This is a genomic window from Bradyrhizobium sp. McL0615, assembly GCF_049993905.1.
Lineage (GTDB): Bacteria > Pseudomonadota > Alphaproteobacteria > Rhizobiales > Xanthobacteraceae > Bradyrhizobium.
Window position 1 is genome coordinate 230,687 of the sequence record NZ_CP188254.1, and the last position, 55,701, is coordinate 286,387.

At 60.8% G+C, this 55,701-nt stretch carries 54 protein-coding genes and 1 pseudogene (2 of these 55 only partly in view); 27 read left to right on the forward strand and 28 right to left on the reverse strand.

The genetic code is table 11. The features are described 5' to 3' along the window. The 4 genes in view from ACPPVP_RS01040 to ACPPVP_RS01055 are tightly spaced (each overlapping or abutting the next) and all read right to left on the reverse strand, a layout consistent with a single transcriptional unit that may run on beyond the window. A protein-coding gene (locus tag ACPPVP_RS01040; RefSeq protein WP_426530460.1) for an AIPR family protein crosses the window boundary here: on the reverse strand, positions 1-445 show its 5' end (the start). Its footprint begins 1,397 nt before the window's first position; 445 of the gene's 1,842 nt are visible here — the first part of the coding sequence; it begins with the start codon at positions 443-445; the stop codon falls past the left edge of the window. Further along, positions 442-1,455 carry a PD-(D/E)XK motif protein gene (locus tag ACPPVP_RS01045; RefSeq protein WP_426530462.1) on the reverse strand — a complete coding sequence of 338 codons (1,014 nt, stop codon included), beginning with the start codon at positions 1,453-1,455 and terminating at the stop codon, positions 442-444. The genes ACPPVP_RS01040 and ACPPVP_RS01045 overlap by 4 nt, the downstream gene beginning before the upstream one ends. Next, positions 1,452-4,214 carry a Z1 domain-containing protein gene (locus ACPPVP_RS01050; RefSeq protein ID WP_426530464.1) on the reverse strand — a complete coding sequence of 921 codons (2,763 nt, stop codon included), beginning with the start codon at positions 4,212-4,214 and terminating at the stop codon, positions 1,452-1,454. Before ACPPVP_RS01050 ends, ACPPVP_RS01045 begins: the two co-directional genes overlap by 4 nt. Next, positions 4,211-5,701, reverse strand: coding sequence for an ATP-binding protein (locus tag ACPPVP_RS01055; protein WP_426530466.1), 1,491 nt, complete (start codon positions 5,699-5,701; stop codon positions 4,211-4,213). The genes ACPPVP_RS01050 and ACPPVP_RS01055 overlap by 4 nt, the downstream gene beginning before the upstream one ends. A 118-nt stretch (positions 5,702-5,819) precedes the next feature. On the opposite strand from ACPPVP_RS01055, the gene ACPPVP_RS01060 reads away from it, so the two are divergent. Further along, complete coding sequence (locus ACPPVP_RS01060; protein WP_426530468.1) at positions 5,820-6,275, forward strand: very short patch repair endonuclease; 456 nt, start codon at positions 5,820-5,822, stop codon at positions 6,273-6,275. Here the strand turns inward: ACPPVP_RS01060 and ACPPVP_RS01065 are convergent. Then, complete coding sequence (locus tag ACPPVP_RS01065) at positions 6,217-7,413, reverse strand: restriction endonuclease (RefSeq protein ID WP_426530470.1); 1,197 nt, start codon at positions 7,411-7,413, stop codon at positions 6,217-6,219. The two genes, ACPPVP_RS01060 and ACPPVP_RS01065, sit on opposite strands and share 59 nt — an antisense overlap. 100 nt (positions 7,414-7,513) lie before the next feature. Between ACPPVP_RS01065 and ACPPVP_RS01070 the strand changes: the two genes are divergently transcribed. Together ACPPVP_RS01070 and ACPPVP_RS01075 are read left to right on the forward strand one after the other, a co-directional pair. After that, positions 7,514-8,986, forward strand: coding sequence for a DNA cytosine methyltransferase (locus tag ACPPVP_RS01070; protein ID WP_426530472.1), 1,473 nt, complete (start codon positions 7,514-7,516; stop codon positions 8,984-8,986). Between the two features lie 153 nt (positions 8,987-9,139). Beyond that, positions 9,140-9,568, forward strand: coding sequence for a DUF6641 family protein (locus ACPPVP_RS01075; RefSeq protein ID WP_426530474.1), 429 nt, complete (start codon positions 9,140-9,142; stop codon positions 9,566-9,568). Positions 9,569-9,651: 83 nt separating this feature from the next. On the opposite strand, the gene ACPPVP_RS01080 is transcribed toward ACPPVP_RS01075, so the two are convergent. From ACPPVP_RS01080 to ACPPVP_RS01090, 3 genes are all read right to left on the reverse strand, one after another. Continuing rightward, positions 9,652-11,289 (reverse strand): amidohydrolase family protein, encoded by a 1,638-nt coding sequence (locus ACPPVP_RS01080; protein ID WP_426530476.1) that lies wholly within the window; start codon positions 11,287-11,289, stop codon positions 9,652-9,654. Between the two features lie 240 nt (positions 11,290-11,529). Beyond that, a complete protein-coding gene (locus ACPPVP_RS01085) occupies positions 11,530-12,285 on the reverse strand; it encodes a hypothetical protein (RefSeq protein ID WP_426530478.1) in 756 nt (251 codons plus the stop codon). A gap of 288 nt (positions 12,286-12,573) precedes the next feature. Continuing rightward, entirely contained in the window at positions 12,574-12,921 is a 348-nt protein-coding gene (locus ACPPVP_RS01090; RefSeq protein ID WP_426530480.1) for a hypothetical protein, read from the reverse strand. 189 nt (positions 12,922-13,110) lie between these two features. Here ACPPVP_RS01090 and ACPPVP_RS01095 point away from each other — a divergent pair, with 189 nt between their 5' ends. Further along, positions 13,111-14,271, forward strand: coding sequence for an IS30 family transposase (locus tag ACPPVP_RS01095; RefSeq protein ID WP_426526839.1), 1,161 nt, complete (start codon positions 13,111-13,113; stop codon positions 14,269-14,271). A gap of 116 nt (positions 14,272-14,387) precedes the next feature. On the opposite strand, the gene ACPPVP_RS01100 is transcribed toward ACPPVP_RS01095, so the two are convergent. From ACPPVP_RS01100 to ACPPVP_RS01115, 4 genes are all read right to left on the reverse strand, one after another. Then, positions 14,388-15,380, reverse strand: a complete 993-nt coding sequence (locus tag ACPPVP_RS01100) for a hypothetical protein (protein WP_426530482.1) — start codon at positions 15,378-15,380, stop codon at positions 14,388-14,390. 453 nt (positions 15,381-15,833) lie between these two features. Continuing rightward, the gene (locus ACPPVP_RS01105) at positions 15,834-17,060 is read right to left on the reverse strand and encodes a hypothetical protein (RefSeq protein WP_426530484.1); all 1,227 of its coding nucleotides are present in this window, start codon (positions 17,058-17,060) and stop codon (positions 15,834-15,836) included. A gap of 9 nt (positions 17,061-17,069) precedes the next feature. Next, complete coding sequence (locus ACPPVP_RS01110; RefSeq protein WP_426530486.1) at positions 17,070-17,396, reverse strand: hypothetical protein; 327 nt, start codon at positions 17,394-17,396, stop codon at positions 17,070-17,072. Between the two features lie 322 nt (positions 17,397-17,718). Beyond that, entirely contained in the window at positions 17,719-19,473 is a 1,755-nt protein-coding gene (locus ACPPVP_RS01115; RefSeq protein WP_426530488.1) for a recombinase family protein, read from the reverse strand. A gap of 77 nt (positions 19,474-19,550) precedes the next feature. Here ACPPVP_RS01115 and ACPPVP_RS01120 point away from each other — a divergent pair. The 9 genes and pseudogenes from ACPPVP_RS01120 to ACPPVP_RS01160 all read left to right on the forward strand — a co-directional run. After that, positions 19,551-20,459, forward strand: a pseudogene (locus ACPPVP_RS01120) (YifB family Mg chelatase-like AAA ATPase); the annotation flags it as partial. A gap of 347 nt (positions 20,460-20,806) precedes the next feature. Beyond that, complete coding sequence (locus tag ACPPVP_RS01125; RefSeq protein ID WP_426530490.1) at positions 20,807-21,010, forward strand: nitrate reductase; 204 nt, start codon at positions 20,807-20,809, stop codon at positions 21,008-21,010. Between the two features lie 5 nt (positions 21,011-21,015). Then, positions 21,016-21,297, forward strand: coding sequence for a 4Fe-4S dicluster domain-containing protein (locus ACPPVP_RS01130; RefSeq protein WP_426530492.1), 282 nt, complete (start codon positions 21,016-21,018; stop codon positions 21,295-21,297). Continuing rightward, positions 21,294-21,557, forward strand: a complete 264-nt coding sequence (locus ACPPVP_RS01135; protein WP_426530494.1) for a chaperone NapD — start codon at positions 21,294-21,296, stop codon at positions 21,555-21,557. The genes ACPPVP_RS01130 and ACPPVP_RS01135 overlap by 4 nt, the downstream gene beginning before the upstream one ends. 3 nt (positions 21,558-21,560) lie before the next feature. Continuing rightward, positions 21,561-24,056 carry a periplasmic nitrate reductase subunit alpha gene (gene napA, locus ACPPVP_RS01140; RefSeq protein ID WP_426530496.1) on the forward strand — a complete coding sequence of 832 codons (2,496 nt, stop codon included), beginning with the start codon at positions 21,561-21,563 and terminating at the stop codon, positions 24,054-24,056. After that, on the forward strand, positions 24,029-24,538 hold the full coding sequence (locus tag ACPPVP_RS01145) for a nitrate reductase cytochrome c-type subunit (RefSeq protein ID WP_426530498.1): 510 nt from the start codon (positions 24,029-24,031) through the stop codon (positions 24,536-24,538). Before napA ends, ACPPVP_RS01145 begins: the two co-directional genes overlap by 28 nt. A gap of 9 nt (positions 24,539-24,547) precedes the next feature. Further along, positions 24,548-25,240, forward strand: coding sequence for a cytochrome c3 family protein (locus ACPPVP_RS01150; RefSeq protein ID WP_426530500.1), 693 nt, complete (start codon positions 24,548-24,550; stop codon positions 25,238-25,240). Between the two features lie 487 nt (positions 25,241-25,727). Continuing rightward, entirely contained in the window at positions 25,728-26,195 is a 468-nt protein-coding gene (locus tag ACPPVP_RS01155; protein ID WP_426530502.1) for a hypothetical protein, read from the forward strand. A gap of 200 nt (positions 26,196-26,395) precedes the next feature. Further along, the gene (locus ACPPVP_RS01160; RefSeq protein ID WP_426530504.1) at positions 26,396-28,630 is read left to right on the forward strand and encodes an ATP-binding protein; all 2,235 of its coding nucleotides are present in this window, start codon (positions 26,396-26,398) and stop codon (positions 28,628-28,630) included. Between the two features lie 154 nt (positions 28,631-28,784). On the opposite strand, the gene coaA is transcribed toward ACPPVP_RS01160, so the two are convergent. From coaA to hisB, 7 genes are all read right to left on the reverse strand, one after another. Further along, positions 28,785-29,741 carry a type I pantothenate kinase gene (coaA, locus tag ACPPVP_RS01165; RefSeq protein WP_426530506.1) on the reverse strand — a complete coding sequence of 319 codons (957 nt, stop codon included), beginning with the start codon at positions 29,739-29,741 and terminating at the stop codon, positions 28,785-28,787. A gap of 15 nt (positions 29,742-29,756) precedes the next feature. Further along, positions 29,757-30,080 (reverse strand): phosphoribosyl-ATP diphosphatase, encoded by a 324-nt coding sequence (locus tag ACPPVP_RS01170; protein WP_214488182.1) that lies wholly within the window; start codon positions 30,078-30,080, stop codon positions 29,757-29,759. An 83-nt stretch (positions 30,081-30,163) separates the two neighbouring features. Further along, positions 30,164-30,940, reverse strand: a complete 777-nt coding sequence (gene hisF / locus ACPPVP_RS01175; protein ID WP_108520051.1) for an imidazole glycerol phosphate synthase subunit HisF — start codon at positions 30,938-30,940, stop codon at positions 30,164-30,166. A gap of 10 nt (positions 30,941-30,950) precedes the next feature. Next, positions 30,951-31,700, reverse strand: coding sequence for a 1-(5-phosphoribosyl)-5-[(5-phosphoribosylamino)methylideneamino]imidazole-4-carboxamide isomerase (hisA, locus tag ACPPVP_RS01180; RefSeq protein WP_426530509.1), 750 nt, complete (start codon positions 31,698-31,700; stop codon positions 30,951-30,953). Next, positions 31,688-32,338: an imidazole glycerol phosphate synthase subunit HisH gene (hisH, locus tag ACPPVP_RS01185; protein ID WP_426530511.1), complete on the reverse strand. Its 651-nt coding sequence runs from the start codon at positions 32,336-32,338 to the stop codon at positions 31,688-31,690. The genes hisA and hisH overlap by 13 nt, the downstream gene beginning before the upstream one ends. Next, positions 32,335-32,868 carry a DUF2628 domain-containing protein gene (locus ACPPVP_RS01190; protein WP_426530513.1) on the reverse strand — a complete coding sequence of 178 codons (534 nt, stop codon included), beginning with the start codon at positions 32,866-32,868 and terminating at the stop codon, positions 32,335-32,337. The genes hisH and ACPPVP_RS01190 overlap by 4 nt, the downstream gene beginning before the upstream one ends. 39 nt (positions 32,869-32,907) lie before the next feature. Beyond that, complete coding sequence (gene hisB, locus ACPPVP_RS01195; RefSeq protein ID WP_426530515.1) at positions 32,908-33,501, reverse strand: imidazoleglycerol-phosphate dehydratase HisB; 594 nt, start codon at positions 33,499-33,501, stop codon at positions 32,908-32,910. A gap of 190 nt (positions 33,502-33,691) precedes the next feature. On the opposite strand from hisB, the gene hslV reads away from it, so the two are divergent. The 6 genes from hslV (at position 33,692) to ACPPVP_RS01225 (ending at position 39,085) form a co-directional block, all read left to right on the forward strand. Further along, complete coding sequence (hslV, locus tag ACPPVP_RS01200; protein WP_426530517.1) at positions 33,692-34,243, forward strand: ATP-dependent protease subunit HslV; 552 nt, start codon at positions 33,692-33,694, stop codon at positions 34,241-34,243. Positions 34,244-34,257: 14 nt separating this feature from the next. Then, positions 34,258-34,746 carry a GNAT family N-acetyltransferase gene (locus tag ACPPVP_RS01205; RefSeq protein WP_426530519.1) on the forward strand — a complete coding sequence of 163 codons (489 nt, stop codon included), beginning with the start codon at positions 34,258-34,260 and terminating at the stop codon, positions 34,744-34,746. Then, complete coding sequence (locus ACPPVP_RS01210; protein ID WP_426530521.1) at positions 34,743-35,354, forward strand: DUF2585 domain-containing protein; 612 nt, start codon at positions 34,743-34,745, stop codon at positions 35,352-35,354. Before ACPPVP_RS01205 ends, ACPPVP_RS01210 begins: the two co-directional genes overlap by 4 nt. Positions 35,355-35,422: 68 nt before the next feature. Beyond that, entirely contained in the window at positions 35,423-36,499 is a 1,077-nt protein-coding gene (locus tag ACPPVP_RS01215; protein ID WP_426538381.1) for a hypothetical protein, read from the forward strand. Between the two features lie 9 nt (positions 36,500-36,508). Then, the gene (hslU, locus tag ACPPVP_RS01220) at positions 36,509-37,810 is read left to right on the forward strand and encodes an ATP-dependent protease ATPase subunit HslU (RefSeq protein WP_426530523.1); all 1,302 of its coding nucleotides are present in this window, start codon (positions 36,509-36,511) and stop codon (positions 37,808-37,810) included. 150 nt (positions 37,811-37,960) lie between these two features. Continuing rightward, positions 37,961-39,085: a hypothetical protein gene (locus ACPPVP_RS01225; RefSeq protein ID WP_426530525.1), complete on the forward strand. Its 1,125-nt coding sequence runs from the start codon at positions 37,961-37,963 to the stop codon at positions 39,083-39,085. Here the strand turns inward: ACPPVP_RS01225 and ACPPVP_RS01230 are convergent. The 3 genes from ACPPVP_RS01230 to ACPPVP_RS01240 are packed head-to-tail and all read right to left on the reverse strand — an operon-like array spanning position 39,082 to position 41,937. Continuing rightward, on the reverse strand, positions 39,082-39,678 hold the full coding sequence (locus tag ACPPVP_RS01230; protein ID WP_426530527.1) for a Smr/MutS family protein: 597 nt from the start codon (positions 39,676-39,678) through the stop codon (positions 39,082-39,084). The genes ACPPVP_RS01225 and ACPPVP_RS01230 overlap by 4 nt on opposite strands. Next, on the reverse strand, positions 39,675-41,255 hold the full coding sequence (mltA, locus tag ACPPVP_RS01235) for a murein transglycosylase A (RefSeq protein WP_426530529.1): 1,581 nt from the start codon (positions 41,253-41,255) through the stop codon (positions 39,675-39,677). Before mltA ends, ACPPVP_RS01230 begins: the two co-directional genes overlap by 4 nt. Next, positions 41,233-41,937 carry a Tim44/TimA family putative adaptor protein gene (locus ACPPVP_RS01240; RefSeq protein WP_426530531.1) on the reverse strand — a complete coding sequence of 235 codons (705 nt, stop codon included), beginning with the start codon at positions 41,935-41,937 and terminating at the stop codon, positions 41,233-41,235. The genes mltA and ACPPVP_RS01240 overlap by 23 nt, the downstream gene beginning before the upstream one ends. Before the next feature lie 439 nt (positions 41,938-42,376). Between ACPPVP_RS01240 and secB the strand changes: the two genes are divergently transcribed. Next, positions 42,377-42,865: a protein-export chaperone SecB gene (gene secB / locus ACPPVP_RS01245; RefSeq protein ID WP_426530533.1), complete on the forward strand. Its 489-nt coding sequence runs from the start codon at positions 42,377-42,379 to the stop codon at positions 42,863-42,865. Positions 42,866-43,002: 137 nt separating this feature from the next. On the opposite strand, the gene dnaQ is transcribed toward secB, so the two are convergent. From dnaQ to ACPPVP_RS01265, 4 genes are read right to left on the reverse strand one after another with little or no spacing between them, the layout of a single operon-like run. Further along, the gene (gene dnaQ / locus ACPPVP_RS01250) at positions 43,003-43,701 is read right to left on the reverse strand and encodes a DNA polymerase III subunit epsilon (RefSeq protein WP_426530535.1); all 699 of its coding nucleotides are present in this window, start codon (positions 43,699-43,701) and stop codon (positions 43,003-43,005) included. A 29-nt stretch (positions 43,702-43,730) separates the two neighbouring features. Continuing rightward, positions 43,731-44,330 carry a dephospho-CoA kinase gene (coaE, locus tag ACPPVP_RS01255; RefSeq protein ID WP_426530537.1) on the reverse strand — a complete coding sequence of 200 codons (600 nt, stop codon included), beginning with the start codon at positions 44,328-44,330 and terminating at the stop codon, positions 43,731-43,733. An 18-nt stretch (positions 44,331-44,348) separates the two neighbouring features. Further along, positions 44,349-44,957 carry a Maf family nucleotide pyrophosphatase gene (locus ACPPVP_RS01260; protein WP_426530539.1) on the reverse strand — a complete coding sequence of 203 codons (609 nt, stop codon included), beginning with the start codon at positions 44,955-44,957 and terminating at the stop codon, positions 44,349-44,351. A 10-nt stretch (positions 44,958-44,967) separates the two neighbouring features. Next, the gene (locus tag ACPPVP_RS01265) at positions 44,968-45,807 is read right to left on the reverse strand and encodes a pyruvate, water dikinase regulatory protein (protein ID WP_426530541.1); all 840 of its coding nucleotides are present in this window, start codon (positions 45,805-45,807) and stop codon (positions 44,968-44,970) included. A 454-nt stretch (positions 45,808-46,261) separates the two neighbouring features. Between ACPPVP_RS01265 and hemJ the strand changes: the two genes are divergently transcribed. From hemJ to ACPPVP_RS01300, 7 genes are all read left to right on the forward strand, one after another. Further along, positions 46,262-46,708 (forward strand): protoporphyrinogen oxidase HemJ, encoded by a 447-nt coding sequence (gene hemJ / locus ACPPVP_RS01270; RefSeq protein WP_426530543.1) that lies wholly within the window; start codon positions 46,262-46,264, stop codon positions 46,706-46,708. A 259-nt stretch (positions 46,709-46,967) separates the two neighbouring features. Continuing rightward, positions 46,968-48,233 (forward strand): transcription termination factor Rho, encoded by a 1,266-nt coding sequence (gene rho, locus ACPPVP_RS01275; protein WP_108520089.1) that lies wholly within the window; start codon positions 46,968-46,970, stop codon positions 48,231-48,233. Positions 48,234-48,530: 297 nt separating this feature from the next. Then, positions 48,531-49,862 carry a tRNA uridine-5-carboxymethylaminomethyl(34) synthesis GTPase MnmE gene (mnmE, locus tag ACPPVP_RS01280; protein WP_426530545.1) on the forward strand — a complete coding sequence of 444 codons (1,332 nt, stop codon included), beginning with the start codon at positions 48,531-48,533 and terminating at the stop codon, positions 49,860-49,862. Between the two features lie 128 nt (positions 49,863-49,990). Then, positions 49,991-51,874, forward strand: a complete 1,884-nt coding sequence (gene mnmG / locus ACPPVP_RS01285; RefSeq protein ID WP_426530547.1) for a tRNA uridine-5-carboxymethylaminomethyl(34) synthesis enzyme MnmG — start codon at positions 49,991-49,993, stop codon at positions 51,872-51,874. 142 nt (positions 51,875-52,016) lie between these two features. After that, positions 52,017-52,715, forward strand: coding sequence for a 16S rRNA (guanine(527)-N(7))-methyltransferase RsmG (rsmG, locus tag ACPPVP_RS01290; RefSeq protein ID WP_426530549.1), 699 nt, complete (start codon positions 52,017-52,019; stop codon positions 52,713-52,715). Further along, the gene (locus ACPPVP_RS01295) at positions 52,712-53,563 is read left to right on the forward strand and encodes a ParA family protein (protein WP_426530551.1); all 852 of its coding nucleotides are present in this window, start codon (positions 52,712-52,714) and stop codon (positions 53,561-53,563) included. The genes rsmG and ACPPVP_RS01295 overlap by 4 nt, the downstream gene beginning before the upstream one ends. 174 nt (positions 53,564-53,737) lie before the next feature. Next, on the forward strand, positions 53,738-54,625 hold the full coding sequence (locus tag ACPPVP_RS01300) for a ParB/RepB/Spo0J family partition protein (RefSeq protein WP_426530553.1): 888 nt from the start codon (positions 53,738-53,740) through the stop codon (positions 54,623-54,625). A 156-nt stretch (positions 54,626-54,781) separates the two neighbouring features. Here ACPPVP_RS01300 and ACPPVP_RS01305 read toward each other — a convergent pair whose 3' ends face one another. Continuing rightward, complete coding sequence (locus ACPPVP_RS01305) at positions 54,782-55,138, reverse strand: ADP-ribosylation/crystallin J1 (RefSeq protein WP_426530555.1); 357 nt, start codon at positions 55,136-55,138, stop codon at positions 54,782-54,784. A 2-nt stretch (positions 55,139-55,140) separates the two neighbouring features. Next, positions 55,141-55,701: the 3' portion of a DNA polymerase III subunit delta gene (holA, locus tag ACPPVP_RS01310; protein ID WP_426530557.1), read on the reverse strand. It continues 468 nt past the right edge of the window; the window shows 561 of its 1,029 coding nt (coding positions 469-1,029); the start codon falls outside the window, past its right edge; the stop codon is at positions 55,141-55,143.

Sequence of the window (55,701 nt, forward strand, 5' to 3'; positions counted from 1 at the left end):
CTACCCGCAGGACACCGATATGCTCGCGGGCTTCGTATATGTGCCGAGCCAGCTCGCTTGCGTCGGTATTCGACGGTTCGATCTTCGTATGAAGTCCCTTGCAGCTGCATTCGTAGAATTTCATCGCCTGCTGAAGGGCGCTCAGGATTTCGTCGCGATCCAAGGCCCGCGGCGGCACCTCTCCCGTGTGAATCGTCGTCACGAGTATGAGACGTTCCTCGTCATCGGGGATGGAGTAGCCGGTGATCTTGTACTTGGCTCGCGCAAAGTTGCCCTCCTGCCACAGGAGTGTAGGGTTCTCGATCGCTCCTTCGTCGCCGAGGCGATCGAGGACAATGCGGGTGAACTCTTCCTCGCTATAGATGCTGCCGTTGCTTGACTGGATCGCTTCGTCGACCTCGCCCGCAAGTTCACGGGCGAAGGCTTCCATAGCTTCATCACTCATGAGGCCCCACCCATCATTCTAAGAGATCGAGTTAGACCATCCGCCCCGATCAGGAAGTCGCCAAGTAGTCTTTCGTCCAGAGAGTACGACGCATCCACAATTTCCTGTGGCACCGAGAGGCCGGTCAAACGCGGAAAGTCCTCCCGCACCTCAAAGCCGTACTTGTCCTGAAGGACGAACGCGAGTCCCGGAGATACCTTCGGTTCACCCTCAAGCAGTCCCGCCCGCAGCAGCCGATCATCGAACGGTCGCCTCGCGCCGGGCGCCGATCGTTCGATGGCCTCGCGAATGTCGCGAACGGCCGCAAGAACGGTACGTCCATCCGACGCTTCCTGGAACCGGAGCCGTGCAATGACAAGAGATGAGAGTCCCCTCCTGTCAAGCTGGTCCAGGCGCGATATGCGCACGAGGTTTCCCCCGCCGGCAACCGCTTTGACTTCGATCCCGATCCCTAATCTGCTGAAATCGTGAATGCCGTCCAGGGGACCGAACCAAGCCTCCACAGCCGCTTCATGGCCGATCTCGCCCGCGAGAAGCTCCAGCACGGTGAGTTCCCCGAGCAGCCCGATCTGTTCCGCTCTTGAGAGGCCTCGCCGGCCGGAGCGCAGGAAGGCCTGCCAAGCCTCCAGCCGCGAAACGCAAATCGTGAGGGCCTGAGCCGGAGTCGCGGCTTGCCGGACGACGTCCACAAGATCGGCTGCAAGCACTTCAAAGACATCGCGCAGCGGCTCGCGCTCAAGCGTGACCGCGACGCGCACGACGCCTTGAGCAGCGTCCCGTCGGTCGCTGAGACTTACGCCCTCCGCGCCTATTCTCAACAGCGTGGTCGGCGCCGCGCTCAGGGGTGCTTCAATGAGGAGCGCAATTCGGCCGTCCGGCTCTCGTATGCCCGCGAGAAAGCGCACTGTTCCAGGTACCGAAAGCGCAACCGCTCTCCATTCGCGATCACTCGGTCTCGCGCGCGCAGCCTCAGCCCATTTCGATACGAGTTCGTCCCGAAGAGCAGTCATACCGGTTCAAGTCGCTGTTCGACGGTATTGAACCGATATCGAATCGATCGGCCGCTCCGGGAGTCGGGGAAGCTCACGACAATCCCAAAGATCGGTACGTCGATGTCGTGCAGCTCCGCCTTCGCGGGCGAGAGCGGATAGAGCAGGAGAAGCGCTCTTTTTGGGTTCTCGCCGCGGACCCTCCGTATTTCAGGCCCATCAGGCGTGGTTGCTTCGTCTTTGCCGGCTGCCGCGCGCTTTCTGTTCGTCGCGGCAAGCGCACGATCAAATTCGGATTGAACAAGGTCGATCGCCTCATCCCGCGGCGAGAGTATCGTTTTCACGACATACCGGCCGGATGCTTCGCCACGTGGCAAGGGATTGCGTTCGATCGTCTTGAAGGTCCATTCATTTATCGTGCGGCGCTCGCCGCTACCGCCGAGAACCGCAATCGTCCAGTCGGTCAACTCCCCGGCACCCAACTGCTCGCGAACATACGCGCTGAGACGGGCGGCATTCACGTCACGCGCCTCGTCCGGAAAAAGCAACGAGCCGAGCAGGGTCGCTACTTCGGCACCGGCTACACCTTTCCACAGGCGGCGTCCCTCAAGCGACTTGAATCCCGTTTGCGTCGCAGGCTCAGAAGGTGGTCCGATCCTATCCAGAAAGTTCGTGATGGTCGCAGCGTTTTGCTGGTTTCTCGATTGATCGTTAAAGAGGACCGTCTGTATCTTTGCTTCACCCTGAAATGAGACCTGAAATTCCCGCGAGTGACGCATCTTGTTTGGGGCGGTCACAAGTAGGATGTCATGGGACTGAATCCGGAGACCATATTGCTCGGGAGTTGCCCCGATCATGGCCATGTGATCGAGGCGCTCCCGCAGCTCTTCTGCCGAGGTTGCCACATGTCGGAACCACAGCTGCAGGTCAGGCGTCATGTACAGCCTACACAGATCGACGTAGCCAGGCCGGTACCCGAACCAACGGCCCATCTGCATAAGACTGTCGTACATTCTTGACGGTCGCAGAAAGTAGCTGGCCGTCAATCCCTCCAGCGTCAGCCCGCGCGATAGCTTGTCGCCGCCGATCGCGATAACGTTTAGGCCTTGCGCGGCATTGCCGTCATAGTCGAGCGCATCACGAATTTCACTGTTGACGACCTGCGGCTTGATTTTGTCGGCGGCGGTGGAAAGTTCGCGCTCGACGGCAGACCAATCGGTTACGGGAAGCGTCGCTCCGATTTCCGTTGCTCTGATCGTCGCCGATGTCGGCACGAAATCCTGCTCCCAGAGTTCGCGCAGTCGATCGAGGATCGAATCCCTCGTCTTCGATCCATACTTGAGCCTTCGTTTGAGATCGGCGACCCATTCGTCGACCTGCCGAAAGACAGCCTGATGCACGTCCTTGTAGCGAGAGACGTGGATCAGCATCGAGTTGTGGACGTTGCGCTGGCCACGCGCGGCGCGGGCCGCGCATGCGAGCACAAAGCTCAGTATGGCATCTTCAAGCGACGGAGGAATGCTGTCCTCTCCCTCGTACCGAGGTGCGAACCCATTTTTGTGGTCGATAGCGATCCACGCCTCTCCGTCCTGATCGACATCTCGCGTGACATCGAGCGGCTCCTGCGCTGTGTCAGCGCCGACGCCGTTGATTCCGAACAGTAGGCCCGGTCCGACGTAGTTTGACGGCGACGGAAGGTTCATGATGAAGCTTCGCGGGAATACATCGTCGCCGTACTCTTCCGTTGCCGCTGCATCGTGAATGAGCACGTTAGCGAACGGGGTCGCGGTGTATGCGACGTATGCAGAGCGAGAGAACGCCGAGAGCAGGCGTCGTATCTGCCCGTTGATGCGCTTCGGCTCATAGTCAGGATCGGGTCCGTCCTCGTCAAATCGCTGCTCGCCCGTGTCGACCGAGGCCTGATCGGCCTCGTCGTCGATGACCAGAAGCGGACGCGCCTCTGTATCACCCCGCGGGGCCAGGACCTCATTGACCCAATTATTCAGATTTTCGAGGATGCGAGCGTTCTTCTTGATGACCAGAAGCACCGGTCTCTGCTGCACGCCGATCCCAAGATTGTCGGCGAATGCGCGATTGAAATCCCCGTTCGCAGCCTGGGTGGTGAGGTGCTCGGCATGAATACTGCGATCGAGCTCACCGACACCGATCCGCGTGAAGCCGGCGCCCCCGCTTGCGGGAGTGGTGTTGTAGCCAAGAAAGTCGCGGTCCATGCGACGCTGCGTCTGTTGTCTGAGCGCGTTGTGCATGCCCGCAAGTATGATTATCAGCTTATACCCGGCATCTGCCGCCTTGCCCGCCAGTCCCGCATAGTTGGCGGTCTTTCCGAACTGGACATGACCGACGACGAGCCCGCGACGATCCCAGGGGCCGTCACGGTTCGGGTCCTCCATTTGCTCCATGATCAGATCGGTGGAAAGGTCGATTGCTTCGATAGCCGCCGGAGGCCAGCCCTGATCCTGCAGCAGGAAGTCGCCGTAGCGCTTGAAGAACCTGCGACCTTCCTTTCGATCCCCGAAATACCAGGGAACATGGCCTCGCTCATCAACGAGTCTTGTCGGCCGACCAACCTTGACGATGAGCCTCGTTTCCAGCTCCTGCACGATCGCCGCGTGCTGCTCAGCCGACATGTCCCGCGCAAGGAGCTGCGCACAATCGCCGATCGCTTTCTCGATTTCCTCTCTTCCGACCGCAGCATCGGAATGACGCTGCCGAAGCATCATGAGGGCCATCGAGCCGATCGCGTCCTGGACTGAACTCATCGCTTCGCCCCCTGCAGCTTCCGTATCAGTTGTTCTTCGATATTATCGACCTTGTCGAACGGGTCCATCGTTGCCAGCCGTGCCGCAGCTTCGTGGGGAGTGAGACCTGCTCGCTCCATCATTCTCGCCATGGAGAGCGCAGTGGTCACGAGCTCCGAGCTGTTCACCTCGTCGTCGGGTACGCCATGCTCGGTTACGTCGAGCCATACGCGATCGACAGGTACGGTTCTCTCGATAAGATCGAGCAGTCCCTCGAATAGCTCGAAACCTGTCTTGTCCATACGCTCCTTGAGCAGTTCGATCAGTTCGTGGTCCCGCCGGACGGTGTATCGACGCTTCGCGCCCTCAGCATTCACCTGCCATATTCGCGATACACTGGTCGCCTTCTGCCGACTGCCGTATTGTCCGCGGTGGACGAAAACCTCCCGCGCCTTGCGACGAACATCTTCGGCTATTCTCTGGAGCGCCTTGCGGATCGCATCCGGCGGACGAGCTATCGCCTTCCGAACGTCGATGCGCCAGTCGTGGTCTGCCGTGTTGGGAATATCGATGCGTATGCGGGCCAACCGGCTCGTTTCGTCGCGGGTCCACGCCCGGCTCCCACCAAGTCCGAGCCAGCCTCCCGCCGAGAGCAGGCGCTTGTGCCGGTAGACGTAGAAGCCCTGCTGGGCCGTCCATCCGTCGGGGCCACCGGCCTTCTCGAATTCGAGCTCGTTGCGGAACCGGTCCCGGTGCGGCAATACGAAGCCGCGCACCCGAACCCTGCCACTAGGTCCTTGAATGTGCTGCTCCGGATTTCGAATGATCGATTCATCGTTCTCCAGGAAGGGATCCCATGCTTTCACCCGACTGCCGTTGAGCGTAATCCTGAGCGCCCGGGCGTCGCCCGCAAGAAAGCGGTGGAACACCATGCCAAGGTGAGCATCGACGCGCTGAAGATCGGCGAGAAACGACTCATAGCTCGGCCGATCGGTGGTTCGCCCGAAGTCGACCTTGCGCCACACTACGAGCGTGCCTGACTTTTTCGACTTCAATTGATCGCGTATTTCATCAGAAAGGCCCGCATCGCCGTCGATCAGATCCCATCCGCCACCCTTCTTGCGAAGCTGGTCAAGGTCCCAGGTGAATGACGCGAGACCCGAGGAGGTTTTTGAGACCACGGCCAGCTGCCGGCACTGCGACAGTGATGCGGTCTTGAGGCCGAGTCCGAACCTGCCGAGGTCCTCAGCCGTCCGCTCGGCTTCCGGCCCGATGCCGCCGAAGCGCATGGCTTCGACCAGGCGACCGGCATCCATGCCGACCCCGTCGTCGAGGATCCATCCGACCGGCTCTCCCTCGTTCCATTCCCATTGAATCTCGATACTCTTGGCGCCGGCCGCTATGCTGTTGTCGAGAATGTCGGCGATTGCTGTCTCAAGCGAATAGCCGACCCCCCGAAGGGAGCCGACTAGGGCGGCGGCAGATGGGGGTACGGCACGCGTCGGCACGGGAATTTCTATGAGAGCCCCACGGGAACAACGAACCGGCAACTTACCAGCGGTTGAGCGCGCTTGCGAGCCGGATGTGCGGTCCGACATCATGAGCCGGGCCAAGCGGAGCGCCCTCATGAGCCGTATCCGAGGCCGGGACACGGGACCGGAAATGACCGTTCGCAGGCTCCTGCACGCGATGGGCTACCGTTTTCGGCTCCATGCCCGGGACCTTCCGGGCAAGCCGGATGTCGTCTTCCGCAGAAGGCACGTCGCTCTCTTTGTCCACGGCTGCTTTTGGCACCGGCACGACTGCGGATTGGCTTATGTCCCCAAGACCCGTGCGGATTTTTGGCAGCGCAAATTCGCGGGTAACGTAGCGCGGGACCAAAGAACGGAACAAGAACTTGAAGTGGCGGGTTGGCGAGTGGTCGCCGTCTGGGAGTGCGAGCTGGGCGACCTTGCGTCCTTGGCTGGGCGCCTCGCGAAAGAACTTGGACCGCCAAGAACTCTCGGTCGGAGCGATAGTCTGGCTAAGGCGCGACGGTGGGCGCGGAAAACTCGCGTTCAAGCCAAGCCCTCACCGCGCTAGCGTCCGCATGTCCGTGCCGCCTCAGGAGGCCGGCAATATCACGCGCCGAGATCACGATGATCGGATGTTGATCCTCCTTGATCTCGCGATACGCCTGTAGATCGACGTAACTCGTGGTGACGAGTATTCCGAACTGCCGGTGGCGCAGCCGCGAGATGAGGCGCGACATCTCCCGCACGCCGACGCTGTTGTCGAGCGCGTAGCACTTTGCTTCTAGCGCGAAGTCAACGAGGATGGATGCGATCCCGTGACCAAGACGCAGCTTGCCGATTGCGTCACGACCGCCATCCCGTGACGGGCGGGTTAGGTCGAGCTCTCCGATGTCAGGCAGCATCAGCCTCGCAAGCGCGGCAGCGCATTTCTCAAAATCGTGTGGACGTTCACCAAAGAATTGGTGGACCTCGCAAATGATGGCAAGGTCTTCTGCGCCAGAGGGGAGTTGCTCGATTTTGGTCCTGTACTCGATCGAGCGGGTGGATTTGAGCGGTTGATACCGGCCCCCCTCCACCCAGTCGGTCCATGCCTGCGGTGCGCGTTGCGTGTGGGGCGTCCCTGCAATTACTTCTTCGATCCAGGAACGTTCAACAACGGGCGCATTCAGGATGGTGAAGCGTGCGCGGTAATTCTGAAAGCGCATGCCGTCCGCAGTCCGCCAGATCGCGACCAGATCCTCCGCGACCTGTTGCTCCGAAGTACCCGGAACCGCGAGCCCGAGGAACATCACGTCCCGCCACTGCCCGGTGTTGCCGAATACGAAGATCGGCGGAATGCTGCGCCGGCCGGTTACGCCCTCGTGGGCTGCGGCAAAGATACGACGAAGGAGTTCGTTGCCATTCCGTGGCGTCGCATGAAGGGCACGGCCGGGCTGCTTATTGTCGCCGTAATACGTGAAGGAGCCGGTTTCCCGATCAAGCTCGTCAGGCCAGTTGGCGTCGCTCATCGAGGAAGTCAGAACTACCATTTCAAGGGCGGCAAGAGAGCCGCGGTACCTGAATCCGCCCTGGTTGGACACCCGCAGTAGACGAGGGAACGGGTCATCGCCCGCGTTGCCGGAGCGACCGCCCTCATACACCGCGTCAACATGCAGATCAGCCCCTCCAAGGGCGTCGAAAGAGATCGACCTTCCCGCGTCCGCCACTGCACTCTCTCCGGTATTTCTGCTCAGGCGAACCTGGCAATGTCCGTCGAACCTGGTAAGTTGCGGCGGCGCTCAACTCCTACCATGGACTTTTTCGTCGATGAAATCACGCGACGGCGTCGCCGCCAAATTGGCCCGTCTCCGCAATTCACAGGCGCGCCCGCGGGTCCTCGACCTGTTCGCGGGTTGTGGCGGCCTGAGCCTCGGCTTCCATGCAGCCGGCTGCGACATTGCCGCGTCGCTCGAAATCGACAAACTGGCTGCCCGCTCGCACGCGATCAATTTCTTCAGGGACGCGCCAAAGGATGTCATTGACCTGCATGCAATACCCCGCGACGTGGCGCTGCTTGAACCCGAAGAACTCGTCGGAGAATTCGGGCTGGGTCCGACCTCAGAGGCGATCGATATCATCATAGGCGGACCGCCCTGCCAAGCGTATGCCCGGGTCGGCCGAGCGAAACTACGCGAGATAGCAGATCACCCACGCGCGTTCAAAGTTGATCCTAGGGGGAATCTGTATCTGCGGTACCTCCACTACGTTGATCGGCTGCAACCACTCGCGATCCTATTCGAGAACGTGCCTGACGTTCTCAACTATGGCGGTCACAACGTCGTGGAGGAGATCGTGGAGGCACTTAATGATATGGGATACGACGCCGCGTATTCCCTAATCAACTCCGCGCATCACGGCGTGCCCCAGATGCGAGATCGGGTCTACATGATCGCATATCGCAAGGAGCTGGGAGCGGTCGTTAACTTTCCTCGGGCAACGCACCACTGCGATCTTCCGCGAGGATACGCGGGGACCCGCGCTGTCTCCTTGAAGCTGATCAACTTGTCGGAGGGATACGCGTTCGTTAAACCGGATACGGGCCACAAAGGGCTTCCGCATGCGGTGACTGCCCGCGAAGCGATCAGCGACCTGCCGCCGGTCACGACCCACCTCGAAGGCACACTAAAGCGAGGAGCGAGGCGTTTTACCGAGGCGGCATACTACCGCAGAACGGCCTGGGACAACCTCCCTTCCTACGCCCAACTCATGCGATCGTGGCCCGGCTTCAAGGCCGGCGAGGCGGTCTATGATCACGTGCTGCGCTATCTGCCGCGCGACTCAAGGATTTTCAAGGCGATGGCGCCCGGCGATGAATATCCGCAGGCCCACCTTGTTGCACTGAAGCTGTTCAAGGCCGCCGCAAGCCGTCGCAAACTTTCACCCGAAACTGCGGAGTGGCGATCCCTTCGCGATTCGATGGTGCCGCCATACGACCCGAGCAAATTTCCTAACAGGTGGTGGAAGTTGCGGGCGAATGGTCCTGTTCGGACTCTCACGGCGCATATCGGCAAGGATACCTATACGCACATTCACTACGACAGCGACCAAGCGCGGGTAATCACAGTTCGCGAAGCCGCTCGGCTGCAGTCATTCCCGGACGGCTTCGTTTTCGCGGGCACGATGAACCCCGCATTTCGGCAGATAGGAAATGCTGTTCCACCGCTCATGGCGCGTGAAATAGCCTTTGAGATCATTTCAAGCTTGCAAAGCGCTCTCAATCCCGCCGCGGCTGCGGAATAGTTATAAAGCAGGCCCTCGCAAGTATTGGCGAGGGCGATGGACTTAAAAGCTGTTTGGGGGTCCAACCTGAACAGGGTGCCGCGAACTTGGCATGTACAGTGTCGTCCACGTGGATAGGATCCGCGAGGTTTTATCCAATAATGGAGAATCTCGATGCCAGTCCTGAAGTCACTCTCGTTTACCGCTCTGCCCAAGTCCACCAACGATCCGGTTCAGCAGCGCCGGACCAAATTCATCAACAAGTTGGAAGAGCAGAAGCTGCTCCTGAACGATCCCAACCACGTCCGAACCGTTCAGCGATGGACAAAGGTTAACGGCGAGCGTCAGGCCACCACCAAGCAGCAAGCCGTCCGGCCATGGTGGAAGACCGACCCGTCGGGTCAGGTGGTGATGTCCATCAAGTTCGGGGCCAAGCCGATCGAGTTCGAGAAGGGTAAGGCCGGCATCGCGGTCCCGTCCAAAGACAAGCTTCCGACCGTGATCGATACCCTCATCGCTGCAGTGCGAGCCGGGGAGCTGGACGAGTTGTTCAGCCAGGCAGCTAAGACGGGCGGCATCGGGAAAGTACGCAAGGCTGCATGATCCATAGACTGGGCGACGGGGGTTTTCGCCGTCGCCCAACTAGGTTCATCTCCGCGAAATCGACTAGATATCCGCGGCGACGGTTAGCTGATTATCGCAGGTATACTATCGAGCTTCGCCATCCAAGCTGGCTTCGAACTGAGGCTGTAGTACTGATCTAACCGCGCTCTGTTGGGTTGGCCGACGCCCAACCCGAGAAACTTTGCCGCGTTTATCCCGAAAAAGCGGCTGCTAAGCGTGCCGTCAGCTCCCAAAGATTTGTCGCGATCCAACACGCGATACATCGCTTCGAATCGCGCAAGATACTCGTCGGACATGGACCCTTCGAGTACGACCATTTCCCAGTCCGTCCCGTACATGAGCCGTTGTGCTACGGCGGCCGAGCCGCGATTGGCCGTCCGTCGCATGCGGGCAGCTAGGTACCCTTGTAGCCTAGCCTGTTCTGACAATACCTCCGAGAAATAGCCCGAGTCTGCGTATAGGTACTCTCCGTTCGGCATCAAATCCGCAAGGGCGTCGGGTTGCGTCGTGCTGTCAAGACTGGTTACTCCGAAATGACCGAAATCAACCCTCAGCTTGGGGAAGGCGCTTAAGACGTCAGCCCAGTATTTTGCGTAGGTTAGCCGGTCATACTTCGGAGCGGGACCGTTGCTGGCGTTTGTATGTGCCATGATCGGTACGCCATTGGTCTGGCACCATGTGTATAGTGCTAAAAGCGCCCGATCTAGATTTGCTCCAAGCCGAGTCCGGGGGAAAGTTGGCGGCAGTGCGCTGTCGTCCCAAAAGCTATCGGGGAATGCTGCATTGCCGAGTGGTGCAAATCCCATCGGCGGATAGAGCTTTACGCCAACAAAGCCATGATTCATGATGGCGTCGGTAACGAAGGCCAGTGACGACCCGCCTGCAATTTCCTTGAAGGGATCGTAGGGCGCGAAACACAGCACGCGACCGCCGGTTACTTGCGAGATTCGCTCCATTACCCGAACTTGATCGCTCAAGCTTGTCGCAGTTGGGTTGCCACCGCCAATAGGCCAGTCGTAGTCGACAAGATGGGTGACGAGCAGATCCACTTTCCGCGTTCGACCTCGCGAATAGTCGAGCAGATATTGGTAGACATTCACGTAGCGAAATTGAAAGTTTCGTATCAAGAACTCGACCGCTCCGTCCGCAGTAACCTTCTTCGTGTTGAAGCGTTTAATCGAAGCTAGCTTCCTATAGCCCAAATAGGATTCCGGAAGGTTTTCGATTTGCCGCTCCAGAGGGCTTTTTGCAAAGCGCCTCTTTCTGCTCAGAACGTTCCGCAGTGCAGCTTTTAGCTCACTTCTGGCACGCCGATATCCCGCATCCCTTTCATCCTCTAAGACCTGTATCACGCTATTGCCGGTGCACGACCTGAGTACAGCATCGATCCTCTGGAGTTCAGCTAACTCCTGCGCGGCACTTGGCGCAAAGTTGCGTCCGAGCTCAGCAAGTAGCTCCGCGGCCTCCTGATAGGTCTCTGGATCGTCGCGCATCAATATCCGAGTGAGAAAACCTTCGATTTGCAGGTCTGATCCATTGAAGACGTGCGCATGAACGTCGATCGTCAGCGGGGTGCTAGGATCGCTAATCGTAGGATCCGTCGGACAGAATGGGGTGATTGGGATGCTGCATCCCGATAGTCCAATGCTAGCCCCCAAGCTTCCCATAGCAGCAAGCGCCTGACGGCGTGAAATATCCACCTTCGGCCTCCATGAATAATAGAAATGCTGTGGTGCGTTCCGCATCGAGCCACGTCGCTGTCTACGTGGCGCCTTCCCAAGCCTGTTCTGGGCGAGAATTGCAATGGCTGGGGATATGGTCAGCCAAGAAGGTAAAAATTGAAATAAAGATAGCCAAAGCTGCTGACGTTTTTGATCTTCCAATTTGGTTAGACAAACGGATGGCCGGAAGGCCCAGCATGTCATCACTGCCGTCTCACACTACGCAGTATTTGGCAGATCACGTTTGGCCACGCAGACGATGGCCCCGGGCGTCTCCCACGTAGCGAGTAATCCGAGCTCGTAGGCTTCAAATACCCGCAACTGATGATGTATCGACTCCTTGGAAGCGCCGGAGGACAGAAGCAGCTCGATGTCGATGACGGCTTGGGCCGCAACTACCGGCAAGCAGGTTTCCAACCAGCCGACCTGAGCCGCGACGGCTCTGACCTTGAAAACTGCTTCTGCCGATGCGTTTTCAGCCCCAGCCCGAGCCTTTGCAAACAGCTTTGGCGCCATCAGGAGACGGTCATGGTCCGAAGACCTCATGGTATCACCAATCACTCCGCCAAGGACGGCTGCTGAATTTAAGCGATCGTCGTCGAGCTCGACCTTCGGCCCAGCACGGCACCATAACTGCGCATTGTTCATCTGGAGTAGCTCGTCGAGACCGAGCTGACTGAGATAAGCATAGGCTTCGAATGGATCAGTCCGCCATTTTATAACGGGAGGGTTGGCGCAACCCCGCACCCTTGCGACGTCACGGATGGTGCGTTCGATGCTGGCTGTGTTAGCCCGTCCGTCGGCCGCATTCGCTCGCTGGGCACGATCGAGGAGTGACCGGGTCAAGGGATGCCACGGGGTCGTCTCCATGCTCGCAACTATGCCGGGCCGGAGATCAACAACAGTGTTTCCTGTCCAACTTTCTAAAGCCAGACAAAATGAACCGGCCAATACCTTCCTGCGATCGATGTCCATCTGGCCTCCTGTTGGTCCAGGAAGGGCGGCCGTAAACTGAAATGGCAAAGATGGACATGTTTGAGCCGGTCTTCCCAAAGAAGCTCAACGAGTTTTGCAGAGGCTTAGCCAGCCTCCTCTTGGGACTTTCGAGCCGGACAAAAAGCTCGGCACTTTCCTGATCAACCCCACCGGAACTGGATCAGCCCGTGTGATCTGGTCAAGGTCGATATTGAGTGAATGGTCGGCGTTTGACCCAAATACGGTATGGAGTCGCAAGCGCCGACCAAAGCAGCAACATCTTAGCGCCTAGAAGCGGGGGGCGGTCCGATATTGTGTTGGCTCGTCGAAGTGCTCTCTCTCCAAGAGACTGCGGGTGTTTCGTTCAATTTGGGCAAAGAAGAAGATGCAGCCCGCCACTGATGACGAAAGAACAAATCCCAGGACTACGCCGACGATAGTCCCGAACACGAATCCGGCATTCGCTACGTGGCCGAAGCCTTGCAAATTGACGTCAACGTTGGCAACTCCGAAAATGGGCGAAAGAATCGCGCCGTAAAACGCGCCGTAAATTCCTCCGGCAAGGGTACCGAACAATATTGAAAGAACCGCCATCAGTTCGGCAATTCCCATCACCAACCTTCGAAACGAAGTCATTGCATCTCCCCCAGTTTGTGCTCCCATCCTAGCTGGCGACACATCCTTATAGCAATGTTGGTTGCTGCGGTGCATAAGTCCGGGCCCTTAGCGGACCTTCATTGCTCCCTTAGGACATTCCGCATTGGCCTGGTGGTCTCAACCGGTCGCCGCAACACTTTATCTTAGAGGGAAAAGATGGAGTGTGGGATGGAACGGAGATTTCATAGAGGTTTTACTGCGGCGGAGAAGACGGAATTATGGGATCGCTGGAAGCGTGGGGAGTCGCTGAAGGCGATTGGACGAGCTTTTGGTAAGCAGTCATCGTCGATCTATTTTCTGGTGGCTCCGCATGGTGGGATTCGTCCTGCGGAGCGGCGTCGCTCCAGGTTGGCGTTGACGCTTGCGGAACGCGAGGTGATTTCCAGAGGTGTTACGGCACATCGATCGGCCCGGTCGATCGCCAAACTGCTTGGCCGCTCACCCTCGACGGTGAGCCGGGAAATGGGTCGCAATGGCGGCTATGATCGCTACCGAGCGACACTTGCGGACGAGAATGCCTGGGCGCGATCCCGTCGTCCAAAATGTTGTAAGTTAGCGACCAATCCGCGGCTTCGGCGGGCGGTGGCAGGCAAGCTCAGATTGGATTGGTCACCCGAGCAGATAGCCGGTTGGCTGAAGAGAACGCATCCTGAAGACGAGTGTAATCAGGTGTCACACGAGACCATCTATCGCAGCTTGTTTGTCCAAGCACGCGGCGTGCTCAAGAAAGAGCTGCTTAGCCATCTTCGATCGAAGCGCTCGATGCGTCGCTCCAGGCCGGTTGACCCAAATGGGGATAGACGGGGGCACATCAAGGATATCGTCTCAATCAGCCAGCGACCGGCGGCGGTTGAAGATCGGGCGGTGCCTGGCCATTGGGAAGGCGATCTGTTGTCCGGACCGAACAACAGCTACATCGCGACCCTGGTCGAGCGTCATACGCGTTACGTGATGTTGGCCAAGGTGGCAGGCAAGGACACCCAGACGGTCGTATCCGCGCTCATCAAGCAGGCGAAGAAGCTACCAAAGGAGCTGTATAAGTCCCTGACCTGGGATCGGGGCAAGGAACTTACGGATCATCGTCGCTTTACGTTGGCGACCAACATCGACGTCTATTTTTGCGATCCGCAAAGCCCGTGGCAGCGCGGGTCGAACGAGAATACCAATGGCCTGCTGAGACAGTACTTCCCGAAGGGCACCGACTTGTCGGTGCATTCGCAAGCCTATCTGAACAAAGTGGCTCGTCAGCTAAACGAACGACCACGTGAGACCTTGCAATTTGAAACACCAGCGGAGAGATTTAACGCCTGTGTTGCGTCGACCGGTTGAGCCGGCACCTCAATAGCGGACATCCACGACCACCACATATTCCCTTGCAGCCTCAACGTCCCGAGATGTGAGGCCGCCAATGGATATATCGCTCGCCCCACCATGCGATGACGAAATTACGCGGTTTTCTTTGCCCGTTTCTTGCGCGGCTTTTTCAGCGGCATGGCAATCTGCTGATCCGCGGTGGTGAATTCCATTACTTCAACGATTTTATAATGAGGTGTGGCGTCGGGCTTTCCTGGTTGCGGCTCAATTTCCATCTTCACGCGGTATCGATCGTTCTTGAATGCCCCGCCGCGCTTCACTGCCTCCTTGGCAATGGTCGTTTGTGAGATGTCGACGTAGATGGGCTTGCTGCGATACAGAAAGCGCCACATGGGGGCTCTAACATCAAAGACTGGGCTGTAGACATATAAGGTTGCGGTTACGATCTTCGCGGTGAGAGTGGGATCGGCTGACGTTAGAGCTAGCGGGGTAGTGTTATAAAGTGACGCTTCTATATCATGAATATCATCGTCATTGAGCACTGTTACCGGCAGGTCACGTTCCCTGAACTCGATGCGTTTAGTGATGTGACGCGAGACCGGAGCAAGAGTAGCACGTACAGCGGCAGCCATTTGCGGATTTTCGGCGAGCTGGTAGACGTCCTTATCGACATTGACGGTGTTGTTGTCACCGTGGACGTGGACGATGACAGTATTTGATCCGCTATTCTCAACTTTCTCGACTGTGCGACCCTTCTTCCATTTCAGGTACGCGAAGACACCGCCGACGGCTGTGCCTGCAATACTCCCGATCAGGCCCACTTTGGTGAGGATTGTGGTGGCGTTGGCGACAGCGTCTTTGTCATCGAGAAATGACTTGAAGGCGTCGAGCGTGGCTTGGATAAGCTCGAAGTTAATATTGAAGCACTTGTGCTCAAAGTTCGAAGATACCAAGAGCCTGACCAAGGCGCGATCTCTGTTCAATTCTCTATTGGCGACCCGTACAATCTGAGCATAGCCGGCGAGCGCGGCGCCGAGTGCGTCAGCATCTATTGAGTGGTCGTCTGGATCTTCTCCGACATAGGCGATCTGGAACGCGTAGCGGCCTTCTGGCAATTCAGCCATTCCTATTACCCCCGAGTGCCAGCGACAGAATACAACCGATGAGGCGATACGCTAGGGGGTGCATTCCCAGTTTGTTCAGGCGAAAGGTCTTAGAACACGTACTGGGGAGCAACGAATCCCAGAGTTTTCGGATCGCTCCGAAGAACGTGAGAGCTGTGTCGACGACGGTCAGGAGTGCGGTGACGCGGTTGCCCAACCGCTCGCATCTGTCGGCGCGTGACCGGCGTCGGCGGCGTCGGAAGTCCGAAGGAGCCACTGGTCGGTGAAATTCGACGACGCGCAGGCCTATGCCAATGAGGACGACAAGATCAAGCGTTAGCAACTAGCCAACGGGGGCGCCCGTCTCGCCGAACCTCTCAACGCGATGTGGCGGTAGGACGTCGTTCGGATGCGGGCTATCGATGCGAACGCTCGTTTATCCTTTGCTAAGCAGCAGTCGCTAGGCGGACGACCTCAAATGTTCGGTGCGGTTATCCGCTCGACCATCTCGAAAATCTCATCGTCGGAAGGTAATTCTCTGTTCATCGGCACGACGTCACGGACGTTTAGTTCCTTGCGAAAGGAATTTATGAGCCCAGGAAGCCGAAATATGACCAGATCGGAAAAGTCGTCGGTTACCTTGGTACGAGCGGCGTTCAGTTCGGTCACGATTTGGGACGGAAGTCCGACGATTTGATGCGGTCCGATCGGCATGTGCAAGAATCTTTTGTTTTCATCGCCCCAGTCCGGCGCGGAATACTTCGCGTAAGCCGCTGGGAAAATCGCGCGCAGACATTGTTCCCGCATCATCATCGCGAGCGCCAAGACGTTGACAGGTACCAGATCTCTACCGGCCGCGATGTCGTCCGCCAGCGCGTCGCAATAGTCGAGAATACGGCGGTAACGCGTGGCGAGCAGGGCCGCTCTGAAGCATAGCGATGCGAACCGGTCTCGATCCTGCGCGAGGCGCGCGTTGAGCATGACGCCGAGAGCAAAACTATCGCATAAGATTTCCTCTATTATCCTCGATTTGTTTCTGCTCCAATGAGCCTTTCCCTCTTCGTAGGTACGCTTCCAGAATCTGTCGCTTACGGGGAAGCCGTATTCCTTTTCGAGTTTCCGCCGTTCCGTGAACGAGGGCTTTCGGGTGGCAATCTCGCTGCCCTCGAGATAGATGAGCTCGGCGTTCACGAAGTGAACAGCCATGAACGCCGGATCATGTTTGAGCTTGTGATGGCATATCTCGTGCGCCAGCACGAAGAGTTCCTGCATCTCGGTGAGCTCAGCCCGATCGGTCCCGAAACTGTTCTTCGTAAGACGTTCTTTCGGATGCAGAAGGGAATATAGAAGAGCGATATTCTGCGCTTCCGCGAGCTTATTTTTGGAGAGCAAACGCTGAGCGATGCACTTCAAAGCGGCGGCTTCAGCGTAGTCCGGAACCTTGGCATGGTACAGGATCCTGGTGAACAGGTTGAAGGTCTCCCCCAGGTACCTGTCGTAGATGAGATACCATCTGTCGTCCGCCTCGACGATCTCGCATGACCTTTCAGTGCTGTAGACGACCTTCAACTCGGGAAGATCTCCCGGCATCTCGCCCTGCACACGCCGATATAGGGTTTGATAGTAAGGGTCCATCGCGTGCAATTCATCTTCCGGCACAAGGCGCCGGGAGGTGGTCAGGTAAGACTGCAAGGCGGACATGGCCCGATCTCAGGACTTCTTCGTCTTCTTTGCTTCCCGCTTGCTCCGCTTTTCTATGAGCGCCAAAAGGACCGTGTTGATCGTATCTTCCGATACGTCCGACACTTCGACGCCGTCGACTTTGAGTTTCGGGCGTCGCCTGTTCCGGATGAGTTGAACGATAATCGTCGTGACGCTCGTCAGCACAGCGGTCGAAAGCGGCAGGATAACATTGACGAGATCGACACCGGTGCCGTCGAAACGGTCGGTTCTGATCACGTCGTATTTCAGTCGTTGATCATCAGCCAAAGTCCTCACAAACTCGAGATCGTCCTTGTTGATTTCGATAAGCAACATCTTCAACCTCCTGAATCGCACGCCTCAACGAGCATGGAGCCGAGCTTGATAATACATGCCGTCGCTATCCGCGGGAATATGCGCCGCTTGGCTCACGAGTCTTGATCCTATAGTTCGTTGCGCGATAGCCGCCCTGCGGTATTCGCCATCCAGACTCAACCATGTGATTGAAAGTCAATCGGCGAATTGATGATAATTGATCTCTTCTATAATCAGTTTAGACAAGAGATTGATCGAGATCGACTATTTTAGTCAGAGGCAAATGCACTCTCGGCGATTGATTATGTTTTGTCTCGAACCCGCTAAAACAGCATCAGTCAGGTCAGGTTCGGTCAGGGTTCGGCCGCAGCAGTTCAAAGCCAGAGCTTGGGGTGGCCAAGACTTGTTGTTCGAACTTTAGTGGGTCACCGTACGCTGGAAACACCGCTCGAACGGCTGCATCCCGAAATCCTACAACAAAGTAGCGACGCGACTGGTCGGGATAAGAGGCCAGTTGCTGCATGTGGGTCACAACGTCGTCGGTGTTTCCGCCGTTGAGCTCTAGTAGTTGCTCGACCCGGTTCATCATTGCGGGTCCTTCGCCTTGAGGGGCAATGAATAACGTTTCGACAAGCACTTTTAACCGAGATGCGATCTGGGCACGCACCTTGTAGATCTCATCCGAAGCGCGGTTCTGTAGCTTCCCCACTAGACTCCGTATATCTTCCCGGCTGGAATAAAAGCGCGAATCTCGCGCATTAAACTGTGATTGCTCCGCTTCTTTTGCTGTTAGCCGCTCTACTAAGTTTGCCTGCCGATCCGTAAGTTCCTTCAGTTTTCCGGCAATGAACTCGGTCGATGTGCCCGAGACCAACAGTTCGTAGGTTTTCTCCATCAACTGTCTCACTGACAACAATTCGCCCGATAGCCCCGCCCGTTCACCCTCAAGCCTTTTCCGCGTTTCAGCATCCTCGTCTGAGTTGATAATGCTCTCAAGATCGAGCTCTTCGACGAATGCTAGAAATGAAGCCTCGAAATCCTGATAACGCCACCGAGTTGCCGTGCAGCCTCGGCTGCGCTGCGCGTCGCCGCAAACGAGATAGCTGCCGCCCCGACTGCCCGATCCTTTATTCTCGAATGCGATTGTTGACTTGCAGTATGCGCAACGCGCCAAGCCGGTAAACAGGTTGGTGTAGCCGGGGCCCTTCCGACCCGCTCCGGCTCCGCCTGCTTTTCTTTGAGACCGCCCATGTTCGGCTTGGTAGAAAACCTGCTCGGTGATGATCGCTGGAAAGTAATTGGTGATCGGTTCTCCGTCCGGGACACGGTTTCCGTCTATCTTGATATGAGGCTGAAATTCTCCGAGCACTGCACGATTGACCAGAGTCTTAGCAACGTACGACCGGTGCCACCCGTTTTTTCCAACGAAGGCCGGCACGCCTGCCTTGTTGAGCCGCGTTGCGATTGAATACATGCCCAACCCGGAGGCCGAATCGTAGAATATTTGGCGGACGATATCCGCGCGATCTGGCATTAACTCATAGGTTCGCCGGTCAGCCGACAAACGGAGCCATGCGGGGCACCGAGCGGTCATCGGCTCACCCAGAGCGGCCCGCATTCGCTTTTGCTTCCAGGCGGCCCCAACCCTGAGACCCTTGGTTTTGGATTCTTCGTGGGCGCGCTCCATGATTACGAGGGAGGTGATCATGTCCACCAAGTTCGTCGTCTTACCGCTGTAGACGCGCCGATCTGTCAGCGTGACAAGATTGATCCCGGACTGAACAATGCTCAGAAACAAAGTGTGCGCCGGTAGGATTTCTTCGCGACTGAGCCGATCGAGCGATTCGACTATCAGGTAAGAGCCCTTTGCGATGGCTCCGGCTTTCACAGCGTTCAAGAACTGGCCTAAGGCACCATCTCGTGCGTTCACCCCCTTGTAGGCCGAGATGCCTATATCTTCGAGCTGGGCGTCGCCGGCGAGATCGAGGTCGAATTCGTCGGCATACTTTTGGGACGCTTCAAGCTGGCGTCGCCGGCTATCCCCCTTAAGTTGAAGGTCGGTCGACATTCGGAGGTAGGAGTACGCCTTGGGCTTCATGCCCGGGAGCTACTCCAAACCGGGTTAACTGTACATATCTTTTTAACATAGTAGACAATTAACCGCGGTTAATTAGTTATGACATTCTGATGATCGGCTCGCCCGGCGCGGGCAAGTCGATGCTGGCGGCGCGGCTGCCATCGATCCTGCCGCCGCTGTCTCCGTCAGAACTTCTGGAAGTGTCGATGATCGCCTCCGTCGCCGGCGAAATCCGCGACGGCGCCTTGACCGCGCGCCGGCCGTTCCGCAGCCCGCATCATTCCGCCAGCATGGCGGCGCTGACCGGCGGCGGCCTGCGCGCAAAGCCCGGCGAGATTTCGCTGGCGCATCAGGGCGTGCTGTTCCTCGACGAGTTGCCGGAGTTCGATGCGCGCGTTCTGGACTCGCTGCGCCAGCCGCTGGAAAACGGCGAGGTCTCGGTCAGCAGGGCCAATCACCGCGTCACCTATCCGGCCCGCTTCATGCTGGTCGCGGCAATGAATCCGTGCCGCTGCGGCCACGCCTATGAGCCCGGCTATTCCTGCAAGCGCGCGCCGCTCGATCGCTGCACATCGGATTACCAGATGCGCATCTCAGGTCCCTTGATGGATCGCATCGATCTGCGCATCGAGGTGCCGGCGGTGACCGCCGCCGACCTGATCCTGCCGCCGCCTTCCGAAGGCTCGGCCGAAGTCGCCGCCCGCGTTGCAGCCGCCCGCAACCTCCAGCTCGCGCGCTACACGGCTGCCGGCATGCCGCATGTCCGCACCAATGCCGAAGCGCCGGCCTCGCTTTTGGAAACGATCGCGCAGCCGGATTCGCAGGGGCAGAAGCTACTGCGCGATGCCGCCGAAACCATGAAGCTCACGGCGCGCGGCTATCACCGCGTGCTGCGTGTCGCGCGCACGCTCGCCGACCTCGACGGCGCGGAAAAGATCGGTCGGTTGCATCTGGCAGAAGCGCTGTCCTATCGCGCACTGGCGGAAGATCTTCGGCGCGCGGCGTAGAGCTTGATCCGGACCCGAAGGACTCATTTGCGTAAAGTGTGAAGCGATTTTCCCTCGGGACAAACGCGATGCGTTTACCCAGAAACTGGTGCGTCGCACTGTCGCTTTGCTTGCGCTGGGCGGCGAAAATAATATCGAATTATCAAAGCCCCGTGCCCGTCGCGTTTGATCCAGATCAATGAAGGGCTTGGCGGGCAGCCGCTATGCTGCCCACGCGCAATGACATTTCCTGCAATGGAGCAGGTATGGCGCATTCCGTCCGATTGCAGATGACAGGTTGACTGGTACCGCACGGGAGCGTGCGGCCGGCTCAACGCTGTTCGACTTTGAAAGTGGCAGGTCGTTATATGGGCGACACGTCAAGTAAACAGGATGCGCAGCCGACGCATGAGTCCGCATTTGGGACCGGCCGGCGTGCGGAATTTTTCGTATTCGCCATCATCGCCGCTTTCATCTGGCCGATCGTCGCCGTTGGCGTGGTCGGCGGCTATGGCTTTCTGATCTGGATGACCCAGATGGTTCTGGGTCCTCCCGGCCCTCCGGGAGGATGAGCGCCATGGAAAGCTTGGGCCCCTCGCGCCGCGCGCTGTTTCGCGGTCAGCTGCTCTCCAGGCCGGTCGCCATCATCAACGGCGACTGTCTCGCCGAAGCCGGCATCGTCTGCCGCTCCTGCGGCGATGCGTGTGCTGCTTCAGCCATTCGTTTCCAGCCCCGCATTGGATTGCCGCCGCAGGCCATCGTCAACGAATCCACCTGCACCGGTTGCGGCGATTGCGTCGCTGCGTGCCCGGGCGCGGCCATCGCACTGGGCGCCGCGCGTCGTGGAGACGTTTCATGACGGCGGAAGCCACCATTCACATCTCGAGTGCGGTCGTATCGGTATTGCCGGACCACCGGGACCAGGTGTTGCGCATGCTCGCCGCGATGCCCGCCGTTGAGACACATCAACGCGACGCGTCAAAGATCGTGATCGTCATGGAGGCGACCGAGAGCGGAATTCTCGGCGGTCGTCTCGCCGAAATCGCAACCTGGCAAGGCGTCCTGTCGGCCAACATGGTGTTCGAGCAGGTCGATGGGCCCGTCGAGATCGGAGACTAGAACATGTCACTCTCGCGACGCGAATTATTGAAGGCCCAGGCCGCCGCGGTCGCCGCGGCAGCCGCCGGCATGACGGCGCCGGCAAACGCGCAGCCCGTGCAAGGCGGCGCCGGATCGCTGGAAATCAAATGGTCGAAGGCGCCGTGCCGGTTCTGCGGCACCGGCTGCGGGGTGATGGTCGGCGTCAAGGAAGGCAAGGTGGTTGCGACCCACGGCGACACCCTCGCCGAGGTCAATCGCGGACTGAACTGCATCAAGGGATATTTCCTTTCCAAGATCATGTATGGCGGCGACCGCCTGACCACGCCGCTGCTGCGCAAGAAGGGCGGCGTGTTCGACAAGAACGGCGAACTGACGCCGGTGTCGTGGGACGAGGCCTTCGACGTGATGGCGGCCCGCGCCAAGGCGACACTGAAGGAAAAGGGCCCGACGGCGCTCGGCATGTTCGGCTCCGGACAATGGACGGTCTACGAGGGCTATGCCGCCACCAAGCTGATGCGGGCCGGCTTTCGCTCGAACAATCTCGATCCCAATGCCCGGCACTGCATGGCTTCAGCCGCGGTCGCCTTCATGCGGACCTTCGGCATGGACGAACCGATGGGCTGCTATGACGACTTCGAGGCGGCCGATGCCTTCGTGCTGTGGGGCTCGAACATGGCCGAGATGCATCCGATCCTGTGGACGCGGCTTACCGATCGGCGCCTGAGCCATCCGCATGTGAAGGTCGCGGTTCTCTCCACCTTTACCAACCGAAGCTCTGATCTCGCCGACATCCCGATGGTGTTCAAGCCGGGCACCGACCTGGCGATCCTGAACTACATCGCCAACCACATCATCACCACCGGACGGGTCAACCAGGATTTTGTGAAGAACCACACCACCTTCGTGAAGGGCACGGTGGACATCGGCTACGGATTGCGCCCGGACCATCCGCTCGAGGTCAAGGCCAAGGGCGCAGCGACCGCCGGCGCCACAGAGCCGATCGACTTCGAGGCCTATGCCGCCTTTGTAAAGGACTACACGCTCGAGAAAGTCTCCGAGCTCACCGGCGTCGAACGCGGCTTCCTGCAGGAGCTCGCCGAGCTCTATGCCGATCCGAAACGCAAGGTGATGTCGCTCTGGACCATGGGCTTCAACCAGCATGTGCGCGGCGTATGGGCCAACCAGCTGCTCTACAATCTGCATTTGCTGACGGGAAAGATCTCCGAACCCGGCAACTCGCCGTTCTCGCTGACCGGCCAGCCCTCCGCCTGCGGCACCGCGCGCGAGGTCGGCACCTTCGCGCATCGTTTGCCGGCCGACATGGTCGTGACCAACCCGGAGCACCGCAAGCACACCGAGGAAATCTGGCGCATCCCGCAGGGCATCATTCCGGAAAAGCCCGGCTATCACGCGGTCGAACAGGACCGGATGCTGAAAGACGGCAAGCTGAATTTTTACTGGATCCAGGTGAACAACAACCTGCAGGCGGCGCCGAACTCCTCCGGCGAGACCTATCCGGGTTACCGGAATCCAGCCAACTTCATCATCGTCTCGGACGCCTATCCGACCGTGACGGCAATGGCCGCCGATCTCGTTTTGCCGACGGCGATGTGGGTGGAGAAAGAAGGCGCCTATGGCAACGCCGAGCGCCGGACCCATGTCTGGCGGCAGCTCGTCAATGCGCCCGGAGAGGCCCGCTCCGACCTCTGGCAGCTGATGGAATTCTCGAAGCGCTTCACCACCGACGAGGTGTGGCCGGCGCAGATCCTGGACGCCAATCCCAATTATCGCGGCAAGACGCTGTTCGACGTTCTCTACCGTAACGGCAAGGTCGACAAATTCCCGGCCACCGAAGTGCCCGCCGAGTACGAAAACCGCGAGGCGAAAGCTTTCGGCTTCTACGTGCAAAAAGGACTGTTCGAGGAATACGCCGAGTTCGGGCGCGGCCATGGCCACGACCTGGCGGCGTTCGACACGCTGCAACAGGTGCGGGGAATGCGATGGCCTGTCGTCGACGGCAAGGAGACGAAGTGGCGCTATCGCGAAGGCCTCGATCCCTATGTCAAGGCGGGCAAGGGCGTGGAATTCTACGGCAACAAGGACGGCAAGGCGCGGATCATCGCCGTGCCCTACGAACCGCCAGCCGAATCCCCCGACAAGGAATTCGACGTCTGGCTGGTCACCGGCCGCGTGCTCGAACACTGGCACTCCGGCTCGATGACCATGCGGGTGCCGGAGCTTTACAAGGCGTTTCCCGGCGCCAGGGTCTTCATGCACCCGGAAGACGCGCGCGCCCGCGGCTTCAATGAGGGCGCAGAGGTCCGTGTGGTTTCCCGCCGCGGCGAGATCCGAAGCCGGATCGACACCAAGGGCCGCAACCGGATGCCGCGCGGCGTTGTCTTCGTTCCGTGGTTCGATGCCAGCCAACTGATCAACAAGGTGACGCTGGACGCAACCGATCCCATTTCCAAGCAGACGGACTTCAAGAAATGCGCGGTCAAGATCATTCCGGCCTGATGCGGTTTCGCTCATCCATTGCAGGCGCCCTGCTCGGTGGCATGCTGGTATTCGTCGGCGGCGCGATCTATGCGCAGAACGCGCCGCAGAACGTCCCTCAAGTCGTGCCGCGCGTCACCGGCGCCGCTTCACCGATGGGCGATATACCGGCGCCCGCTTTGGCGCGGCCGGTCATCGATGACAAGCGGTTGATGCGCAATTATCCGGAACAGCCGCCGATCATTCCGCATTCCATCGACAATTATCAGCTCACGCTCAAGGCCAATCGCTGCCTCGACTGTCACCGGCGCCAGTATACCGAGGGCTCCGGGGCGCCGATGATCAGCGTCACCCACTTCATGGACCGCGACGGTCAGGTTCTCGCCGACGTGACGCCCCGGCGCTACTTCTGCACCGCCTGCCACGTCCAGCAGACGGACGCGCAGCCGCTCGTTCCCAGCACGTTCAAGGATATGCTTCTCGTCGGCCCCGAGAAGAAGTGAGAAGGCGCAATGCAGCGGCTCAAGTCACTCCTGATCTGGTTCTGGCGCATCGCCAGCCGCCCCAGCGCGCATCTGAGCCTCGGTTTCCTCGCGTTGGGCGGCTTCATCTGCGGCGTCCTGTTCTGGGGCGCCTTCAACACCGCGCTCGAAGTCACCAATACCGAGAAGTTCTGCACCTCGTGCCACGAAATGCACAACAACGTGTTCCAGGAGCTGCAGCACACGCCGCACTTCACGAACCGCTCGGGAGTCCGCGCCAGTTGTCCGGACTGCCATGTCCCGCACAACTGGACCGACAAGATCGCCCGCAAGATGCAGGCCTCGAAGGAAGTCTGGGGCAAGATCTTCGGCACGATCGACACCCGGCAAAAATTTCAGGATCACCGGCTCGAACTCGCCAAGCATGAATGGGCGCGCCTGAAGGCCAACGATTCGCTGGAATGCCGCAACTGCCACTCCTCGGTGGCGATGGACTTCACCAAACAGACGCGGCGTGCGGCGGAAATCCACGGCAAGTTTCTGGTTACCGGGGAGAGGACCTGTATCGATTGTCACAAGGGCATCGCGCATGAACTGCCCGACATGACCGGCATCGAGCCGGGCTGGCGGGCGCCGCCGGAAATGCGGGACCGCCAGACCTTCCGCGACAATCCGCGCGACGAGCTGATGCGATACCTCGCAGCGACCGGATCGGAGCGGTAGCGCGTTCGGCTATTGCCGGCATCGTAGGGTGGGCAAAGGAGCGCTAGCGACGTGCCCACCATCCATCACCGAGCAAGCCGAGAGATGGTGGGCACGCTGCCGCTTTGCCCATCCGACGCACTACGAGCTGATTTGCTTTGCTCGCAAAGCGGACGCAACGCGCCGCGAGAATGCGCGAGTTCGTTCAGCCGTCATTGCGAGCGCAGCGAAGCAATCCACCTCTCCGCTTGCCGCGCTATGGATTGCTTCGCTTCGCTCGCAATGACGTCGAGAGAGCGGTGATTGAACCGCAGCGTGCTGAACACCTTGCATGTGACGGGTGCGGGGCCTCAGGCGGCTGCAACGCCGGATCGCTTCGCACCACTCGCACCAGGGATGCCGAACCACACAAAAACAACCGGCGTCAACACCTCGGTAACTAGTTTCCTTTACCGTCTGCCAACCATAAGCCCCCTGTCGCAGGCTTGTGCTGAGTGGGTCGCGTGTCATGTTGCGTTTGAAGGTCCTGGCCTCGGTTGTTCCGCTGGCGATTGTCGCTTTGTTCGCGCGCGGCGAGTTGTTACCCGGGCCTCGGGCCTGCATCGAGATCGCAGGCACGTCCGTCCAGATCGCCACCCTCTCCTGGCAGGCGCACCGCCACGTCAGTTTCACCAACGATCCCTCCCGCGCGACGGTGCGGGTCCAGATTTCCGACAACGCGGAAGCGGCCGACTTCACCGTGATCGACGACATCGACACGGTCGAGGCCGGCGCCTGCGAGAGCCACGCCACGCCGCGGCTGGTCGCGATCTCCCGCAATCCCTCGCCCTCCGATCCCGTGATCTATCTTTCCCGGGACGGGCCGGCCGACTACCGGATCTTCGTGTCCTCGAACAGCTTCTCGCTGCTCGATGCCGCAGCCCTGATCGTCGGCGCCCGCGGCGAGCGCCACCGCGTCAAAGCGGCATCGCTTTAAGGTTTGAGCATGGTCTTGTCGGAAAACCGGTTCCCACTTTTCCGGACCATGCTCGGTTAACACTTCATTCACCACGTTCTCATCGCGGCCCGCAACCGCGGTTAACCTCAAGCACTTTGCAAGTGTCGGCGACGCATCGTCTGTCAAAGACAAACGGCGGCCGCCGGCTTGGTTCAACAGCAATATCAGGGTCATTGGCGATGGGACGGACCTTCCGGATCAAACTTCGCTTTCGCCGTTTCGGTCGCCGCCATCCCTGGCTCACCTTCGCGCTTCGTTCCTTCATGATCTTCTCGGTCGTGTTCGGCGGCGCGTATGGATTCATCGCCGGAAGCAAAACGGAAAATTCCGGCTACGACCCGCACGCCTTTGCGATCGGCGTCGCTTTCCTGTTTGCAATCGCCTGCGTCGCGCTCGCCACTCTCAGTGTCCGGTTCCGCCTGCTGCGCAAGAAAATGCGCAAGGTCGCCCTGCATAATGAAGCGCTGGCCGACCGGAACTGGGAATTGCAGGAAGCCGAACAGCGCGCCCGCCGCCTGTTCGAATCGCAGGGCGATCTGATCGTGCTGCGCGACGCCGAGGGCCGCATCACCTATGCCAACGATGCCTATTGCGAACTCGCGCAAAGGCCGCGCGATGTGCTGATCGGCACCCGCTTCGTACTTGAAGTTCTCGAACAGGGCGACACCGCGCTCGAACCGAACGGCACCCGGGTTCACGACCAGCAGGTCTCAGGTCCGCTCGGCCCGCGTTGGATTGCATGGCGCGAAGGCTTCGTCCGCAACGACGCCGGGGGCCCGGCGGAAATGCAGAGCGTCGGCCGCGACGTCACCGATCGCACCGAAAGCGAGCGCGCGCTGGCAGAGGCCCGCGACCAGGCCGATGCGGCAAGCCGCGCCAAGTCGCGCTTCCTTGCGATGGCGAGCCATGAAATCCGCACGCCGCTCAACGGCATCATCGGCATGAGCGGCCTGTTGATGGATACGCCGCTGACGCCGGAACAGGCCACCTATGTCAAGGCGGTGAAGACGTCCGGCGACGCGCTGCTCTCGCTGATCGAGGAGCTGCTGGACTATTCCAAGATCGAGGCCGGCAAGATCGATCTCGAACATCGCCCGTTCGCGCTGTCGGGCATGATCGAGGACATCACCGAATTGCTGGCGCCGCGCGCGGAGGCCAAGAAAATCGAGATCGCCGCCTATGTCGACGAGCGGCTGCCGATGCACGTGATCGGCGACGCGGCGCGGTTGCGGCAGGTGCTGCTCAATCTCGCGGGCAACGCCATCAAGTTCACCTCGACCGGCGGCGTCGCCCTGATCGTCGAGCCCGGCATCTGGCCCAATGAAATCAGTTTCCTGGTGCGCGACACCGGCATCGGCATCCCGCCCGAGGCGCGCGAGCGAATCTTCCGCGAGTTCGAGCAGGCCGACGACAAGATCGCCCGCAGCTATGGCGGCACCGGACTTGGTTTGAGCATCTCCGACCGCATCGTCAAGCGCATGGGCGGCCGCATCACGCTGGAGAGTCAGCCGGGCGCCGGCTCGACATTCGAAGTGTCGATCCCGCTCACCGCCGCCGACGGCGAACAGACGTCCTTCGCAGTGCCCGACCTCTCCGGCCAGTCGATCATGCTGGTCTCGCCGCAGAGCATCGAGGCTTCGCTGACCTCGCGGCGGCTGCAGCGCTGGGGTGGACACACCTGCATGCTTTCCGATGCCGATGTCGCCGAGGCCCTGCTGCCTGAGCGGCCCTGGCACGCCGTGCTGATCGATCACACGCTGGGGCTGGCCGATATCGAACGGCTCGGTGAAGCCGCGCGGCTGCATGCCACGCAGCGTATCGTGATGTTCACGCCGGCGACGCGGCAGGAACTGCAGCCTTCCGCCACCTCCGCCCTTACCGGCTATCTGGTCAAGCCGTTGCGCGCGGCGTCACTCGCGGCGCGCCTGACGACTGCGCCTGAAGTGACCGCGCCGAGCCTGGAGCCGGCGATCGACCCGATCGAGACGCCGGCCGCACGGACGGTCAAGGGCCTGTCGATCCTGGTTGCCGAGGACAATCAGATCAACGCGCTGCTGATCCGCTCGCTGCTCGGCCGGCTCGGCCATGACACCGTCATCACCACCAACGGCTCCGAGGCGCTGGAATCCTGGCTGTCGGCGAAAGGCGCAGGCACCCCCTACGACCTCGTCCTGATGGACATCCAGATGCCGCAACTCAACGGCATCGAAACCACCAAGCGGATTCGCATCCTCGAGTCCGGTGAGCCGGGCAGCCGGACGCCGATCCTCGCGCTCACCGCCAACACGCTGGTGGAAGATCGCTACGCCTGCTTCGAGGCCGGCATGGATGGATTTTTGATCAAGCCGCTCGACCGCGAGAAACTAGCCGAGGCGCTCGCCGGCCTCATTGCGTCCCGCCACATCGCGGCGTGAGGTGAACTGGCCTTGTCGTTGCTGTCGTCCCTGCGAACGCAGGGCCCCATAACCACAGGACGTAGTGATAAGAAGAAAGTCGTTAGCTCGCCTGCCCAAAGGAAAGGCCGCGGCGTATGGGTCCCTGCGTTCGCAGGGACGACGTCCAAATAAATTACAGCCGCCGGAGCGCCACTGTCTCGACCAGGTGATCGGCGCGTTTTTTCAAAATCAGCGTCGCGCGCGGTCGGGTCGGCAAGATATTGTCCTCGAGATTGGCGAGGTTGGTGCGCTCCCAGATCGCGATCGCGGTCGCCGTGGCTTCCTCGTCCGACAAGACAGCGTAGCGATTGAAGTACGATTTGGGATCGGTGAACGCGGTGTCCCTGAGCGCAAGGAAGCGGCGCACATACCATTCGCGCAGCACCGACTCCTCGGCATCGATATAGACCGAGAAGTCGAAGAAGTCGGAAACCACGGGCACCGCCTTGCCGTCGCGCGGCAGCCGGCCGGTCTGCAGCACGTTGACACCCTCGACGATCAGGATGTCGGGACGGTCGACCTCGATCCACTGGTTCGGCACGATGTCGTAGACCAGATGCGAATAAACCGGCGCGCGCACCGGCCGGCGCCCGGCCTTGATGTCTGAAAGAAACGACAGCAGCGTCGGCAGATCGTAGCTCTCGGGAAAACCCTTTTTCTGCATCAGGCCCTGCCGCTCGAGCACGGCATTGGGAAACAGAAAGCCGTCTGTCGTCACCAGATCCACCTTCGGCCGCGGCGACCAGCGCGCCAGCAGCGCCTGCAACACACGCGCCGTGGTCGACTTGCCGCCGGCGACCGAACCTGCAATGCCGATGATATAAGGCACCTTGCGGTCGCGGATATCGAGGAACTGGCGCTGCGCCTGATAGAGGCGATGGGTGGCGTCGACATAGATCGACAGCAGACGCGACAGCGGCAGGTAGATGTCCTCCACCTCCTGCATGTCGAGACGATCATGCATCGAACGCAGCCGCTCGAATTCGCCGGGCTCGAGCGTCATCGGCGTGTCGTCGCGCAACCGCGCCCACTGTTCGCGCGTGAAGATACGGTAGGGATTGTATTGCTGTTCGGTGGTCCGGATATCCATGAACTGCCCCTTCCGCTAGTCGCGCTTGCGCGATGCCTTTTCCTCGAGCCCGGACATCGACGTCCGCTGCGCGAGCGCGGCCTCGACCTCGTCGAGCTTGACGCCGCGCGCCTTCAACAGCACCAGCAGGTGAAACAGCAGATCGGCGCTTTCGGCGATCAGATGGTCGCGATCGTTCTCGACCGCCGCGATCACGGTCTCGACCGCTTCCTCGCCAAGCTTCTTGGCGCAGTGCTCCGCGCCCTTGTCGAGCAATTTGCGGGTGTACGACGCCTCTCCTCCCGATGCGGCCCGTGCATCGATGGTGGCGGCCAGATCATGGATCGTGAAACGCGACATCAACTGAACTCAACACTCGCGCCCGGCCAAAGGCCGCGGCGCCGTCCCAGAACAGGACTTAGCACTTTTGTGACAGGGAGTCGTCACGGATCGAGCCGCATCGGCAGGCCGGCGCGCACCATGTGCTCCTTGGCTTGCCGTATGGTAAATTCGCCGAAATGGAATATCGAGGCGGCCAGCACCGCGGTGGCGTGGCCTTGCCTGATACCGTCGACCAGGTGGTCGAGATTGCCGACGCCGCCGGAGGCGATGACCGGTACGGGGACACTGTCGGCGATGGCCTGGGTCAGCGGCAGGTCGAACCCCTGCCGCGTGCCGTCGCGATCCATCGAGGTCAGCAGGATTTCGCCGGCGCCGAGCGAGACCACCTCCTGCGCGTATTCGATGGCGTCGATCCCGGTGGAATTGCGCCCGCCATGGGTGAAGATCTCCCAGCGCTCACCGCCACCGGCGCGCTTGACCCGCTTGGCGTCGATCGCGACCACGATGCACTGCTCGCCGAATTTTTCGGCCGCCTGCTTGACGAACTCGCGGTTGGAGACCGCGGCGGAATTGATCGAGACCTTGTCGGCGCCGTACCGCAGCAACGTCTTGATGTCGTCGATGGTGCGGACCCCGCCGCCAACCGTCAGCGGCATGAAGCAGGCCTCCGCCGTACGCCGCACGACATCCAGCATGGTGCCGCGATTTTCATGGGTGGCGGTAATGTCGAGGAAGCACAATTCGTCGGCACCGGCGGCGTCATATGCGATCGCCGCCTCGACGGGATCGCCGGCATCGCGCAGATCGACGAAGTTGACGCCCTTGACCACCCTTCCGTCTTTCACATCGAGACAGGGGATCACGCGAACCTTGAACATAAGAAGTCTCCTACGCCGCGGCGCGCGCGTTGCGGATCAGTGTCAACGCGGCAGCGGGATCGAGCCGGCCGTCATAAAGCGCGCGACCGGCAATGGCGCCGGCGAGCTTTTTGGCGCGCGGCTGCAGCAGCGCCTTGACGTCCTCGATGGAAGCAAAACCGCCGGAGGCGATCACGGGGATGGAGATACGCTCAGCCAGCGCGATCGTGGCATCGAGATTGAGGCCCTTCAAAAGGCCGTCGCGCGCGATGTCGGTAAAGATGATCGCGGCAACGCCGGCATCCTCGAACCGTTGCGCGATTTCGAGTGCGGTTACCTGCGAGGTCTCGGCCCAGCCTTCGACGGCGACCTTGCCGTCGCGCGCATCGAGGCCGACCGCGACGCGGCCGGGGAATTTTCTCGCTGCACTCTTCACGAGTTCAGGATCGCGCACCGCGGCCGTCCCGATAATCACGCGCGCGATGCCCTTGTCGAGCCAGGCTTCCACGGTCTTGAGGTCGCGAATGCCGCCGCCAAGCTGCACCGGCATGGTGACGGCCTTCAGCATCGCCTCCACCGCCAGCGCATTCATCGGCTTGCCGGCAAAGGCGCCGTCAAGATCGACGACGTGCAGATATTCGAACCCCTGCGCGGCGAAGGACCGCGCCTGCGCGGCGGGATCGAGGTTGAACACGGTCGCGCGCGCCATGTCGCCCTGTTCGAGGCGCACGCACTGGCCGTTTTTCAGGTCAACGGCAGGAAAGAGGATCACGGCTTCCACTTCAAAAAGTTCGAGATCAGGGCCAATCCAAAACGCTGGCTCTTCTCGGGGTGAAACTGCGTGCCGATCGCGGTGTCCTTGCCGACGATCGCCGTCACCGGCCCACCGTAATCGGCGCGCGCCAGCACATCCGCCTCGTTGGAGGCGTTGAGGTGATAGGAGTGCACGAAATAGGCATGGCGTCCCTTCGGCCCGAGCGGCAGCCGCTCCAGCACCGGGTGCTCGCGAATCATGTCGAGCGTGTTCCAGCCCATGTGCGGAATTTTCAGGTTTTCCTCGCGCGGCGAGATTTTTTCGACGTCGCCTGCGATCCAGTTGAAGCCCTCGGTGACGACATGCTCCTTGCCACGCGTCGCCATCAGCTGCATGCCGACGCAGATGCCGAAGAAAGGCCGCGCCTTGACGCGCACCGCTTCGGTCATCGCTTCCAGCATGCCGTTCACCGCGTCGAGACCCCTGCGGCAGTCGGCGAAGGCGCCGACGCCGGGCAGTACGATGCGATCGGCGCGGTACACGGCTTCGGGATCGCGCGTCACCATGATCTTCTGCGGATCCTGCATGCTCCGCGAGGCAAGCTCGAACGCTTTCGCCGCCGAGTGCAGATTGCCGGAGCCGTAATCGACGATCGCAACGCTCATCGCGGTCCTCCCGGTTCCGGAAACAGACCGATGATCCCGCCCTGCGGCAATGGCGGCGGTGGTTTGGAGAACGGCTGGCCCGGAATGTTGCGTGTCGGCGGCGGTGAGCCGCGATCGATCGCCCATTGGTCGTTGGTCAGGCCACGCTGCCGCGCAGTCCAGCGCTCGAAGAAACGATGCTCGGCCGCTTCCTCGTCGTCGGCGACGACGAGATCGAGCTGGCGCCATTTGCGCCGCGACAGGGTCCAGCGCCTTAAGCTGGCTGCTTCGAAGCCCATCAGGATGGCAATCAGCACGTCCACGGCGAAGATCGTGCCGCGGCTGGCGCCCAGCGCCGACATCCCGAACTGGATGGCAATCATCAGAACGATCCAGCCGATCAGCACCAGCCACAGCCGGTGCCACAACAGCCAGATCACGCTCGCGACCGCAGCCCAGAAATGGAAGCCGTCACGGACAAAGACGAACTTGTCGGTCGCCGCGAGATCGGCGCCGTTGGCTACGGGAGCATGCACTGTGTAGACCGGCATCGAGCCTCTCCGCCGCGAACGAAAAACGCAAACAAGAAATCAGCCGCCGAGCTGACCCTTGGTGGAAGGCACTTCACCCGCCGCGCTCGGATCGATCGCGACCGCGGCACGAAGCGCCCTCGCCAGACCCTTGAAGCAGGATTCGGCGATATGATGGCTGTTCTCGCCATATAGGGTCTCGACGTGCAAAGTCACGCCGGCGTTGATGGTGAAAGCGTTGAACCATTCGCGCACCAGCTCGGTATCGAAGGTGCCCACCTTGTCGCGCGGAAATTCGACCTTGAACACCAGAACCGGCCGGCCCGAAATATCGATCACGACGCGCGACAGCGTCTCGTCCATCGGCATGTGGATCGAAGCATAGCGGGTGATGCCGGCCATGGTGCCGAGCGCCTGCTTCACGGCCTGGCCGAGCGCAATGCCGACGTCCTCGGTGGTGTGGTGGTGGTCGACATGGAGGTCGCCATCGGCCTTCACTGATATATCGATGCGGGAATGCCGGGCCAAAAGATCGAGCATATGGTCGAAAAAGCCGATACCGGTCGAAACCTTGGACACGCCCGTGCCATCGAGGTTTACCGCGACCTCGATGTCGGTTTCCTTGGTCTTGCGCTTGATGGACGCCGTGCGCATGAAAACTGCTTCCCTTGGGCCGCCTGGGGGCCGAAAACGCGGCCCTTTTAACAGGCGGATGTTGCCTTCGCTACTGCGGGATGATGCTGAAAGAGCCGAACTTGGGCCTATGGTGAGCAAATCGCCGCTGGATCCCGCGATTGTAACCCTCCCCGCCAACCCCTAAATCTGACGGGAACGAGGACAATCCATGCAAGCATCTGAAAACAGCCTGCCGATCTGGCACGGCACCACGATTTTGACGGTCCGCAAGGGCGGCAAGGTGGTGATCGGCGGCGACGGCCAGGTCTCGATCGGCCAGACCGTCATCAAGGCCAACGCCAAAAAGGTCCGCAAAATCGGCAAGGGCGACGTGATCGGCGGCTTTGCCGGGGCCACCGCCGACGCCTTTACCCTGTTCGAGCGGCTGGAAAGCAAACTCGAGCAGTATCCCGGCCAATTGACCCGCGCGGCGGTCGAACTCGCCAAGGACTGGCGGACCGACCGTTATCTGCGCCGGCTGGAGGCGATGATGATCGTTGCCGACAAGGACGTCTCACTGGTCCTGACCGGCACCGGCGACGTGCTGGAGCCGGAATCGGGTGTGATGGCGATCGGCTCCGGCGGCAATTACGCGCTGGCCGCCGCCCGCGCGCTTGTTGACACCGACAAGGACGCCGAGACCATCGTGCGCCGCGCGCTCGATATCGCTGCCGACATCTGCGTCTACACCAACCGCAACGTCACGATCGAATCGCTCTGAAGGAGCCGCCGGTCATGACGCCGGACTATGTTTTCCGCCCGATGACGACAAGCGATCTACCGCTGGTTCGACGCTGGCTGGCGGAACCGCATGTCGTCCAATGGTGGGGCAATGCGCTGGAACAATTCGAACTCGTCAGCGGTGATCTCGAAGTCGAAGCCATGGAGCAGTTCGTCGTGGCGATCAGCGATCGCCCCTTCGGCTATCTGCAGTGCTACGATCCCGATGTCTGGCCGGAAAACGGACTGGGCGCCCATCCCCGGGGTACGCGAGGAATCGACCAGTTTATCGGGGAGCAGGACATGGTCGACCGCGGTCACGGATCCGCGTTCATTCGAACCTTCATCGACCGGCTGCTGGCCGCCGGTGCGCCACGCGTCATCACCGATCCAGATCCGGCCAACGGCCGCGCGATACGCGCTTATGAAAAGGCGGGATTTCGCCGCCAGCATCTGGTCGACACCCCCGACGGTACGGCGCTCTTGATGGTGCGTGACGCATGACCACGGACAATCTTGCCGGGAAAGCCCTTAGCCGCGGCACGCTTTCGACCTGGCACTGGACGCTGATCGCAGCCGGTATTCTCGCGACGCAGGCCGCGATCCTGTATGCGATGGGACGCCTGCCGATCTGCGCCTGCGGCTACGTAAAACTCTGGCACGGCGTGGTGCAGAGTTCGGAAAACTCGCAGCACATCGCCGACTGGTACACGCTGTCGCACATCCTGCACGGCATCCTGTTCTACGGCGCGGCCTTCCTCGCCTTCCCGCGCCTCGCCTGGCAGGGCCGCCTGATCCTCGCCATGCTGGTGGAAGGCGGCTGGGAACTGGTCGAGAATTCCGACTGGATCATCAATCGCTACCGCGCCGGCACGATCTCGCTTGATTATTTCGGCGACAGCATCATCAATTCGATCTCCGATAACCTTGCGATGATCGGCGGCTTTCTGTTGGCGAAACGGCTCCCGATTGTCGCCACCGTCGCGATCGTGTTCCTGTTCGAGCTCATATTGGCGCTGCACATTCGCGACAATCTGACGCTCAACATCATCATGCTGATCCACCCGTTCGAGGCGATCAAGGTTTGGCAGAGTGGGCCGCCGATCATCTAGCGACGACTGCAGCGGCTGCTTGCGACAGCCCTGATCCGGCTTACTTAACTCCAGAGGTTCCAGTGTCGATGGTTGCAAGCGAGATTTTGGCAAGAGGCGTTGAGCGCGGCATTATCACGGCCGAACAGGCCGAACGCCTGCGCGCGCTGGAAACTGCCGGCGAGCCGCCTGAATTGCCGGCCTCGCCCGATGACGAGCAGCTTCGCTTCATCGGTGGCTTCAGCGACATCTTTGTCACCATTGGCCTCGCCATGTTCCTTGGCGCGGTCGGCTATTTTGCCCTGTCATCCAACGGTCCACTTGGCATGTGGATAGCCGTCGCCGTTACGGCGTGGTTGCTCGCCGAATTCTTCACTCGGCGGCGGCGCATGGCCTTACCAAGCATTGTCCTCCTGATCGTATTTGCCTGGGCCGCTTTTGCCGCCAGCGCCATCTTGCTCGGGCCGGGCGCTACGCCATATAGCTCTTCGCAATCCGCATGGCCGCTTTTCGCACTTGGTGCGATCCAGCCGTCGATGTTGACGGGTGCCGCATTTCTAACCGTGCTGCTGACGGCACTCCACTACTGGCGCTTTCAGGTGCCGATAACGATAGCGGCGGGGTGCGGCGCGCTGCTGCTCACGGTCGTGGGACTGGTTTCCGGGCTTTTTCCGCAGCTGCCGCACGGCGCGTACAGCGCCCTCATTCTTGCTTGCGGCCTCGCTATTTTTGGCCTGGCCATGCGGTTTGACATGACGGACCCGGAACGACTGACACGCCGGACCGATATCGCCTTCTGGCTACATCTGCTTGCTGCGCCGCTCATCGTACATTCGTTCATTGGTGGCGTATTCGACGTTGGCTCGAAACTCGAACCCAAACCGGCTGTTGCAGTAGTGGCAGTATTTCTGGCACTCAGCTTTGTCGCGGTCTTGATTGACCGGCGCGCTTTACTGGTATCCGGCCTTGTCTATGCCGGAGGTGCCTTCTGGACGCTGATCCGCCAGGCGGGCCTTTCCGACATAACGACCCCTCTCACGATCCTGATCCTCGGTGCTTTCGTGTTGTTGCTCAGCGCCGGATGGAAGCCACTCCGTGCCGGGATATTGAAATTGGCACCGTTGGCGCTCACGCGTCGCCTCCCGCAACCAACTCTCTCCGTATAAGATGTGCGAATGACCGACTTTTCTCCTCGTGAAATCGTCTCCGAACTCGACCGCTTCATTGTCGGTCAGGCCGACGCCAAGCGCGCGGTATCGATCGCGCTGCGTAACCGCTGGCGGCGGCTGCAGCTCACCGGCTCGCTTCGCGAAGAGGTGCTGCCGAAAAACATCCTGATGATCGGGCCGACCGGCGTCGGCAAGACCGAGATCGCGCGGCGGCTGGCGAAGCTTGCCAACGCGCCCTTCATCAAGGTCGAGGCCACCAAGTTCACCGAGGTCGGCTATGTCGGTCGCGACGTCGAGCAGATCATCCGCGACCTCGTCGAGGTCGCGATCGGGCAGGTCCGTGAGCGCAAGCGCAAGGATGTGCAGGCCCGCGCGCAGCAGGCCGCCGAAGAACGCGTGCTGGATGCGCTGGTCGGACCGGCATCGAGCCCCGCGACCCGCGATTCCTTCCGCAAGAAGCTGCGCGCCGGCGAGCTCAACGACAAGGAAATCGAGATCGAGACGCAATCGTCCGGCGGCACGCCAATGTTCGAAATTCCCGGCATGCCCGGCGCGCAGATGGGCGCGATTTCGATCGGCGATATCTTTGGAAAGATGGGCGGGCGAACCAGGACCCGCCGCCTGACGGTCGAAAACTCGCACGAAATTCTCGTCAACGAGGAATCCGACAAGCTGCTGGACAGCGACCAGCTGGTGCTCGAAGCCATCAACGCGGTCGAGAACAACGGCATCGTGTTCCTCGACGAGATCGACAAGATCTGCGTGCGCGATGGCCGTACCGGCGGCGACGTCTCGCGCGAAGGTGTGCAGCGCGATCTGCTGCCCCTGATCGAAGGCACAACCGTCTCGACCAAGCACGGCGCGGTCAAGACCGACCACATCCTGTTCATCGCGTCCGGCGCGTTCCATATCGCAAAGCCCTCGGACCTGTTGCCGGAATTGCAGGGGCGACTACCGATCCGCGTCGAGCTGTCGGCGCTGACGCGTGACGACATGCGTCGCATCCTGACCGAGCCGGAAGCATCGCTGATCAAGCAATATATCGCGCTGCTGCAGACCGAAGGCGTCACGCTCGACATCACCGACGATGCCATTGACGCGCTGGCTGATGTCGCGGTCGCCGTCAATTCGACGGTGGAGAACATCGGCGCGCGGCGGCTGCAGACGGTGATGGAGCGGGTGCTCGACGAGATTTCATTCGCCGCGCCGGACCGTCATGGCGAGACCATCAAGGTCGATGCCGATTACGTGCAGAAGCACGTCGGCGATCTCGCCAAGAACGCCGATTTGAGCCGGTTTATTTTGTAGAATAACCGCCCCATCTCTCGTCGTCCCTGCGAAAGCTGGGACCCATAGCCACAAATCTCGATTGTGCGTTTCGGCTGGGGCCGCTATCCCGTTTATAACCACGGCCGGTGGTTATGGGTCCCTGCTTTCGCAGGGACGACGGGGTGCTGAATGACTTTGCGGCTATGGGAAAACCCCTGGCGCTTGATGCTGGCCGTCAATGCCGCCGTGCTGATCGGGGTGTTCTGGCACAAGATCGCGCTGCCGCCCTACGTCCCCTACATCCATCTGCTGGTCGATTATCATTTCGGCTTTACAAAACGCGCACTGATCGGCGCGATCGTCTCGCTGTTTACGGCCAAGGTGCCGGTGTGGCTGGTGTTTGCACTGGCCGGCACGGTGTGGCTGGTGACGGCCGGGCTGTTTGTCCAGCTGTTTCGGCGGACGTTCGGGTTTGACGAAAAGCACCTGCCGCTTTTCGTGTTCATGGCGGGCTCGCCGTTCTTCCTGAAGAACTTCATGCACACGCTCGGGCATTTCGACATTTACGGATGCCTGTTTGCGATCTGCCTGCTGCTGATTCCGGCGCGCTCGCTTGCTTATGTGACGCTTGCCGCGATGTTCTCGATCGCGCTCGTTCTGATCCACCACATTCATCTCTTGATGTATGTGCCGACCATCGCCGCCATCGTGGTATTGCGCCATTACCTCGTTCACGGAGCCGATCGGCAGAACGTCGCCGTCGGCATCGCATCGCTCGGAGCGGTGGGCGTGCTGTTCATCGCCGCGCAGTTCTACGGCACGATGGCGGTGCCGGAGGCCGAGTTCGTCGCCTATCTGCAGGGCCGGATGGCCGACCCATCGCAAGCGAACCTGCTGAGCTTTGGCTATATCTGGTACCAGCCGCTCTCGAAGGAAATTTGGGACACGTGGCAACGCCTGCCGCACAACCTGCTCGGCGTACCGGTGTTTGCGCTCCTGATCTGGCTACACACGCCGCTCTGGCGATATTTTCGCGACCTGGTCGCAGCACTTTCCGTTGATCTACATCGCCACATCGTCACCGCCGCGATCATCATGGTCAGCCTCGGCTATCTCGTCATGTTTGCGATCGTGTTCGATTATTCCCGGTGGATTTCGAACTGGGCGGTGTGCCTGTTCCTGATCCTGCACGCGGTGAAGATGCTGCCCGCTTCGAAGGAGACACCGGCGATATCGGCGGATGATCGGAAGACTGCGGTGCTCGGCTGGATCGTGACATTGATCCCGCGGGTCGGGATCGTGCGGCCATTTTAAAGACGCGCCCGCCGTACCCGCACATACAAGGCGCCCTCGCCGCCATGGCCGATATGGGCTTCCTCGAAGCCGACCACCAGCGAGCGGAATTCCGGCAGGCCGAGCCATTGCGGAACCTGACGGCGCAACACGCCGCGCTCGGACTCAGGCCCGATCTTGCCCTTGCCGGTGATGATGAGCACGAAGGTCAGCCCGTCATGATGGGCGCGCTGCAGGAAGCCGAATAGCGCCCGATGCGCCCGCGTCTGCGTCATGCCGTGCAGATCGAGTCGGCCGTCGATTTCTTTCCGCCCGCGCGACAGATGCGACCGCTCGCGGCGGCCGATCGGCGCCAGCGGCGGCGGTTTCGGCTTTGAAGGAACAACGATCGGCGCCGGCGCGACGTGTCTCGGCGAAGCCATGGATTTTTGCGCGACCTTGGTATCGGCTTCGGCCGAGGCGACCGATGGCTTCGGAGCGCGGTGCCGTTTGCGCAGCGGCTTGACCTGCTTGGCGACGCTCTCCCACAGCGCGCGGTCCTCTTCGCTCAGGCCACGCTTGCGTCGCGGCGGCTCCGGCAATTCGGGTATCAAATTCGATGGCCGGCGTTTCATCGACGATAGCGGTATCGGCGCAGATGGCGCTGATGCGGCTTTACGGAGACCGCTTCAACCTTGGGCCGCGGCTCGGGAAGCGGCACCGGCTTCGCGACGGCAGCCTGGACCGCCGGGGCCGGCGTAGGCGCTGCAGCTGGCGAAGGTGGTGCTGCCATGGGCCGAGTAGTGGTTGTCGCGGTCACCTCGGGCGGCTGCGCAGCGGTCTTCTGGTTGACCGACGGCGCGGTTTGCGGAAACAGTTTTGCGATCGTCTCCGACGGCCGTGCGTCGGGCAGCGGCAGCTTGCGGCCGCGCGCTAACGGATCGAGGCTCTTTGGCACCAGCATGACAAAGCGCGCATTGTGGCGGAGGCGGCCGGCAACCTTGCCGGCATCAAGACCGGCGCCGAAATAGAGATCGGCGCGCGCGGGACCGACGATGGCGGAGCCGGTGTCCTGCGCGATCATCAGACGGCGAAACGGCGTCTTTGATGTAGCCGTTTCGATCGGCAGCTCGCCTTCGATGAAGAACGGCGTGCCATAGACATGCAGCGATTTGTCGACCGCGATCGAGCGGCCCGGCGTCAGCGGCACGCCCTGGGCACCGACCGCCTCGTCCTTGTCGGAAAGCTGCACCTCGCGGAAGAAGACGTAGGACTTGTTCTGCCGCCGCAGCTCGTCGGCCTCATTGGGATTCTCTTCCATCCACTCCCGGATCTTCTGCATCGACATCTGATCCTTGGGGATGATGTTGCGCTCGATCAGGATGCGGCCGACCGCCGTATAGGGATAACCATTATGGGCGTCGTAATTGATCCGAACGGTGGAGCCGTCGTCGAGGCTGACCCGCGCCGAACCCTGGATCTGCGAGAACAGCAGGTCGGTCTGTTCCTTCAGGTAGCAGATTTCGAGGCCGCGGCCGGCAATTACGCCATCCTCGATCTCGGCGCGATCGTAATAGGGCACCAGCTTGCGGCGGCCGATCTTGCGGAACACCTGGCCTTTGTTAGGCAAGCCGGCTGAAGCCTGCGTGGTGCCGCGAACGAACAGATTGGATGGCCGGCGATAGACCGGCACCTTGTAGACTTCGTTCTCCGTCCGCGAGCCACCGACGATCGGCTCGTAATAGCCGGTGACAAAGCCCTCGCCTTCGCCAAGTCGGGAAATACGAACGGGAAGAAAGTGGTCCTCGAAGAAAGCTCTCGCCTTCGGTTCGTCGGACAGTTCGAGGCCTTTTGCGATCTGGCAGGGATCGCGCAGAGAAGTGCCGATCGCCTTCGGATCGGCCGGCGGCGTTCGCTGCGCCGATATCGGCCTGCAGCTTACGCGAAATGCGTTGTAGGCGGCGAGATGATCGTCCTCGTTCCATCCCGCAATCTCCGACCAGGCGGCCGGCGAATACTGGCCGCCGTTGACCTGAAACGGCAATTCAAGTTCGGGATACGGCAGATGACGGACGAAGGGCGGCGGTGGCGTCTTATGCGAACGTGAATAACGCGCACCGGCTTCGACCGGAGCCAGCGCACACGCCAAAGCGATCACGCCAAACGCGAACCCCGCAAGGCGTCGCGTCTCAGGCCGCGCTTCCGGTGCCAACCAGCTTCCAGTTCGGATCGCGAGAGCTCGTGTCGCGGGCGAATGTCCAGACATCGGTGATATCGGCGACCTTATCGGGGTTGCCATCGACGATGGCGCCGGTCTTGTCGCGGGTGACCGAGATCATCTGCGACACGAAGCGAACGGTTAGCTGCGCCGCGCGGTCGCGGGCTTCCGCGCTCACCAGCTCGGCCTTGTCGATCGAAACAAACCGCGTTTCGGTCTTCTGCTCATGCTTCTCGCGATCCTTGATCACGGCCTCGAAGCTGTCATAGACCTCGCCGGACAACAGATCCTTCAGCGAACGGCGATCGCCATTGGCGAAGGCCAGCACGATCATCTCGTAGGCGCTGCGGGCACCGGAGAGAAAGTGCCGCGGATCAAACGAGGAGTCATGGGCTGCAATGGCGTCGAGGCCGGCGGCGAGCGGCGTACCCGGCTCGGCAACGTCCTTCCAGCGGTCGGCCGGCGCGACATCGGCGCTCGGGGCCAGCGGCGCCTGATCGATCACCGCACCCGGCATCGGAACGACGTTGTTGTTATCCTGCGTACGCTGCACGACATTGGGCGCGGCGCGATCGTAAGGCGGCCGTTCGCTTCCGGTGCGCTGTCCGAGGACGCTGCGCAGGCGCAGGAAGATAAAGACCGCCAGCGCCAGGAAGATGATGGTGTAAATATCCACGTCGTATTCGCTTTCTGGTTCTAACGCCGGCAACGGGCCCGGCGGTCGAGCGTTCCCTGCTGAGAAGCTCTCTTGCGAGTTTTCCCTGAGAACGGCAGAGATTACATCATCGATTGAGACTGCAGCATGTAGGCATGAAACTGCGCCCGGCCAATGGCGCGTTTTGGCGCGGGTGAATTGTAGCGCGTTTTGGGGGCAAGGGGAAACCCGATCGTGTCCGGAAATCACGCATATTCAATTATTTAGGGCACGTATTGGGCGGTTGGTGGGAGCGTATTAGGCATATCCGCCACATTTCGCCGAGGTCCGATGGGCCAGCCCATCGTCCTTGTGGAACGAGGCGGGGCTATGATAGCCACTCGCCCGGAAAAGGCATCTCGCCCACCGAGCGAATTCAGACGAAAACGGGCTCCGCTCGCCAGCTTCAGGAGAGAGTTTCATGACCAACGGCAACGGCGCGCCTCCCGAACAGGCCCCTCCCCAGCTCAACGTGCTGGCGCAATACACCAAGGATCTGTCGTTCGAAAATCCGAACGCCCCCTCCTCCCTGCAGCCGCAGCAGCAACAGCCGGCGATCAATATCCAGATCAACGTTTCCGCGAACAATCTCTCGGACAACGAGTTCGAAGTGACGCTTTCGATCGAGGGCAAGGCTGAAAACGCCGGCAAGGTGATGTTCAGCTTCGAGCTGGCCTATGCCGGCGTGTTCCGCATCGTCAATGTGCCGAACGAAAACCTGCATCCGCTGGTCATGATCGAATGCCCGCGGTTGTTGTTCCCGTTCGCGCGCGAGATCATCGCCACCGCAGTCCGCGATGGCGGTTTCCCGCCGCTGATGCTCGATCCCGTCGATTTCGTCGGCCTGTATCGCCAGAACATGGAGCGGCAGGCTGCCGCCCAGGCTGCTTCCGGCGCAAAGCCGAGCTGAAGCGAGCGACACAGCGCGCAGCCACTAAATCGCGAAAACAACCCCATGCAAAGTAGAATGGGGCTTGGTTAACGGCGCTTGGACTGCTTGCCTCAGGGACACGAGACGGCCCGCCGTCTCGGCCCAACCTGCCCGCGCTAGCTGGCGGCGGGCAGAAAATCATTCCAGATCGGCTTGTCGCCCAAGGTGGCGACGAAGGCGCGATGGTCTTCGCGGTCCGTATCGGTGATTCGCGGCGCCAGCGGGACCTCGCGCTGCCGGCGCGGCGTTTCAAATCCGTTGCTGACAGTGACGCGGGTTTCCGACGCCAAAATCAGTTGCGACTGCCGCGCCCCGATCAGGTCGATATAGACTTCGGCTAACAGCTCGGCGTCGAGCAGCGCACCGTGCTTGGTGCGGCGGGAATTGTCGATCGCATAGCGCGAGCAGAGATCGTCCAGCCGGTTCGACACGCCGGGATGCTTGCGGCGGGCCAGCAACAATGTATCGACCAGCCGATCGCGTGAAACCGGAAGTCGCTTGATGCGATCGAGCTCGGCATTGATGAAGCTGATATCGAACGAGGCGTTGTGAATCACCAGCGGCGCATCGCCGATGAATTCCAGGAACTCCTCGACCACTTCCGTGAACAGCGGCTTGCTGGAGAGGAACTCGCTGGACAGGCCGTGCACGGCAAACGCTTCCGCCGGCATATCGCGCTCGGGATTGATGTAGCGGTGGAAGGTCTGTCCCGTCGGCATGCGATTGTAGATCTCGATGCAGCCGATCTCGACCAGCCGATCGCCGCGCAGCGGGTCGAGGCCAGTGGTTTCAGTATCGAGAACGATTTCGCGCATGGATTTCAGGAACCGGCATGTTGGGCGAATCAGGCTCGCCGCTGCGGCATCTTAACAACCTCTGCCAGGATGTCCTTGATTTGCGCACGCACCGGATCGAGGCCGTGCGAGGTATCCACGACGAAATCGGCCCGCTTGCGTTTTTCGGCATCAGGCGTTTGCCGCGCAATGATGGAATCGAGTTTCGCGGCATCCATGGTACCCCGCCCTAGCACGCGCTCTCGCTGCAGTTCCGCCGACGTTGTCACCACCACCACCGCGTCGACGCGCTTTTCGCCACCGGTCTCATAGAGCAAGGGAACGTCGACCACGACGACAGCGGCGCCGGCGCGTTCGGCATCCTCGAAGAATTTTTGCCGGCCGGCGCCCAGCATCGGATGAACGATTTGCTCGAGCTGTCTCATCGCGGCAGGATCGTGCACCACTCTTTCGCTAAGCTTTTGCCGGTCTACCTTGCCTTCCGCCGTCGTTCCGGGAAAAGCCGCCTCGATCGCCGGGGCCGCTGCCCCCTCGTAGAGTTTGTGGACCTCTGCATCGGCGTCATAGAGCGGCACGCCGGCCTCCACGAACAGTTTTCCCGTCGTGGACTTGCCCATACCGATCGAGCCGGTAAGTCCAAGTATCAGCATCGTTTGCGCCGCGTCATTTCAAACACCGAGTAGCCCCTGCTCGCGCAGGTAAGCAAGCAACGGCAGCAGCGGCAAGCCGAGAATGGTGAAATGATCACCCTCGATACGCTCGAACAGGTGCACGCCCAGCCCTTCGAGCTGATAGGCGCCGACGCTGGTCGTGACGGCGTCGCCAGCGGCATCCAGATAGGTTCGTATCTCCTCTCCGCTCAATTGGCGCATGGTCATGCGCGCGATCGATACCTCGGAAAACAGGATCTTGCCGCCTCGCGCTACGGAAACGGCTGAATGCAGCTCGTGGATATTTCCGGCAAGGGCACGCAACTGTTCCGCCGCCTGTGCCCGGCCGCCCGGCTTGGAGAACAATCGCTGGCCAAGCGCCAGCGTCTGGTCGGCACCGACCACATATCGATCCGGCATTTTGGTCGAAACGAACAGCGCCTTTTCCTGCGCCAACAAAGCCGCGATCTCTCCGGGCTGCAGCAAGCCGGATTTCTGCTGGATCGCGCGCTCGTCGATATCGGCGGGAACGGCCTCGAAGGAAATGCCGGCATTGGCGAGCAGCATTTTCCGCGCGGGACTCTGCGAGGCCAGAATCAGCGGATCTTTTCCGCGCCAGATGGTCATCGCGAAAACGTCACTCCGGAAGCCTTTGCCGTTGGCGATCGGTGAATAGTTTCAGCACGGCCGCAGCGGTTTCCTCGATCGAACGGCGCGTCACGTCGAGCTGCGCCCAACTGAATTTGGCGCTCAGTTTCCGCGCATAGGCCACTTCATCGGTCACCGACTGGCGATCGATGTACTCATCATTAGGGGTATCGGAGCCCATGCTCAGCAACCGGTTTTGCCGGACCTGGATCAACCGCTCCGGCGTCGCGTGAAGGCTGACGACCAACGGCTTCTTCAACGTCTCGAGCTGATGCGGCAGCGGAATGCCGGGCACCAGCGGTACGTTCGCGGTACGGACGCCGCGGTTGGCAAGATAGATCGAGGTCGGTGTCTTCGAGGTGCGGGACACGCCTACCAGAACCACATCGGCATCTTCCAGGCCTTCGACATGCTGGCCGTCGTCATGGATCATGGTGTAGTTCAAGGCGTCGATGCGCTTGAAATATTCCGCGTTCAGAACGTGCTGGGCCCCTACCCTGCCCGTCGTTGCCGCGCCGAGATACGCCTCGAACAATTGCATCACCGGACCGATGATAGAGAGGCTCGGGATATTGATGTCCCTGCACTTCGCCTCAAGCCGGCCGACCAGATCCTTTTCCAGCAGCGTGAAGAGCACAATGCCCGGCGCCTCCTCGATCTCGTCGAGCACGCGGTCGAGCTGCTTCTGGCTGCGCACCAGCGGATAGACATGTTCGACCGCGGTCACGTTGGCGTATTGCGCGGCCACCGCGCGCGCCACCGTGATCAGCGTCTCACCGGTCGAATCGGAGACCAGATGAAGATGAAAATAGTTGCCGGTCGTGGGCACCAGAACCCCTGTGTATCCTGTGAATCCCTGTGGAGCTTAACCAAGATATTTGGCCCTGGGTCGTCACGTCAGGGATAACCCGGACCTTTCTTCACAGGACCTCATGTGAGGATAAGTCCGCGAGCGCATCGCCATGATAGTGGGAAGGTGTGGATTTGTCTCTTCATAAGCTGACCACGAAACGGCACAAGCAATTGATGCACGAGGCGTTATCGGGATGATGCAATGTCCGGCCAAAATTGGGGAGGACTGTGAACAAGCCTCGCAAACATGCGGGATCGTTTTGTGTGAGTCATAATCACGGTCACTTAGACTCAAACCTAAGATTCTAAAATTATTAGTTTAGAGAAGCGGAGCTTTGCGGATATGTCTTGCGTCCCCTCTCTAGCACAGCTTCTTCGCAACGCTGAGATGGTCGGAACGTTCCGGGGATGAGCAAGGTCAGGCGACTGCAATGTACGAGTGGATCACGATCACGGCGCATCCGTGGATCAAGGCACTGCACGTGATTGCGGTCATTTCCTGGATGGCCGGCATGCTCTATTTGCCGCGGCTGTTCGTGTACCACTGCGAGGCCGAGGTCGGATCGAAACAGTCCGAAACCTTCAAGGTGATGGAATGGCGATTGCTGAAAGCGATCATCAACCCGGCGATGATCGTCACCTGGCTGGCCGGACTCTATCTAGCCTGGAGCGGGCACTGGTACGCATCCGGGTGGTTTCACGCCAAACTGACGCTGGTGCTGATCCTGTCGGGCGTCCACGGCTTTTTTTCCCGTTTGGTCAAGGATTTCGCCGCGGACCGGAATACCAGAAGCCAGAAATTCTATCGTATTATCAATGAGGTGCCGACCGCCCTGATGATCTTGATCGTCATCCTGGTGATCGTGAAGCCGTTCTAGAGTTCAGCTTTCATCAATGATCCCACTTCGCACCTGCTTGCGAAGCGGCGGCCGATTTTCTATATTGTCGAAATCCCACCCCACGCAGGCGGATGTGGCTGCGTCTCGGCTCCTTCACTGGACCGGCCGCCGCATCAGGTTTGAAGCCTCACCGGCGCTTTCCTTGCTTAGACCTGCGGACCTTCCATTTTTCGTGTCCGCTTTTTCTTCAAGCCACCTCGCACCCCTTCCCTAAAGAACACTCCACAGGACCACCCCAATGCGGGAAATGAAACTCCAGGACCTCAAATCGAAAACGCCGGCCGAGCTTGTCTCGTTCGCGGAAGAGAACGGGGTCGAAAATGCCAGCACCATGCGCAAGCAGGAGCTGATGTTCGCCATTCTCAAGCAACTCGCGATCCAGGAAATCGATATTATCGGCGAAGGCGTCGTTGAGGTTCTCTCCGACGGCTTCGGCTTTCTGCGCTCGCCCGACGCCAACTACCTGCCCGGCCCCGACGACATCTACGTCTCGCCGTCGCAGATCCGCCGCTTCGGCCTTCGGACCGGCGACACCATCGAAGGCCACATCCGCAGCCCGAAAGAAGGCGAACGCTATTTCGCGCTTCTCAAGGTCAACACCCTCAATTTCGAAGATCCGGAAAAGTCCAAGCACAAGGTCAATTTCGACAATTTGACGCCGCTGTTTCCGGATCAGCGCTTCCGCCTCGAGCTCGAGGACCCGACGCGAAAAGACCTTTCAGCAAGGGTTATCGACATCGTAGCGCCGATCGGCAAAGGCCAGCGCGCTCTGATCGTGGCTCCGCCGCGCACCGGCAAGACGGTGTTGATGCAGAACATCGCGCACTCGATCACCGCCAATCATCCGGAATGCTATCTGATCGTTCTCTTGATCGACGAACGTCCGGAAGAAGTCACGGACATGCAGCGTTCGGTAAAAGGCGAGGTGGTGTCGTCGACCTTCGACGAGCCGGCCGTGCGTCACGTCCAGGTCGCGGAGATGGTGATCGAGAAAGCCAAGCGTCTCGTCGAGCATGGCCGCGACGTCGTGATCCTGCTGGACTCGATCACGCGTCTGGGTCGCGCATACAACACCGTGGTGCCGTCATCCGGCAAGGTGCTGACCGGCGGTGTTGACGCCAACGCGCTGCAGCGGCCGAAGCGGTTCTTCGGCGCCGCGCGAAACATCGAGGAGGGCGGTTCGCTGACGATCATCGCGACCGCGCTCGTCGACACCGGCAGCCGAATGGACGAAGTCATCTTCGAAGAATTCAAGGGCACCGGTAACTCCGAACTGATCCTGGATCGCAAGGTCTCGGACAAGCGGACCTTCCCGGCGATCGATATCTCGCGGTCCGGCACCCGCAAGGAAGAGCTGATCACCGATCCGCAGCTCCTGAAGAAGATGTACGTGCTGCGCCGGATCCTCAATCCGATGGGCACGATGGACGCGATCGACTTCCTGCTCGACAAGCTCCGCAACACCAAGAACAACTCGGAGTTCTTCGATTCCATGAATACTTGAGCCGTCAGGCCAGGATGGAAGAGGGCGCCTCGTGGAAGCGGGGCGCCTTTTTTTATGCTGCGGGCATCGCTGCGATGGCATGCAGCAACGGAAAATCGGCATTAGCGATTGGTTAACTATATAACATATTGAATTTTATATTGTTTATTTGGATCAGGGCGTCAGGGGGAGGGGGCCTCTCCGGATTTTGCAGCATTTTTGGCCGCATCTATCCGCACCTGCTCCGCAGTATCACCGCGCGTTCAGGTCCAGAATCGAATCGCGTTGCCTTTTCAAAACCGCCCGGACAAATAGGCCATGCATCCGCGGGATCAAACCATCTTTGCATTGTCGTCGGGCCGGCCACCGACCGCGATTGCGCTGGTGCGCGTCTCGGGTCCGCAGGCCAAAAAGATCGTGACGGCGCTGGCTGGCAAGTTGCCGTCGCCGCGAATGGCCACCCGCGCGCTGCTGAGGGATGTCGGCCAACGGCCGATCGACGATGCGGTGGTGTTGTGGTTTCCGGGCCCAGCCAGCGCGACCGGCGAAGACGTCGCCGAATTTCACGTCCATGGCGGGCGCGCGGTGCTCGCTGCGTTGTTCACGGCGCTGTCCGGATTCGAAGATGTTCGCCCGGCCGAGCCAGGTGAATTTACCCGGCGCGCTTTCGAGAACGGCAAGCTCGATCTGACTGAGGCCGAAGGTCTTGACGATCTGATCCATGCCGACACCGATCGGCAGCGGCGCCAAGCGCTGCGTCAATTGAAAGGCTTGCTCGGTGACAGAGCACGCGATTGGCGTGCGCGGATCATCGAGGCGTCCGCTTTGATCGAAGCGGGAATCGATTTCTCGGACGAGGGCGACGTACCGGCGGAATTGATCGCGCCGGCGCTGGCGAAGGTCAAAGCGTTGCTGACCGAGATCGAGGAAGTGCTGGCCGGGCAGGGGCGGAGTGAGCGGCTTCGCGATGGTCTTGTCGTTGCGATCGCCGGGCCGCCGAATGTCGGGAAGTCGACGCTGATGAATCAACTCGCACGCCGTGAGGTAGCGATCGTATCGCCACACGCCGGCACCACGCGCGACGTTATCGAGGTGCAGCTCGATCTCGACGGCTATCCGGTGACGGTGATCGACACCGCCGGCATTCGTGAGACCGATGATCCGGTCGAGCAGGAGGGGGTTCGCCGGGCCCGTGCCCGGGCAGCGGATGCTGACCTCGTGCTGTGGCTGGCTGACTCGTCACGAGTCGAGACCCAGGGCGAGGGGACCGCGCCGGTCTGGTTGGTGCGCAACAAGATCGATCTCGATGCGGCTGGTCGGCCATTGGGTGAGTCGGCCGAAGGCCGCGTCTTTCAGATTTCCGCGAGCCGTGGCGATGGCGTGCCGGAGCTGATCGCGGCATTGGTGGGTTTCGCCCAGCGCACCTTTGGCGGCACCGAGGGTGGGCTGATCAGCCGGACCCGGCAACGGAAACTGCTACAGGAGACGGCGGCTTCACTACAGCGCTGTATCGAGGTGATCGGGGAGGGCGAGGAGCTGACGGCGGAGGAACTTCGCGCGGCGGCACAATCGCTGGGCAGGTTGCTCGGGCGCGTGGATGTCGAAGATATTCTCGACGTGATCTTCCGGGAGTTCTGCGTAGGTAAGTGACGTTTCCTTACCTTTCGCTAACCATGTTTCACGTGAAACATTGGTGTGGACGGAGCCCCTGTTTCACGTGAAACACTTTCCTCAAACTTCTGCTTTCGGGTCCAGCAACTCCGGGATAGAAGTCCCGCATGCTCTCCCAAGCGGACCCTTTCGACGTCATCGTCATCGGCGGCGGACATGCCGGCTGCGAAGCCGCGAGTGCCGCTGCGCGGATGGGCGCCAGGACTGCCCTGGTGACTCACCGTTTCGACACCGTCGGAGCCATGTCCTGCAATCCGGCGATCGGCGGTCTCGGCAAGGGTCATCTAGTCCGTGAGGTCGATGCCCTGGATGGTCTGATGGGCCGGGTGGCCGATGCCGGTGGGATCCAGTTTCGGATGTTGAACCGCCGCAAGGGTCCGGCAGTCCGCGGACCGCGGGCCCAGGCGGATCGCAAGCTTTACGCTGCCGCCATGCAGACCGCGATCCGGGAGACCGCCAATCTCAGCGTAATCGAAGGCGAGGCGGATGAGCTCATCGTCTCGAATGGCCGGGTCACTGGAATTCGTTTGGGTGACAGCCGACAGCTTTCGACTGGAGCGGTGGTGATCACCACCGGGACGTTCCTGCGAGGTCTGATCCATCTCGGCGAGAAGAACTGGCCGGCCGGACGGGTCGGGGAGGCGCCGGCGATGGGGCTTTCGGCCTCGTTCGAGCGCGCCGGCTTTACGCTGGGTCGTTTGAAGACCGGCACACCGCCGCGGCTGGATGGCAAGACCATCAACTGGTCCGCCGTCGAAATGCAGCCCGGTGACGATCCGCCTGAACCGTTCTCCGTCATGACCGACCGGATCACGACCCCTCAGATCCAGTGCGGGATCACCCGGACGACACCGGCGACCCATGAGGTGATCCGGGCCAACGTGCATCGCTCGCCGATGTATTCCGGTCAGATCAAGAGCAGCGGCCCGCGCTATTGTCCCTCGATCGAAGACAAGATCGTCCGGTTCGGAGATCGCGACGGCCACCAGATCTTCCTGGAGCCGGAAGGGCTGGACGACTCCACGGTCTATCCCAACGGCATCTCGACCTCGCTCCCGGAGGAGGTTCAGCTCGCGATCCTTGCGACCATTCCCGGACTCGAGCGGGTGAAGATGGTTCGGCCGGGCTATGCCATCGAATACGACCATGTCGATCCCCGCGAACTTGACCCGACGCTGCAGACCAGGCGTCTGGCGGGTCTCTTCCTGGCGGGTCAGATCAACGGCACGACTGGATATGAAGAAGCGGCGGCGCAGGGAATCGTCGCGGGCCTAAACGCGGCATTGGCGGCCGGTGGCTCTGATCCCATCGTGTTCGATCGGGCGGACGGCTATCTCGGGGTGATGATCGATGACCTCGTGACCCGTGGGATCACTGAGCCATACCGGATGTTCACCTCGCGGGCCGAGTACCGACTGACCCTGCGGGCCGACAATGCCGACCAGCGCCTGACCGATAAGGGGATCGCGTTGGGCTGCGTAGGGCAGGCGCGCTCAGCGCGCCATCGCGACAAGATGGCTGCGCTGGCTGCGGCCAAGGCATTGGCGAAGTCGCTGACGATGACCCCCAACGAAGCGGCCAGGCATGGATTGGCTCTCAACCGGGATGGCCATCGGCGTTCGGCGTTTGAGTTGCTGGCCTATCCCGAGATCGAGTGGGACATGTTGCGCGGCATCTGGCCGGAGCTGTCGGCCGTCGATCCATCCATCGCGGTGCATCTCGAGATCGACGCCAAATACGATGTCTATCTCAAGCGCCAGACCGCCGACGTCGATGCCTTCCGGCGCGACGAGGGGCTGGTCCTGACCGATATCGATTATGCCGACGTGCCCGGGCTTTCCAACGAAGCTCGCTCGAAGCTTGAGGCGGCGCGGCCGCGGACGGTGGGGCAGGCGGGCCGGCTCGATGGTTTGACGCCGGCGGCGCTGGGAATTCTGGCTGCGTATCTCCGAAGGGAAGCGCGGCGCAAGACGGCGAAGGCGACTGCTTAAGAATCTGTTTCACGTGAAACGGGGAAGAGCCCCATCGTCATTGCGAGGAGCGCAAGCGACGAAGCAATCCACTCTGCATTTGCGGCAAGATGGATTGCTTCGCTTCGCTCGCAATGACAGTCGAAAGCCGCAGCATCCACACATGGCAAAAGCAATGACACAGACCGGTCATTCTCCCACGGCTGACGACAAAGCGGCGGCGCTAGCCCTCACCCCCGTTTCATCTGAAACGGAGGCGCGGCTTGACCGCTACGTCGAGCTCCTCGTGGAGTGGCAGGCCAAGACCAACCTCGTCGCGCCATCGACGCTGCCTCACCTCTGGACTCGACACGTCGCTGATTCGCTCCAGCTTCTGAGCCTGGCTTCGTCTGCGAAAATCTGGGTCGACCTTGGCAGCGGCGGCGGTTTCCCCGGTGTGGTTCTGGCCTGCGCTCTGGCAGAGACGCCGGGTGCCAATGTCCATCTGGTCGAACGCAACGCCAAAAAGGCGGCCTTTCTGCGTGAGGCAGTGCGCATAACTTCTGCAGCAGCGACCGTGCATTTGGCGGGAATCGGGGATATTGTGGATAGAATTGGCGGTGGCGTCGATTGCGTCACTGCGCGGGCACTGGCTCCATTACATCAGCTTGTCGGTTTCGCGGAGCCGTTCGTGGGCGCTGGCGCGAAAGCGCTGTTTCTCAAGGGCCAAGATGTAGAGGCTGAATTGACCGAGGCCACTAAATATTGGAATATTGAACCGCGACTCCACTCCAGCCGCACGGGCGGGCACGGCTGGATCGTCGAACTCGATCGGATCGAGCGGCGCACCCCCTCCGCGATCACATATGGCGATCGGGCATGAACGAATTAGACGAGTTATATCAAGAGGATAGGGATCCTACTCCACCGCCCCATCCGCGCATCCTGTCGCTTGCCAATCAAAAGGGTGGCGTCGGCAAGACCACCACGGCGATCAACCTCGGTACCGCCCTCGCCGCCATTGGCGAGCGCGTGCTGATCGTTGATCTCGATCCGCAGGGCAATGCTTCCACCGGTCTCGGCATCGATCGCCGCACCCGCAACTGCTCGACCTATGATGTGCTGATCGGCGAAGCGCCGTTGCGCGAGGCGGTGGTTGCCACCGCGGTGCCGCGGCTGCACATCGCCTCCTCGACCATGGATCTGTCGGGCCTCGAGCTCGAACTCGGCACGACGCCCGGCCGCGCGTTCCGCCTGCGCGACGCGATCGCCGCGCTGAACAAGAACGCGGCGCCGGACACCGACTACACCTATGTGCTGATCGATTGTCCGCCGTCGCTCAACCTCCTCACCGTCAACGCGATGGCGGCATCCGACGCGATCCTGGTGCCGCTGCAGTGCGAGTTCTTCGCGCTCGAAGGTCTGTCGCAATTGCTGCAAACGGTGGAGCAGGTGCGCTCGACGCTCAATCCGAACCTGTCGATCCACGGCATCGTGCTGACCATGTTCGACTCGCGCAATAATTTGTCGAACCAGGTGGTCGCCGACGTGCGGCAGTTCATGGGCGGCAAGGTCTACGACACCATGATCCCGCGCAACGTGCGCATCTCCGAAGCGCCTTCCTATGGCAAGCCGGTGCTGGTCTATGATCTCAAATGCGTCGGCAGCGAAGCCTATCTGAAGCTGGCGACGGAAGTGATCCAGCGCGAGCGCGAGCTGCGGACACATTAGTCGGATGTGGGATCCGTAGGGTGGGCAAAGCGAAGCGTGCCCACCAGCTTTGTTTCGCGGTTGGATCGCGGTGGGCACGGCGCAAGCGCGCCTTTGCCCACCCTACGGTCTGACCAACAGAGTCGAATTTCGAATTCCGGAGTGGCGTAAGTGAATCCTAGGGAGTTGGCGGCGATGGCCGACGAAACGCGTTCGCGACTGGGTCGTGGTCTCGCAAGTCTGATCGGGGATGTCGGCGGCGAGGCCGCGCATGTCGACCGGCCGCGCAACCAGCGCAAGGTGCCGATCGAATTCCTGAAGCCCAATCCGCGTAACCCGCGCCGGACCTTTTCCGATGCCGAACTCGGTGAACTCGCCGCCTCCGTCAGGCAGCATGGCGTGATCCAGCCGATTGTGGTTCGGCCGGTAAAGGGGTCGCAGGATCGCTTCGAGATCATCGCCGGCGAACGGCGCTGGCGCGCCGCGCAACTCGCCAGCCTGCACGAAGTGCCGATCGTCCCGATCGATGTCAGCGACTCTGACGCGCTCGAGATCATGATCATCGAGAACGTGCAGCGCGAAGACCTCAATGCGATGGAAGAGGCACAGGGCTATCACGCGCTGGCCGACGAATTCAAACGCAGCCAGGAAGACATCGCCAAGGAAGTCGGCAAGAGCCGCAGCCACGTCGCCAACATGATGCGGCTGACGAAGCTGCCGGTAGAGGTGCAGGCCTTTATCTCCAACGGCCAATTGTCGGCAGGCCACGCCCGCGCGTTGATCGGTGTGCCCGATCCGCTGGCGGCAGCGAAGCGCATCGTCGAGGAAGGATTGAACGTACGCCAGACCGAAGCGCTGGCGCATGAAGAGGGTGTGCCGGAACGCAAGCCGCAAAAGGCGAGGGTGGGCGGCGGCGGCGGCAAGACGAAAGCTCCCGACACGATCGCGCTGGAGAAGCGCGTCAGCGACGCGCTCGGTCTTGCAGTGACCGTGAACCACCGCGACCCCGGCGGCTCCGTCCAGATCAGCTACCGCAACCTCGAACAGCTCGACGAGGTGATGCGGCGGCTGGAAGGGAAGTGAGCTTGCTTAACCTCGCCCCGCTTGCGGGGAGAGCTCGGATTGCGAAGCAATCCGGGTGAGGGGGTACCGGACCATCAACGATCACTTGCGCCAGCGGATAGAAGAGCCCCTCACCCCAACCCTCTCCCCGCAAGAGCGGGGCGAGAGAGCCGAGCATCAGGGAAATTCAGCTACGACTTTGATCTCACCGACGATAGCCTCGTTGAAGGCCGTCATATCGTCCGCGGGAATCCAGTATTCCGAATGAGCCGAGCCACCGGCTTTTTGGACGCTGTAATTTTCCAGGAAGCTGCGCAGCACCGCAAAACGAGTGACGAAACCTGAGCCGCTAGCGGGCACGTTCCAGTCGCGTGCAATCTTCACGGCATAGTCTTCCGACAATACCGGATAAAAGATCGGCTGTTCCGGAAGCCGTGGCGGAAATGCTTTCATTCCCGCCTGTCGGATTAGCTCTAGCTCTTTCGGTCCAACCGGACGCCAGAGAGTTACGACGTCTACCGTCTCGCCCGGCATGCTTACCCCCGCCGCTTCGCATTCACCGCGATCGAGAGCAGCGTGCGCAGTCCAATCGCCGACGCCAGCGAGGCCTGTTTGCGCATGTCGAGCGCGGCGGTTCCGAGCTGATCGATGATCGTGACCAGCCGCGTCGCGCTGAAATTGCGCAGCGCGATTTCGACGGCGCCCTTGCGCGAGAAATGCAGGCGCGGATAGCCGCTTTCGAGAAGGGTCGAAACCGGCGTGCCTTCGGCGACCGCAAGCGCCGATTTGTGCAGCCATGCCGCCTGGCGCAGCGCGGCGGAGATGATGACGCCCGGATAGGTGCCGGCAATCATCGCCTTGGCAAACTCGCTTTCGACGAGGTCCGGCTTGCCGGCGAAAGCGCCGTCCACGATCGGGTCCAGCTTCAGCTCGGACGCGTCGGAGACCACGGTCATGACATCGTCGAGCGCGATCTCCCCCTTGCCGTGGGCATAGAGCGCCAGCTTGCGCAGCTCGTTGCGGGAAGCCTGGCGGTCGCCGCCGAGCAATGACATCAGCACGGCGCGCGCGTCGGCGGCGATGCGCAGATTGGAAGT

Excerpts from the sequence above, each read along its gene's own strand:
- ACPPVP_RS01045 (WP_426530462.1), bottom strand. The coding sequence starts at position 1,455 with ATGACTGCTCTTCGGGACGAACTCGTATCGAAATGGGCTGAGGCTGCG.
- ACPPVP_RS01050 (WP_426530464.1), bottom strand. The coding sequence starts at position 4,214 with ATGAGTTCAGTCCAGGACGCGATCGGCTCGATGGCCCTCATGATGCTT.
- ACPPVP_RS01060 (WP_426530468.1), top strand. The coding sequence starts at position 5,820 with ATGAGCCGTATCCGAGGCCGGGACACGGGACCGGAAATGACCGTTCGC.
- ACPPVP_RS01070 (WP_426530472.1), top strand. The coding sequence starts at position 7,514 with ATGAAATCACGCGACGGCGTCGCCGCCAAATTGGCCCGTCTCCGCAAT.
- ACPPVP_RS01075 (WP_426530474.1), top strand. The coding sequence starts at position 9,140 with ATGCCAGTCCTGAAGTCACTCTCGTTTACCGCTCTGCCCAAGTCCACC.
- ACPPVP_RS01085 (WP_426530478.1), bottom strand. The coding sequence starts at position 12,285 with ATGGACATCGATCGCAGGAAGGTATTGGCCGGTTCATTTTGTCTGGCT.
- ACPPVP_RS01090 (WP_426530480.1), bottom strand. The coding sequence starts at position 12,921 with ATGACTTCGTTTCGAAGGTTGGTGATGGGAATTGCCGAACTGATGGCG.
- ACPPVP_RS01095 (WP_426526839.1), top strand. The coding sequence starts at position 13,111 with ATGGAACGGAGATTTCATAGAGGTTTTACTGCGGCGGAGAAGACGGAA.
- ACPPVP_RS01100 (WP_426530482.1), bottom strand. The coding sequence starts at position 15,380 with ATGGCTGAATTGCCAGAAGGCCGCTACGCGTTCCAGATCGCCTATGTC.
- ACPPVP_RS01105 (WP_426530484.1), bottom strand. The coding sequence starts at position 17,060 with ATGTCCGCCTTGCAGTCTTACCTGACCACCTCCCGGCGCCTTGTGCCG.
- ACPPVP_RS01110 (WP_426530486.1), bottom strand. The coding sequence starts at position 17,396 with ATGTTGCTTATCGAAATCAACAAGGACGATCTCGAGTTTGTGAGGACT.
- ACPPVP_RS01115 (WP_426530488.1), bottom strand. The coding sequence starts at position 19,473 with ATGAAGCCCAAGGCGTACTCCTACCTCCGAATGTCGACCGACCTTCAA.
- ACPPVP_RS01125 (WP_426530490.1), top strand. The coding sequence starts at position 20,807 with ATGGGCGACACGTCAAGTAAACAGGATGCGCAGCCGACGCATGAGTCC.
- ACPPVP_RS01130 (WP_426530492.1), top strand. The coding sequence starts at position 21,016 with ATGGAAAGCTTGGGCCCCTCGCGCCGCGCGCTGTTTCGCGGTCAGCTG.
- ACPPVP_RS01135 (WP_426530494.1), top strand. The coding sequence starts at position 21,294 with ATGACGGCGGAAGCCACCATTCACATCTCGAGTGCGGTCGTATCGGTA.
- napA (WP_426530496.1), top strand. The coding sequence starts at position 21,561 with ATGTCACTCTCGCGACGCGAATTATTGAAGGCCCAGGCCGCCGCGGTC.
- ACPPVP_RS01145 (WP_426530498.1), top strand. The coding sequence starts at position 24,029 with ATGCGCGGTCAAGATCATTCCGGCCTGATGCGGTTTCGCTCATCCATT.
- ACPPVP_RS01150 (WP_426530500.1), top strand. The coding sequence starts at position 24,548 with ATGCAGCGGCTCAAGTCACTCCTGATCTGGTTCTGGCGCATCGCCAGC.
- ACPPVP_RS01155 (WP_426530502.1), top strand. The coding sequence starts at position 25,728 with ATGTTGCGTTTGAAGGTCCTGGCCTCGGTTGTTCCGCTGGCGATTGTC.
- ACPPVP_RS01160 (WP_426530504.1), top strand. The coding sequence starts at position 26,396 with ATGGGACGGACCTTCCGGATCAAACTTCGCTTTCGCCGTTTCGGTCGC.
- coaA (WP_426530506.1), bottom strand. The coding sequence starts at position 29,741 with ATGGATATCCGGACCACCGAACAGCAATACAATCCCTACCGTATCTTC.
- ACPPVP_RS01170 (WP_214488182.1), bottom strand. The coding sequence starts at position 30,080 with ATGTCGCGTTTCACGATCCATGATCTGGCCGCCACCATCGATGCACGG.
- hisF (WP_108520051.1), bottom strand. The coding sequence starts at position 30,940 with ATGTTCAAGGTTCGCGTGATCCCCTGTCTCGATGTGAAAGACGGAAGG.
- hisH (WP_426530511.1), bottom strand. The coding sequence starts at position 32,338 with ATGAGCGTTGCGATCGTCGATTACGGCTCCGGCAATCTGCACTCGGCG.
- ACPPVP_RS01190 (WP_426530513.1), bottom strand. The coding sequence starts at position 32,868 with ATGCCGGTCTACACAGTGCATGCTCCCGTAGCCAACGGCGCCGATCTC.
- hisB (WP_426530515.1), bottom strand. The coding sequence starts at position 33,501 with ATGCGCACGGCGTCCATCAAGCGCAAGACCAAGGAAACCGACATCGAG.
- hslV (WP_426530517.1), top strand. The coding sequence starts at position 33,692 with ATGCAAGCATCTGAAAACAGCCTGCCGATCTGGCACGGCACCACGATT.
- ACPPVP_RS01205 (WP_426530519.1), top strand. The coding sequence starts at position 34,258 with ATGACGCCGGACTATGTTTTCCGCCCGATGACGACAAGCGATCTACCG.
- ACPPVP_RS01210 (WP_426530521.1), top strand. The coding sequence starts at position 34,743 with ATGACCACGGACAATCTTGCCGGGAAAGCCCTTAGCCGCGGCACGCTT.
- ACPPVP_RS01215 (WP_426538381.1), top strand. The coding sequence starts at position 35,423 with ATGGTTGCAAGCGAGATTTTGGCAAGAGGCGTTGAGCGCGGCATTATC.
- hslU (WP_426530523.1), top strand. The coding sequence starts at position 36,509 with ATGACCGACTTTTCTCCTCGTGAAATCGTCTCCGAACTCGACCGCTTC.
- ACPPVP_RS01225 (WP_426530525.1), top strand. The coding sequence starts at position 37,961 with ATGACTTTGCGGCTATGGGAAAACCCCTGGCGCTTGATGCTGGCCGTC.
- ACPPVP_RS01230 (WP_426530527.1), bottom strand. The coding sequence starts at position 39,678 with ATGAAACGCCGGCCATCGAATTTGATACCCGAATTGCCGGAGCCGCCG.
- secB (WP_426530533.1), top strand. The coding sequence starts at position 42,377 with ATGACCAACGGCAACGGCGCGCCTCCCGAACAGGCCCCTCCCCAGCTC.
- dnaQ (WP_426530535.1), bottom strand. The coding sequence starts at position 43,701 with ATGCGCGAAATCGTTCTCGATACTGAAACCACTGGCCTCGACCCGCTG.
- coaE (WP_426530537.1), bottom strand. The coding sequence starts at position 44,330 with ATGCTGATACTTGGACTTACCGGCTCGATCGGTATGGGCAAGTCCACG.
- ACPPVP_RS01260 (WP_426530539.1), bottom strand. The coding sequence starts at position 44,957 with ATGACCATCTGGCGCGGAAAAGATCCGCTGATTCTGGCCTCGCAGAGT.
- hemJ (WP_426530543.1), top strand. The coding sequence starts at position 46,262 with ATGTACGAGTGGATCACGATCACGGCGCATCCGTGGATCAAGGCACTG.
- rho (WP_108520089.1), top strand. The coding sequence starts at position 46,968 with ATGCGGGAAATGAAACTCCAGGACCTCAAATCGAAAACGCCGGCCGAG.
- mnmE (WP_426530545.1), top strand. The coding sequence starts at position 48,531 with ATGCATCCGCGGGATCAAACCATCTTTGCATTGTCGTCGGGCCGGCCA.
- mnmG (WP_426530547.1), top strand. The coding sequence starts at position 49,991 with ATGCTCTCCCAAGCGGACCCTTTCGACGTCATCGTCATCGGCGGCGGA.
- rsmG (WP_426530549.1), top strand. The coding sequence starts at position 52,017 with ATGGCAAAAGCAATGACACAGACCGGTCATTCTCCCACGGCTGACGAC.
- ACPPVP_RS01295 (WP_426530551.1), top strand. The coding sequence starts at position 52,712 with ATGAACGAATTAGACGAGTTATATCAAGAGGATAGGGATCCTACTCCA.
- ACPPVP_RS01300 (WP_426530553.1), top strand. The coding sequence starts at position 53,738 with ATGGCCGACGAAACGCGTTCGCGACTGGGTCGTGGTCTCGCAAGTCTG.
- ACPPVP_RS01305 (WP_426530555.1), bottom strand. The coding sequence starts at position 55,138 with ATGCCGGGCGAGACGGTAGACGTCGTAACTCTCTGGCGTCCGGTTGGA.